Origin of the sequence: Acinetobacter sp. ANC 4204, assembly GCF_002135205.1 — a bacterium.
In the GTDB taxonomy this organism is placed as follows: domain Bacteria; phylum Pseudomonadota; class Gammaproteobacteria; order Pseudomonadales; family Moraxellaceae; genus Acinetobacter.
This window is the reverse complement of record NZ_NEFZ01000001.1, coordinates 170474-228144: the sequence shown is the minus strand read 5'-3', so window position 1 is coordinate 228144 and position 57671 is coordinate 170474. Positions and strand designations below refer to the sequence as shown.

Annotated in this window: 49 protein-coding genes and 1 pseudogene (2 of these 50 running past the window's edge); 14 read left to right on the top strand and 36 right to left on the bottom strand. The window is 40.3% G+C overall.

Annotation, left to right across the window (positions count from 1 at the left end; genetic code table 11):
• Both B9T36_RS01170 and B9T36_RS01165 read left to right on the top strand, forming a co-directional pair.
• Nucleotides 1–2362: the 3' portion of a sensor histidine kinase gene (locus B9T36_RS01170; protein WP_086207766.1), read on the top strand. Its footprint begins 287 nt before the window's first position; the window shows 2362 of its 2649 coding nt (coding positions 288–2649); its start codon lies beyond the left edge, outside the window; it ends in the stop codon at nucleotides 2360–2362.
• A gap of 10 nt (nucleotides 2363–2372) precedes the next feature.
• Nucleotides 2373–3074, top strand: coding sequence for a response regulator (locus B9T36_RS01165; protein ID WP_086207765.1), 702 nt, complete (start codon nucleotides 2373–2375; stop codon nucleotides 3072–3074).
• A gap of 58 nt (nucleotides 3075–3132) precedes the next feature.
• On the opposite strand, the gene B9T36_RS01160 is transcribed toward B9T36_RS01165, so the two are convergent.
• A complete protein-coding gene (locus tag B9T36_RS01160) occupies nucleotides 3133–4029 on the bottom strand; it encodes a LysR family transcriptional regulator (protein WP_086207764.1) in 897 nt (298 codons plus the stop codon).
• Between the two features lie 125 nt (nucleotides 4030–4154).
• Here B9T36_RS01160 and B9T36_RS01155 point away from each other — a divergent pair, with 125 nt between their 5' ends.
• Nucleotides 4155–4907, top strand: a complete 753-nt coding sequence (locus B9T36_RS01155) for an SDR family oxidoreductase (RefSeq protein ID WP_086207763.1) — start codon at nucleotides 4155–4157, stop codon at nucleotides 4905–4907.
• Nucleotides 4908–5039: 132 nt separating this feature from the next.
• On the opposite strand, the gene B9T36_RS01150 is transcribed toward B9T36_RS01155, so the two are convergent.
• The 10 genes from B9T36_RS01150 to B9T36_RS01105 all read right to left on the bottom strand — a co-directional run bounded on the left by B9T36_RS01150 (nucleotide 5040) and on the right by B9T36_RS01105 (nucleotide 18601).
• The gene (locus B9T36_RS01150; protein WP_086207762.1) at nucleotides 5040–7046 is read right to left on the bottom strand and encodes an esterase/lipase family protein; all 2007 of its coding nucleotides are present in this window, start codon (nucleotides 7044–7046) and stop codon (nucleotides 5040–5042) included.
• Between the two features lie 132 nt (nucleotides 7047–7178).
• A complete protein-coding gene (locus B9T36_RS01145; RefSeq protein ID WP_086207761.1) occupies nucleotides 7179–8081 on the bottom strand; it encodes an ABUW_2363 family tetratricopeptide repeat lipoprotein in 903 nt (300 codons plus the stop codon).
• A gap of 123 nt (nucleotides 8082–8204) precedes the next feature.
• A complete protein-coding gene (gene cysE, locus B9T36_RS01140) occupies nucleotides 8205–9014 on the bottom strand; it encodes a serine O-acetyltransferase (protein WP_086207760.1) in 810 nt (269 codons plus the stop codon).
• The gene (locus B9T36_RS01135) at nucleotides 9007–9855 is read right to left on the bottom strand and encodes an RNA methyltransferase (RefSeq protein WP_086207759.1); all 849 of its coding nucleotides are present in this window, start codon (nucleotides 9853–9855) and stop codon (nucleotides 9007–9009) included. The genes cysE and B9T36_RS01135 overlap by 8 nt, the downstream gene beginning before the upstream one ends.
• 34 nt (nucleotides 9856–9889) lie before the next feature.
• Nucleotides 9890–13459, bottom strand: a complete 3570-nt coding sequence (gene dnaE, locus B9T36_RS01130; protein ID WP_086207758.1) for a DNA polymerase III subunit alpha — start codon at nucleotides 13457–13459, stop codon at nucleotides 9890–9892.
• A gap of 182 nt (nucleotides 13460–13641) precedes the next feature.
• Nucleotides 13642–14271 carry a hypothetical protein gene (locus B9T36_RS01125; protein ID WP_086208235.1) on the bottom strand — a complete coding sequence of 210 codons (630 nt, stop codon included), beginning with the start codon at nucleotides 14269–14271 and terminating at the stop codon, nucleotides 13642–13644.
• Between the two features lie 98 nt (nucleotides 14272–14369).
• On the bottom strand, nucleotides 14370–15065 hold the full coding sequence (locus tag B9T36_RS01120) for a methionine ABC transporter permease (protein ID WP_086207757.1): 696 nt from the start codon (nucleotides 15063–15065) through the stop codon (nucleotides 14370–14372).
• Nucleotides 15062–16087, bottom strand: coding sequence for a methionine ABC transporter ATP-binding protein (locus B9T36_RS01115; RefSeq protein WP_086207756.1), 1026 nt, complete (start codon nucleotides 16085–16087; stop codon nucleotides 15062–15064). Before B9T36_RS01115 ends, B9T36_RS01120 begins: the two co-directional genes overlap by 4 nt.
• A 73-nt stretch (nucleotides 16088–16160) precedes the next feature.
• Nucleotides 16161–17036 (bottom strand): MetQ/NlpA family ABC transporter substrate-binding protein, encoded by an 876-nt coding sequence (locus B9T36_RS01110; RefSeq protein WP_086207755.1) that lies wholly within the window; start codon nucleotides 17034–17036, stop codon nucleotides 16161–16163.
• A gap of 674 nt (nucleotides 17037–17710) precedes the next feature.
• Nucleotides 17711–18601: a 3-hydroxyacyl-CoA dehydrogenase gene (locus B9T36_RS01105; RefSeq protein ID WP_086207754.1), complete on the bottom strand. Its 891-nt coding sequence runs from the start codon at nucleotides 18599–18601 to the stop codon at nucleotides 17711–17713.
• Nucleotides 18602–18802: 201 nt separating this feature from the next.
• On the opposite strand from B9T36_RS01105, the gene B9T36_RS01100 reads away from it, so the two are divergent.
• Entirely contained in the window at nucleotides 18803–19891 is a 1089-nt protein-coding gene (locus tag B9T36_RS01100; RefSeq protein ID WP_086207753.1) for an AraC family transcriptional regulator, read from the top strand.
• Between the two features lie 50 nt (nucleotides 19892–19941).
• Here B9T36_RS01100 and purD read toward each other — a convergent pair whose 3' ends face one another.
• From purD to B9T36_RS01060, 8 genes are all read right to left on the bottom strand, one after another.
• Nucleotides 19942–21225: a phosphoribosylamine--glycine ligase gene (purD, locus tag B9T36_RS01095; RefSeq protein ID WP_086207752.1), complete on the bottom strand. Its 1284-nt coding sequence runs from the start codon at nucleotides 21223–21225 to the stop codon at nucleotides 19942–19944.
• A 149-nt stretch (nucleotides 21226–21374) separates the two neighbouring features.
• On the bottom strand, nucleotides 21375–22949 hold the full coding sequence (gene purH, locus B9T36_RS01090) for a bifunctional phosphoribosylaminoimidazolecarboxamide formyltransferase/IMP cyclohydrolase (RefSeq protein WP_086207751.1): 1575 nt from the start codon (nucleotides 22947–22949) through the stop codon (nucleotides 21375–21377).
• A gap of 91 nt (nucleotides 22950–23040) precedes the next feature.
• Nucleotides 23041–23310 carry a DNA-binding transcriptional regulator Fis gene (gene fis, locus B9T36_RS01085; protein WP_001086304.1) on the bottom strand — a complete coding sequence of 90 codons (270 nt, stop codon included), beginning with the start codon at nucleotides 23308–23310 and terminating at the stop codon, nucleotides 23041–23043.
• Between the two features lie 381 nt (nucleotides 23311–23691).
• A complete protein-coding gene (locus tag B9T36_RS01080; RefSeq protein WP_086207750.1) occupies nucleotides 23692–24591 on the bottom strand; it encodes a DUF3426 domain-containing protein in 900 nt (299 codons plus the stop codon).
• 18 nt (nucleotides 24592–24609) lie between these two features.
• Nucleotides 24610–25512: a 50S ribosomal protein L11 methyltransferase gene (gene prmA / locus B9T36_RS01075; RefSeq protein WP_086207749.1), complete on the bottom strand. Its 903-nt coding sequence runs from the start codon at nucleotides 25510–25512 to the stop codon at nucleotides 24610–24612.
• A gap of 109 nt (nucleotides 25513–25621) precedes the next feature.
• Nucleotides 25622–26509 carry a bile acid:sodium symporter family protein gene (locus B9T36_RS01070; RefSeq protein WP_086207748.1) on the bottom strand — a complete coding sequence of 296 codons (888 nt, stop codon included), beginning with the start codon at nucleotides 26507–26509 and terminating at the stop codon, nucleotides 25622–25624.
• A 45-nt stretch (nucleotides 26510–26554) separates the two neighbouring features.
• A complete protein-coding gene (locus B9T36_RS01065) occupies nucleotides 26555–27442 on the bottom strand; it encodes a bile acid:sodium symporter family protein (RefSeq protein ID WP_086207747.1) in 888 nt (295 codons plus the stop codon).
• Nucleotides 27443–27580: 138 nt separating this feature from the next.
• Nucleotides 27581–27931, bottom strand: a complete 351-nt coding sequence (locus B9T36_RS01060) for a hypothetical protein (RefSeq protein WP_086207746.1) — start codon at nucleotides 27929–27931, stop codon at nucleotides 27581–27583.
• A gap of 253 nt (nucleotides 27932–28184) precedes the next feature.
• Between B9T36_RS01060 and mnmG the strand changes: the two genes are divergently transcribed.
• The 4 genes from mnmG (at nucleotide 28185) to mhpT (ending at nucleotide 32585) form a co-directional block, all read left to right on the top strand.
• Nucleotides 28185–30065: a tRNA uridine-5-carboxymethylaminomethyl(34) synthesis enzyme MnmG gene (mnmG, locus tag B9T36_RS01055; RefSeq protein ID WP_086207745.1), complete on the top strand. Its 1881-nt coding sequence runs from the start codon at nucleotides 28185–28187 to the stop codon at nucleotides 30063–30065.
• A gap of 233 nt (nucleotides 30066–30298) precedes the next feature.
• On the top strand, nucleotides 30299–30682 hold the full coding sequence (locus B9T36_RS19185; RefSeq protein ID WP_228146950.1) for a tetratricopeptide repeat protein: 384 nt from the start codon (nucleotides 30299–30301) through the stop codon (nucleotides 30680–30682).
• A 74-nt stretch (nucleotides 30683–30756) separates the two neighbouring features.
• The gene (locus tag B9T36_RS19180; RefSeq protein ID WP_228146949.1) at nucleotides 30757–30879 is read left to right on the top strand and encodes an SEL1-like repeat protein; all 123 of its coding nucleotides are present in this window, start codon (nucleotides 30757–30759) and stop codon (nucleotides 30877–30879) included.
• 503 nt (nucleotides 30880–31382) lie between these two features.
• Nucleotides 31383–32585 (top strand): 3-(3-hydroxy-phenyl)propionate transporter MhpT, encoded by a 1203-nt coding sequence (gene mhpT / locus B9T36_RS01045; protein WP_086207744.1) that lies wholly within the window; start codon nucleotides 31383–31385, stop codon nucleotides 32583–32585.
• A 387-nt stretch (nucleotides 32586–32972) separates the two neighbouring features.
• On the opposite strand, the gene B9T36_RS01040 is transcribed toward mhpT, so the two are convergent.
• Nucleotides 32973–33974 carry a helix-turn-helix transcriptional regulator gene (locus B9T36_RS01040; RefSeq protein ID WP_086207743.1) on the bottom strand — a complete coding sequence of 334 codons (1002 nt, stop codon included), beginning with the start codon at nucleotides 33972–33974 and terminating at the stop codon, nucleotides 32973–32975.
• 239 nt (nucleotides 33975–34213) lie between these two features.
• Between B9T36_RS01040 and B9T36_RS01035 the strand changes: the two genes are divergently transcribed.
• The 4 genes from B9T36_RS01035 to B9T36_RS01020 are packed head-to-tail and all read left to right on the top strand — an operon-like array spanning nucleotide 34214 to nucleotide 37925.
• Complete coding sequence (locus B9T36_RS01035; protein WP_086207742.1) at nucleotides 34214–35764, top strand: circularly permuted type 2 ATP-grasp protein; 1551 nt, start codon at nucleotides 34214–34216, stop codon at nucleotides 35762–35764.
• Between the two features lie 24 nt (nucleotides 35765–35788).
• Nucleotides 35789–36391, top strand: coding sequence for an alpha-E domain-containing protein (locus B9T36_RS01030; RefSeq protein ID WP_086207741.1), 603 nt, complete (start codon nucleotides 35789–35791; stop codon nucleotides 36389–36391).
• The gene (locus tag B9T36_RS01025) at nucleotides 36388–37167 is read left to right on the top strand and encodes a transglutaminase family protein (protein ID WP_086207740.1); all 780 of its coding nucleotides are present in this window, start codon (nucleotides 36388–36390) and stop codon (nucleotides 37165–37167) included. Before B9T36_RS01030 ends, B9T36_RS01025 begins: the two co-directional genes overlap by 4 nt.
• A gap of 23 nt (nucleotides 37168–37190) precedes the next feature.
• Nucleotides 37191–37925, top strand: a complete 735-nt coding sequence (locus B9T36_RS01020; protein WP_086207739.1) for a proteasome-type protease — start codon at nucleotides 37191–37193, stop codon at nucleotides 37923–37925.
• A 498-nt stretch (nucleotides 37926–38423) separates the two neighbouring features.
• Here the strand turns inward: B9T36_RS01020 and alr are convergent, their stop codons facing one another.
• From alr to ppsA, 14 genes and pseudogenes are all read right to left on the bottom strand, one after another.
• Nucleotides 38424–39497 (bottom strand): alanine racemase, encoded by a 1074-nt coding sequence (gene alr / locus B9T36_RS01015; RefSeq protein WP_086207738.1) that lies wholly within the window; start codon nucleotides 39495–39497, stop codon nucleotides 38424–38426.
• Nucleotides 39498–39544: 47 nt separating this feature from the next.
• Nucleotides 39545–40990 (bottom strand): replicative DNA helicase, encoded by a 1446-nt coding sequence (dnaB, locus tag B9T36_RS01010; protein WP_086207737.1) that lies wholly within the window; start codon nucleotides 40988–40990, stop codon nucleotides 39545–39547.
• Between the two features lie 264 nt (nucleotides 40991–41254).
• Nucleotides 41255–41701 (bottom strand): 50S ribosomal protein L9, encoded by a 447-nt coding sequence (gene rplI / locus B9T36_RS01005; RefSeq protein ID WP_086207736.1) that lies wholly within the window; start codon nucleotides 41699–41701, stop codon nucleotides 41255–41257.
• A gap of 9 nt (nucleotides 41702–41710) precedes the next feature.
• Nucleotides 41711–41938 carry a 30S ribosomal protein S18 gene (gene rpsR, locus B9T36_RS01000; protein ID WP_004278792.1) on the bottom strand — a complete coding sequence of 76 codons (228 nt, stop codon included), beginning with the start codon at nucleotides 41936–41938 and terminating at the stop codon, nucleotides 41711–41713.
• Between the two features lie 11 nt (nucleotides 41939–41949).
• Entirely contained in the window at nucleotides 41950–42336 is a 387-nt protein-coding gene (gene rpsF, locus B9T36_RS00995; protein WP_004696436.1) for a 30S ribosomal protein S6, read from the bottom strand.
• A gap of 141 nt (nucleotides 42337–42477) precedes the next feature.
• Nucleotides 42478–43239: a DUF3142 domain-containing protein gene (locus B9T36_RS00990; protein WP_086207735.1), complete on the bottom strand. Its 762-nt coding sequence runs from the start codon at nucleotides 43237–43239 to the stop codon at nucleotides 42478–42480.
• A 5-nt stretch (nucleotides 43240–43244) separates the two neighbouring features.
• Nucleotides 43245–45353, bottom strand: a pseudogene (locus B9T36_RS00985) (hypothetical protein).
• Nucleotides 45354–45465: 112 nt separating this feature from the next.
• Nucleotides 45466–46344 (bottom strand): heme o synthase, encoded by an 879-nt coding sequence (gene cyoE, locus B9T36_RS00980; RefSeq protein WP_086207734.1) that lies wholly within the window; start codon nucleotides 46342–46344, stop codon nucleotides 45466–45468.
• A gap of 10 nt (nucleotides 46345–46354) precedes the next feature.
• The gene (locus B9T36_RS00975; RefSeq protein ID WP_171264398.1) at nucleotides 46355–46684 is read right to left on the bottom strand and encodes a cytochrome o ubiquinol oxidase subunit IV; all 330 of its coding nucleotides are present in this window, start codon (nucleotides 46682–46684) and stop codon (nucleotides 46355–46357) included.
• Nucleotides 46681–47301: a cytochrome o ubiquinol oxidase subunit III gene (gene cyoC, locus B9T36_RS00970; protein ID WP_086207732.1), complete on the bottom strand. Its 621-nt coding sequence runs from the start codon at nucleotides 47299–47301 to the stop codon at nucleotides 46681–46683. Before cyoC ends, B9T36_RS00975 begins: the two co-directional genes overlap by 4 nt.
• 4 nt (nucleotides 47302–47305) lie before the next feature.
• Nucleotides 47306–49294: a cytochrome o ubiquinol oxidase subunit I gene (cyoB, locus tag B9T36_RS00965; RefSeq protein WP_086207731.1), complete on the bottom strand. Its 1989-nt coding sequence runs from the start codon at nucleotides 49292–49294 to the stop codon at nucleotides 47306–47308.
• Nucleotides 49295–49297: 3 nt separating this feature from the next.
• The gene (gene cyoA / locus B9T36_RS00960; RefSeq protein WP_086207730.1) at nucleotides 49298–50371 is read right to left on the bottom strand and encodes a ubiquinol oxidase subunit II; all 1074 of its coding nucleotides are present in this window, start codon (nucleotides 50369–50371) and stop codon (nucleotides 49298–49300) included.
• Between the two features lie 302 nt (nucleotides 50372–50673).
• Complete coding sequence (locus tag B9T36_RS00955) at nucleotides 50674–51441, bottom strand: RDD family protein (RefSeq protein ID WP_086207729.1); 768 nt, start codon at nucleotides 51439–51441, stop codon at nucleotides 50674–50676.
• A gap of 345 nt (nucleotides 51442–51786) precedes the next feature.
• Complete coding sequence (gene ppsA / locus B9T36_RS00950; protein ID WP_086207728.1) at nucleotides 51787–54165, bottom strand: phosphoenolpyruvate synthase; 2379 nt, start codon at nucleotides 54163–54165, stop codon at nucleotides 51787–51789.
• 156 nt (nucleotides 54166–54321) lie between these two features.
• Here ppsA and B9T36_RS00945 point away from each other — a divergent pair, with 156 nt between their 5' ends.
• Nucleotides 54322–55158, top strand: a complete 837-nt coding sequence (locus B9T36_RS00945) for a pyruvate, water dikinase regulatory protein (protein ID WP_086207727.1) — start codon at nucleotides 54322–54324, stop codon at nucleotides 55156–55158.
• 144 nt (nucleotides 55159–55302) lie between these two features.
• A complete protein-coding gene (locus B9T36_RS00940) occupies nucleotides 55303–55980 on the top strand; it encodes a hypothetical protein (protein ID WP_228146948.1) in 678 nt (225 codons plus the stop codon).
• 34 nt (nucleotides 55981–56014) lie between these two features.
• Here B9T36_RS00940 and B9T36_RS00935 read toward each other — a convergent pair whose 3' ends face one another.
• Entirely contained in the window at nucleotides 56015–56578 is a 564-nt protein-coding gene (locus B9T36_RS00935) for a flavoprotein (protein WP_086207725.1), read from the bottom strand.
• A gap of 230 nt (nucleotides 56579–56808) precedes the next feature.
• Nucleotides 56809–57671, bottom strand: the 3' portion of a protein-coding gene (locus B9T36_RS00930; RefSeq protein ID WP_086207724.1) for an LLM class flavin-dependent oxidoreductase. Its footprint extends 139 nt past the window's final position; the window shows 863 of its 1002 coding nt (coding positions 140–1002); the start codon falls outside the window, past its right edge; it ends in the stop codon at nucleotides 56809–56811.

Genomic DNA, 57671 nt, shown 5'->3' with positions numbered 1-57671 from the left:
AATTCTTAAATTAAAGCCTCAAATTGTACTCGTTGATGAACTTGCCCATCGCAATGTACCCAATAGTCGGCATGAATATCGTTGGCAAGATGTCAATGAGTTGTTGGATGCAGGCATTGATGTCTATAGCACCTTAAATATTCAGCATTTGGAAAGTCTGAATGATGTGGTTTTTCAAATTACGGGGATTCGGGTAACTGAAACCGTCCCCGATGCATTACTGAAACGTTTGAAAGATATTCGATTGGTTGATTTACCTGTTCCTGAATTATTAGAACGGATGAATCATGGCAAGATTTATTTCGCCGATGTTGCCCCTCATGCATTACAAGGTTTTTTTAAAGCTGCAAATTTGACAGCGTTACGTGATCTAGCGATTCAAACTGTTGCAGGGCAGGTCGATATTGATTATCGAGAAAAGTTTGTTGCACAAGGGCAGATCATCCCGATTCAAAATCATGTTATGTTGGCGATAGATGGTTCTGAATTCTCTGAAGATTTGGTACGCCGTGCCCATCGGATTGCGGAAAGACGCAATGCAACGTGGAGCGTCATTTCGATTCAAAAAAGTAAGGTTGAAACGACCCAAGCCTTTGCAGTGACGAAGGCTTTTAATCTAGCACGTAAGCTCGGTGCAGACACTTATTTACTCTATAGCAATCATATTGCATCGACCATTTTACAGGCAGCTTATGATTATGGTGCATCGAATATTTTGCTTGGCAAGAGCCCTCAAAAATCGCTATGGCAGCGTCTATTTTCAGATCATATTGCCGATCAACTGTTAGAGAAACAGCATCCTTTTGAAATCACCTTTGTTCAGCCTTTAAAAGCCAAAAATAATGAAAAGCGTTTGCAGAAAGATGTGGCGCATTCATCTTGGCTGGAACAAGGTTTAGCGTTTAATCAACGTGAAGTGTTTGAAAGTATTATCATTGTGTTGCTAGGACTGATTGTGGCCGCAATCAGTGATCATTTTATTGGGTATAGTGACTTAGCCTTAATTTTTATTGTGACCGTATTACTGGTTGCGATACGCGCCCGCATGTTGATCACGATTATCAGCGTATTCATTTGTTTTTTACTCTACAACTACTTTTTTATCGAACCTCGATTTACTTTTATGATTAGCGCTGAACGAGGCGTGATTACCATCATTACGTTTATTGTCTCAGCCTTACTGGTCGGGCGTTTAGCCAACCAATTACGTGCGCAGGTCTTGAGTTTACGTGCTGCAAATTCAGTCTCGTTACAGTTGCAAGAATTGGAAAGAAAACTATCGACCTGTGTGGATATTGAACAGGTATTAACCGTTGCCAAACAACATTTAGAAACCTCATTAAATGCGACGGTCTGGTTAAAAGTTGAAAATCAGTCTTTGGGTGATGTCTCTGCTTTAAATGAAAAAGATCAAATAGCCGCAGATTGGACGCAGAAGAATGCGAAACCCTGTGGACGCTTTACCAACACACTGACCAATTCTGAATGGTGGTTTATTCCACTGAATTTAGTGAAAGAATATGGGGTGATTGCGATTCGCTTTCATCAAAATGCTCAAACCATCAGTTTTGAATTACAACGTTTAACTGAGTTGATGATTGAAGATATTGCGCAAACTGTTGCTCGGGTACAACTGTCTTTACAGTTAGAAAATTCTCGTGTGGTGGCTGAAACGGAAAAGTTGCGTTCCGCCTTACTTTCTTCGGTCTCGCATGATTTACGTTCACCCTTAGCCGCGATGATTGGTTCAGCAGATACGCTTAAATATTATGGCGAACAGATGCCTGAAAGCGATCGCCATGAATTATTAGACACTATTCACATTGAAGGGGAACGACTGGATCGTTATATACAAAACCTATTGGATATGACTCGACTAGGTCATCAGGGTTTGACTTTAAGTCGTGCTTGGATCGGTGTAGATGAACTGATTGGCTCGGCAACTCAACGGCTTAAACGCTATCAGCCTGAGGTAAAAATCGAGGTCGCTTTGGCGGAAGAACTTCCGCAATTGTATGTGCATCCTGCTTTGATTGAACAAGCCATTTTTAATGTCTTAGAAAATGCCGCCAAATTTTCACCAAATGATGTTCCGATTGAAGTGAAGATTCAGCAAGAGGAACAATTTCTGCAAATTGACATTATCGACCAAGGGATTGGCATTCCCGAAGATGAACGCGAGCAAATCTTTGATATGTTCTACACCATGCAGCGTGGTGATCGTGGTAAAACGGGAACAGGTTTAGGACTAGCGATTGTCAAAGCCATTATTGGCGCACATATGGGCAGTATCGAAGCTTTTGCTGGAACAGATGGTCAAGGTACCTTAATTCGCATACGATTACCGTTACATCAGGATTAAACGATTTTTTATGCCGCAAACAATCTATCCGAATGCATCAATTTTAATTATTGATGATGAACCTCAAATTCGAAAATTTTTGGACATTGCTTTACGTGCGCAAGGTTATCAGGTGCATGTTGCTGAAAATGGCATGAAAGGCTTAGAAATTTTGGCAACACGGGGTGCGGATTTACTGATTTTAGATTTGGGTTTACCTGATATGGAAGGACAGCAGGTGTTGACCGAGATGAGGCAATGGTCAGATATTCCTGTGATTGTGTTATCTGCCCGTCCTGATGAAAATCAAAAAATTAAATTGCTCGATGCAGGTGCAAACGACTATGTCACCAAACCGTTTAGCATTCAGGAATTATGTGCCCGTATTCGGGTGATGTTTCGCAATAAACCACAACTGTCTGAACAGAACATTGCATTTGATGATGGTCAATTATCTGTGGATGTGGCTGAACATGTAGTGAGGTTCACGAATGAAGAAATTATTCTGACCAAAAAAGAATTTCAACTGTTAGCACTATTGATTCGCCATCAGGGTAAGATCGTTACGCAAAAGCAAATTATGACCGAGTTATGGGGCATTAGCCATGAAGAAGATACCCATTATCTTCGAATCTTGGTGAAAAAACTCCGTACCAAAATTGGAGATTCTGCGATCACTCCAAAATATATTTTTACCATTGCAGGCGTGGGGTTACGATTTTTGGAAAGATAAGGTATTGGTATTTTCTTGCTTATCTAGGTTGAATATTGATTCATAAAAAGACCCAAGATTATACGATGGGATGATCCTTAAACAATTGTAATATCCATTCAATAAAGACTTTTTGTTTAGGTGAAACCAATCTTTTAGACGGATAGAGCAGAGACACAGGCATAGACGGTACAGTATAGTGTTCTAAAATTCGGCAAAGCAATCCTTGTTCTAGCACTTTGATATGAGCATAGTGAGGCACTTGAATAATCCCAAAATGCTGTTGGGCTGCGGCTGAATAGGTATTTGCTCCGTTGACTTGAATATTGAAAGGCAAGTCATAAAGTTGCGTTTTGTTTTGAATGATAAATTCGAGTGGCAGATGTTTCTGGCGTGCACTTGAATAGAAGCCCACCATAAAATGCTCATGCAGATCATCTAAATGATTTGGAGTACCGTGCTTTTCCAAATACCTTGGACTCGCAAGAGTTATTTGTTGCAAATGACCTAAGTGTCTTACAATTAGTTCACTCTTGTTCAGTTGTCCAATACGAATAACACAATCAATGCCTTCCTTAATCACATCGACATAGCGGTCACTTTCTGTCAGTTGTACCTGAATGCCAGGATATTCACTTTGAAACTTATGCAGATGAGGCAAAATAAAATACGCAGCAAACACTCCATGTACTTCTATCTTTAAGGTTCCTTGAGGTTTTGCATTGAGAAAATCATGATCTGATTCATTGATATAGTCCAAGATATACTTACAACGTTCGTAATAAATTTGACCTTCATCAGTTGTTCGTACCTGACGCGTGGTACGAAATAATAAGCGTGTGTTGAGCTGTACTTCCAGTTGCTTAATGGCATCGGTGAGAGTTGAACGGGGTAAGTTCAGTATCTGTGCAGCCTTGGTAAAGCTTTGTTGCTCTACAACGTGTACAAAAGCAGACAGCGCATTTAACTTATCCATCTTTTTGTAGATCCTTTGTTCGGCTAATTCGGATAAAGATGTCAGAACTGGCTAGATTATCTTGCTATTTATGAACAGTATCATAGAACGTATCCCATGGTAAGTTTCACTCGATGAGGTCATCAATGAATACAGCAGTGCAAGAAAAACAGAAAAAAGTAATTTTAATTACAGGGGCCTCAAGAGGTATAGGGGCATTTACAGCAAGTTTATTGGCCCAGCAAGGACATAGCATCATCATTAATTATGCCAATAATGATCAAGAGGCAAATGCTGTGGTGCAAAAAATTCAAGCGAATGGTGGAACAGCAACAGCATTTAAGGCAAATATTAGCCATTCAGATGAAGTGACTCAGTTATTTGATTATGCAATTCAGACTTATGGCAGACTGGATGTGCTGATGAATAATGCAGGCATTATGCGACTCAATAAAATTGAAGACGTGGATGATGAAACGATTGATCAACTTTTGGCAATCAATCTAAAAGGACCATTATATACCATGCGTGAAGCGGCCAAGCGCTTGGCTCATGGCGGTAAAATTATTAACTTATCCAGCAGTGTTGTGGGTATGAAGCTTGAGACTTATGGTGTTTATACTGCGTCAAAAGCTGCCATAGAGTCTTTAACTGCGATTTTAGCCAAAGAGTTAAGAGGTAAAAATATTACGGTGAATGCGATTGCACCAGGGCCAACAGCAACAGCGCTTTTTCTCGAAGGGAAAAGTGATGAACTGATTGCACGGCTAATTCAGGCGGCGCCTTTAGAGCGTTTAGGTACAGTTGAGGATATTGCTGCTGTATTAGATTTTGCAGTCAATGAAGGAAGTAATTGGATCAATGCCCAAATACTTCGGGTCAATGGTGGGATTGTTTAAATAAAAATTGTAGTATCCCACGAATACAAGGGTTGAGAAGTATTGTAGTTGGCTGTACCTATTAACGACTCAACTGTTGATATAAACGAAGTAAATAAAAAAAGCCTAAACAAAAGTTTAGGCTTTTTATGATCAAGGTTTATATAGTCCCAATTCTGTAAGGTGTAGCCGCAGAATACGGCGCAACTCAAGTACTGCTTCAGGGGTTTCCTGAATAGAATGTCCACCTTTAATAATTTTCTCAGACAATGCCCCATCCAGATGGGCACTGGTATAAGGTACGACATCATCAGTAATCACATTGATATCATTACTGTTGGTCATATTTCCCATAATACTGTGAAATTTCATCCCCTTATATGGAACAATATTTTTAGTTAACTGAGTAAATTTAGAGTTTTTACTGAGGTCGCTTGGGCCATTTTGAATTAACCCATTATCTATATCTTTGATAAATGCTTGTAGATCAGGGTCACTACTTTGTAATACATCAGTTAATGCACCTAAAAAAGCACCTGGTAGTTTAATTACTTTACGCGCAGCAAGGGTAAACCAACGGTCAGCAAATTCTGTTCCTCGATGTGGTGCTGCCAAGAAAATGGCACGACTAAAGTTTGGAATTGGCTGAATATCTAAGCGTGATTTAAATAATGGATCATTTTTAAATTGTTTGGCGCGCCAATCTGGAAGTAATTTGATTGCTGCAGATGTTAAGTCTGCATCACTGACTAAAAGCCGCGCAATAATGCCCCCCATGCTATGCCCAATCAGCACTGCGTCTTTTTTTGCAGAAGCTTTGTTATCGACTTGACTAAAAGCTTGTTGGATCACTGCATAAATTTGAAAGCGACTCTCCAGAATAGGCATGTTTGTGGAGTAGAAAACCTGCCACACTTGATAATGCTCACGCAATACAGGGTCACCCATTACATCGTTGGTTAGACGAATCCATGCCTCAGGACTGCTTGCAAGACCGTGAATAAGAACGATGACTTTCTTGTTCGGGTTATAAGGTTCAAGCATATACAAATGAGGCATGGTCAGGCGTTCATCACGATCTATCAGTGACAAATAAGCAGACTTACCTAGATTATTTTGTGCCAGCCATAAGCCATATGGTGCTGAAAAATTTGCTGCCAGTGGATAAGTCTTTCCAGCTATTTCAGCAGTTTCATATTTATATGGATCATAGGCTGTCATCTCAAACTCTGGACTATTTAAGATTTCATCCACACTTGCCGCAGAACGAGGTTGGGCTGTGATGGTCGCTGCTAAATAACGAGCATTATGAATATTGGGATTATGGCCATTTGTATACTGATGATGTAATGGATCAACAATATATTTTGTTTTTTCAGGTGAGATGTCGTGAGGTTCTGCAGGCAGTACAATTAAAAACTCAGAACCAAATCCATCTCGACGGGTAATTGAACGCAAACCTGAAAAGTTCAAATTATACGTCGACATGAGTTGTTCAATTTTTTGATTTTTTAAAAGGGAATATTTGTCGAAATTAATGCGATAAATACTTTTGCCGACTTGGATTTGGGTCGTAACATCTGAAGGCTCATAACGTAAACCATAAGCACTAACTAGTTTGGCAATTGCTTGGTTATAAAAGTCCCGAAGTTGTACTTGACGGTTATCAAAAATTCGATCTTGTGGGCCACGTTTAGTTTTAAACATATAAGCATAACTATAGCGAATACTTTTATCGAGCATGCCGAGTTGTTGATCTAAACAGTTTTGGTAATTTTGCTTTTGAACAGCCTTTTTTTCTTCTGACTGCGTCTTAGCCAAAATACTGATTTTACATGCCGATGATTTTTCTAAAGAAAGTGCTTTGGCAAGATAAAGTTCACTTGCCGTTGATAGTAATTGCTCATCCTGAATTTGGGGAATTTGTTTGAGTTCGTTCACACATTCCTCAGGCTGTTCAGAACAGACTTTGGCTTCTCTGCCTGTCATAGATAACACATTCAGACTTGCTTCACTGAGTTTATCGCGCGTTAAAATACTTTCACGTTCGTTATTAATGGTGACGTTCAGTGATTGATTTTTTACACTGACCACTTGGCAACCACTCAAGATAGAAATCAGAGCAGTGAGCATTAAGGTGCTACGGATGTATTTAGGCATAAACGAGTCTACTGCGATCTATTTTTTTGAATTTTTTAAATCATACGATAATTCTCGGATTTATCAATTCGCTCAAAAAAAAATAGACCGAAAAGTTCGGTCTATTTTAGAGTGTGTTACAAAAGTAGCGAATTATTTGCTCGTATTTAATACTTGCCAAACATTCCAACGACCTTGTTTTTCAATTTCAGTAATCAAGCGATCTGCAACTTCAGCTTCTTGAGGGTATTTCAACTTGTAGTTTTTCAGCGTTTGCACCGCATTCTTTTTCTGTTCCATCGCGATGTAGTTATTTGCACTCGCTAAATAAGCTTCTTGAACACCAGACTTCATGGCTTTATCTAAATACGGCATAGCTTCACGTTGACCACCCCCTTCAGACAGGGCAAAACCAAACCAGAAGTTTGCTTCAGGGTCTTCTTGATTAAGCTTTAAAATACGCTGAGCATAAGTTAAAGATTTGGTGGTATACACGGAACCTAAGTCTAAATTACGAGCCATAACGCTAGCTTTGAATGCACGAATGAGTACATCAAATGATGCATTGTCTTTTGATGCCAACGTATCTAACTGCTGGGTCACTTCTTTTAGTTTTGACTCAAAACCCTTACGTTCTTGGCGCTCTGTAAAACGAGGTGGGTAATGGCGTGCTTTACCTTCAACCAACTGCAAGAAGTCATCAATTTCAGTGATGTCGACTTCGTTGTCACCTGCCAGCACCGCGTATTTCAACTGACGTTCTTTGCTGTTAACAGTTGGAATAATCAACTTATTGGTGTCTAAAACCATTTTCTTCGATGGATCATCAGAACGTGTCACTTCCATCTTGGTTACAGGTTGTGAAGCAGCCTTTTTTAAATTAATTTCAAACGGAGGAGGCGCATCATAGTTAAATGGATTTAATGCGTAAAACGGTGCAGTTAATTCAGGCTCAGTAAACACAATGGTATTGTTATTATTTTTCGGTGGGGTTGTGCTACACGCTGTTAAAAACGACACTGTAAGTACAGCAACCGCTAAGGGTTTAAGCATCATAAGATTCATCCATTCATTATTTTAAGAAGTGGTGTAAAAGGCATGTCCGTCAGTCTAAGAAAACTCTGAGGAACATGCAAGGCTTGCTATAGGCTGGTTTTCAAAAACGAACACTTTTCATGTTTAATCATTTGATGGAGTGCTTTGAGCTTCACATTCACGGCGAACGTCTTCCAAAATTTTCAGTTCTTCAGCACTAAAGGGTTGTTCATTTTGTTGCTGTTTTTTAAAGGTTGGATCAAGTAACGACAAACGTTGGCATAAGGTATTCATACGTTTTTCATTCAACTGAATACGGTCGAGCAGGACGCGCATGCCTTCAAGTATAGGATCGGACTGGTCTTGCGTTGCAGCATAAGCTTGGAAGCCGATACTTTCTGCATAATCACGACGATGTGTTTCAGCCTCATCTTTTGGTTTATCTTTTGATATGAAACGGGCTGGGTTGCCAACGGCAGTGGTATCGGCAGGTACTGCTTTTGTCACAACTGCATTTGAGCCAACTTTCGCATTCTTACCGACTGTAAAGGGGCCTAAAATTTTAGCGCCTGCACCAACAACTACGCCGTCTTCTAAAGTCGGATGGCGTTTGCCTTTATTCCAAGTTGTACCGCCTAAAGTTACACCGTGATAGAGGGTTACATCATCGCCAATTTCAGCTGTTTCACCAATCACAACGCCCATGCCGTGGTCGATAAAAAAACGACGACCAATTTTAGCACCTGGGTGAATTTCAATACCTGTTGCAAAACGGCTGAAAGAAGACAATAAGCGTGCAGAGCCCTTACATTCCTTTTTCCATAATTCATGCGCCATACGGTGCATGATCAACGCGTGGATACCTGGGTATGTGGTTAGAACTTCTAAAGTGTTTCGTGCTGCAGGATCGCGCGCGAATACAGCTTGTACATCTTCTTTGAGCTGTTTAAGCATTAGATTGATCCTCTATTTGATCCGTATTTGACTTTTTCCATGTGCCATTATTTAAGGCTTGTACACGACTAAAAATACCACGAAGTAAATGATATTCCATACGATCTAATTGTATACGTCCAAAAAGGCGACGCAAGCGTAAAGGCAATAATCGTGGATTTTTTGGATCTAAAAATTCAATTTCAGCCAACATTTTTTCAATGTGTGGATAGAACTGTTCCATTTGCTCATGTGTGACCAAAGGCTCATCCCACTGCATGGACTCTGTATCTGTCACAGGCATGGTTGCAGTTTCATCTTCACCACTTTCTACAGCAGCCAAAGTTGCCATACGCATTTCATAACAGATGACCTGAATAGCTTGAGCCACATTCAACACGCCATAGTCTGTATTGACTGGAATAGTAACGTGGTAGTTGGCCATCGCCAGTTCTTCATTGGTCAGTCCGCGGTCTTCACGACCAAAGACCACAGCAACCTCTTGTTGATCACTCACCACTGCTGAAATTGATTTTTCTGCCGCAGGACGTGCGTCTAGCAAAGGCCAAGGAATAGTACGACTACGTGCACTGGTACCAAACACTAAATGGCAGTCTTTGATGGCATCGGCAAGGGTTTCAACAATTTCAATCTGCGCGATTAAATCAGTTGCACCCGCTGCTAAAGCATCAATATCGGGATGTGGATAGGTTTTTGGCGCAACCAAAACCAGCTTTGAGAGTCCCATTGTTTTCATGGCACGTAATGCGCTTCCAATGTTCGCAGGGAGTGTAGTATTGACCATGACAATACGCACATGGGAGAGATGCGCTGAAACAGCGGCATTGTCAAATTGGCTCATGATTTTTCCAATGAATTTTAAAATTTGAAAATATTTAAGAGAACTGACCGACCTCAGCCTGATATAAGTCCATGGCATCATCCATGCTCATATCCGCAGGTGGCGGTGGTACATCTACGGGTCTGGCTTCTTCATAGCTGACCGCTTTGGCAGCTTTAGATTTGACTTGATATTCCACATGAAGATTTTCTTTACCAAAATAGTCACGAAGTTTAGACAGCAGTTCATCTAGCGGTGCCACTTTCCAATTGATCCCTAAGTGTAATTCAGCTGTGGCATATGGGTAGTCCAACAGTAATTGTAGCGGAATGTGATTACACATATCGACATTACAGAAGGGTGCAACAATATTTTTCAAATCTTGGTTCAGTGCTTTCGTACTATGCGTTGGGTCAAGGCGAATTTGAATACAGTTGGCACGTTTTTGGCGAATTTCATTTAGGGTAAATGCTTTGGTCAAGCGTCCCATTGGACGGTCAAAGCCTTCACGCTCGTAAATTTCACCTTCAATCACCACCACTTTTTCATTTTGAATGATGTCTTTAAAACGCATAAAGCGTTCATGATTCGCAGAGACTTCAATTCGGGAGGTACCATCATCTAAGGTGACCATCATTCGGTTTGGAAAGTTGGCTACATCGACTACAAGACCAGCAAAAACAGTGGTTACCCCACGACGTGTAGGGGTGAGTTCATTGATTTTATTTGGAATAAATGCTTTCAGCTCTGCACGGTATACATCAATTGGGTGACCAGTTAAATACAAACCTAAGGTGTCTTTTTCACCTTTGAGACGGACTTCATCTGACCACGGTTTCACAGGTTTGGCAGGTTTACGCTGTACTTCTTCAACCTCACCAAACAAGTCCATGATGCCTGTTTCACGGTTTGAACGAGCTTGCTCCGCCGCTTGTACTGCTTCTGGAAGTTGCGCCATTAAACTGGAGCGCTCAATGCCGAGGCAGTCTAAAGCACCTGAGCGAATTAATGCTTCTAAAGTCCGTTTATTGATTTTTTTCAGATCAATACGATGGCAGAAATCAAACAAGTCACGATAGGGCCCATCTTGGATACGCGAGTCAATGACTGACTGCATCGCGGCTTCACCGACGCCTTTAATTGCACCGAGTCCATAGACGATCGTTTTGTCGTCCGAAGCATGGAATTGATAGATAGACATATTGACCGAAGGTGGCAATACATCTATATCATTGTGTCGACAGTCATCAATCAAGAACACCACGTTATCGGTGTTTTGCATTTCCGATGACATCACTGCTGCTAAGAATTCAGCTGGATAATGCGCTTTGAGCCATGCGGTTTGATAGGCAACCAATGCATAAGCTGCGGCATGTGATTTGTTAAAGCCATAACCTGCGAACTTTTCCATATAGTCAAAGATATGGTTGGCAGTTGCTTCATCAATGTCTTTTTTGGCTGCACCTTCCGTGAAAATTTGGCGCTGTTTGACCATTTCTTCGGGCTTTTTCTTACCCATCGCACGACGTAGTAAGTCCGCACCACCTAAGCTATAGCCCGCACAATACTGTGCTGCCTGCATCACCTGTTCTTGGTAAACCATAATGCCGTAAGTCGGTTCAAGTACACCTTCAAGTAGGGGATGGAGATATTCAAACTCACCACCATGCATACGGTGGATAAAGTCCGGAATCAGGTCCATCGGACCCGGACGGTAAAGGGATACGAAGGCGATAATTTCTTCAAATTTGCTTGGACGTGCTTCCTTGAGCATTTTTTTCATGCCCACGGATTCAAACTGGAAGACGGCTGTAGTGTTGGCATTGGCAAAGATGAGGTATGCATCTTTGTCGTCAAGCGGAATGAAGGCAATGTCTAAAGGCACATCGAGCTTAATGCGCTTATTGATATTCTTCACGGCATCTTCAATAACCGTTAAGTTACGTAGACCCAAGAAGTCGAACTTTACTAGACCAGCAGATTCAACGTCGTCTTTATCATACTGCGCAACACGGCCTGTACCATCTGCGTCACACAGCACGGCAGAAAAGTCGGTAATTTTAGTCGGGGAAATGACCACGCCACCTGCGTGTTTACCTGTGTTACGGGTAATGCCTTCGAGTTTTAATGCCATTTCCCAAATTTCAGCCGCATCGTCATTGTCTGGGTTGGATGGATTGGTGACAATGTCTTTAAGTTGTGGCTCTGCTTCAATCGACTCTTCGAGGCTTAAACCTAAAGGTTTGGTCGGAATCATTTTTGAGATTCGGTCTGCCAAACCATAGGATTTACCCAAGACACGTGCCACATCACGAATAGCACCTTTGGCTGCCATGGTACCGAAAGTGGCAATTTGTGATACTGCATCGCGTCCATAGGTACGCGCCACATAGTCAATGACACGGTCACGACCAGCAATACAAAAATCGACGTCGAAGTCGGGCATTGAAACACGTTCTGGGTTTAAGAAGCGTTCAAAAAGTAGCCCGTATGGGAGAGGGTCGAGATCTGTAATTTTTAAGCTGTAGGCAACCAACGAACCTGCACCTGAACCACGGCCTGGACCAACGGGCACGCCATTACCTTTGGACCATTGGATAAAGTCCATGACAATCAAGAAGTAGCCCGGGAAACCCATTTTAAGAATGGTCCCGATTTCATACTCTAAACGATCATCATATTCTTTACGTTTTTCAGGCCAGTATTCATCACGTGTTTCTGGTGGATATAAAAAGTCTAAACGCTCTTCTAAACCTTCTTTAGATAAATGTGCAAAGTAGGTGTCAATGGTATGGCCTTCAGGAATAGGGTAGTCAGGCAGGAAGTATTTACCTAATTGCAGGGTAACGTTACAACGTTTGGCAATCTGATAAGTATTTTCAATTGCAGAGGGAATGTCTGCAAATAATTCCGCCATTTGTTGGCCAGATTTAAAATATTGCTCTGGAGAGTAATTTTTTGGTCGGCGGTTATCCCCTAATACATAACCATCGGCAATACAGACTCGGGCTTCGTGTGCTTCAAAGTCCATTTCTTTCATGAAATGCACATCGTTGTGCGCAACTACACCTATATTATATTTTTTAGCCAGTTTTAAGGCTTCATAGTTGAAGTCTTCTTCGCCTGAACGGCCTGTTCGGCATAGGGCCAAATAAACACGATTGCCGAACTTTGCAATCCATTCTTCGAGTAAAGGTTCAGCTTTTTGCGGATTTGATGTACAGAGCATTTTGCCGACATCAGATTGCATGCCAAGTAGAGCAATCAGGTCGTGGTTTTGCGCTAAAATCCAGTCTTTTGCAACGCAAGGAATATCAAGCTGTTGACCGCTGATAAAACCCTCGGAAACCAGTTCGGTTAGATTACGCCAGCCAACATTGCTCATCGCCAATAAAGTTACGCGATGTTCAGCATCGTTCAAACGAACTTCTGAACCCATAATTGGTTTGATGCCATTATCTAAGCATTTACCATAAAACTTTACAGCAGCATGTAAGTTAGATAGGTCAGTAATGGCAAGGGCTGGCATACCTTCTGCCTTAGCAGCTTTGACTAAATCAGGTATACGTACAATTGATTCTGTGATTGAAAATTCTGTATGAATACCAAGATGTACAAAGTGCATAAGTGAGTCCCTGCAAAAACCGCTAAATAGTTTAACATGCTCTGCCTTCATTCTGAGTGCGATTCAAATGAATTGGCAAAATTTAATAGCATGTAGCGTTTGGACTGTATATTTTATTGTCAGTAAGTTCAAAACAACTTAGAAAAGGCAATGTCAGTCCTTGTTCTTGGCATAAAAAGATTTTAGCAGGCCACCGCTTGCTGAATGGCAAAACTGTTTAGCCGTCCATTTTTAAAACTAAAGTTGAGATAAGCCGTGTAGGGTGGGGCAAAGTCTTGTGGTTCTTTCAAAAAAGCTTTGATTTCACTGGGCTGTAAGAGCAGAACTTGAGCTTCACCTGATGCTGCCATGCCGTGTGCACTGTATTTAAAGTCTTGTTTAAATTGCTGCAAAGTATAATTCGACGTGATCTGAATATTTTGTACGCGTATGTTTTCGCTCATCGCTTGAGTGCTTTTCCAGTCAAGCCAAACACGGCCTTTGATTTGTCCGAGTTGTTTGAAATTCGCTTTGTCTTTATAGAATTTTTCAGTCTGAATCTTGGGATTATCTTCGTTAAAAATCTCAAACTTTAGGGTTTTGTATTGGGCATTTGCAGTACTGTATTCATAGTTACCTGTACATTCGGCATATTGTTTGCTGACTTTTCCATTCGATTGAGCGAATAATTGACTGACTTGATGTGCTGTCACAGGGGCATTCAGTTCGACCTGATTCACTTTCACACTGGTGACGTAGTCATACGTATTTGGCACTGCATGACTGAGTATCGGCAAAAGACTTATACTTAGAAATAAAATGGGTGTTTTCATGGTGATGATTTTAAAGTCGTAATTTTGAATTCTTTGTGTTGTCATTATATAAAATTTAAATCTGAAAAAAAGCTCTCAATATTGAGAGCTTAATTTTGTTAACGCAGTTTAGACAACCAATCCCCAACGGATTGTACAATTTGTACCATGATCAACAGCACAATCACCGTGAGTATTACAACACTAGTATCAAAACGTTGATAACCATAAGAAATAGCAAGGTCACCAATACCACCTGCACCTACTGCACCAGCCATCGCGGTTGCGCCAATTAAGCTAATCGTGGCTGTGGTTAAGTTCAAAATCAGTGAACTACGTGCTTCAGGTAAAATAAACTTAAAAATGATTTGTAGTGGCGTTGCGCCCATTGCTTGAGCAGATTCGATAATTCCTTCATTCACTTCAAGCAATGACGTTTCGACCAAACGACCAATATAGGGTCCAACATAGATCGTAAGAGGAACAATTGCCGCCCACGTGCCAATCGAGGTGCCTACGATCAGTTTAGTTAAAGGTAGAACTGCAATGAGCAAGATAATAAAGGGTAGAGAGCGCAGGGCATTCACAATCGGGTTAAGAATGTGATAAATCGCTTTGTTGGGCAAAATACCATCTGGGCGTGTCACCAATAAAATGATGGCCTGAATAAAGCCCCAAATACAGCCAAATAGCATTGCAAAAAACACCATGTGAAAGGTTTCTTGCAAAGCGGTAATGAACTGATCAATAGATAGTGAACTTTTCCAAAACGGCGCGGTAATTTGAGTTAACCACTGGACAATTAAATCTCTCATGCCAGTTCTCCTGATTGCTCAACAGCCACACCATGCTGTTTTAAAAACTCCACTGCTTCAGTAATTAAAGTTTCATCCCCTAATAACTGAACAAACATTTGGCCAATCACATTGCCATCAATTTCAATCATGTTGGCAAATAGGATATTGAGACTAATATCAAACTGTTTAATTAAATTTTGAATCACAGTTTCATGTGCAGACTGACCAAGGAACTGTAAGCGATAAATACTGTGATGGTGCTTATGTTCCAAATTATTCAGCAGTTTAATCGGTAACTGTTGATGCAAAATGGTTTGAATAAAATTCTGTGTTGTTGCATGTTGCGGGCGACTAAATAAGTCTACCGTTTTGCCTGTTTCAACTACTTTGCCGAGTTCCATCACGGCCACATGTGAGCAGATGCTTTGAATCACATCCATCTCATGCGTCACCATGACGATGGTAATGCCTTGCTCTTGATTGATTTTTTTGAGCAAGTCTAAGACCGACTTGGTGGTTTGTGGGTCTAGTGCAGAAGTTGCTTCATCACAAAGTAAAATTTTAGGATGGTTGGCAAGCGCACGAGCAATACCGACACGTTGTTTTTGACCACCCGAGAGCTCGTCTGGATAAGCTTCTTTTTTATGCTTGAGGTCAATAAACTCAAGTAGCTCATTTAAACGTTTTTCACGTTCAGCTTTGCTATAACCTAAAAGTTTCATTGGCATTTCAATATTGGCTGCAACAGTTTTGGTCTGCAGTAAATTGAAATGCTGGAAAATCATGCCAATATTTGCACGTTCTTGACGTAATGCTTTTGCATCTAATGCAGTAAAGTCTTTTTGATTGATAATTACTTGGCCTTGGGTTGGGCGTTCAAGTAAATTGATCAATCGAATGAGGGTACTTTTACCTGCACCACTATAGCCAATAATGCCAAAAATACTGCCTTCTGGGATGTCCAAATTGATTTGGTCCAGTGCAGGAATGGTTTGGCCTTTTAGCTGATAGTGCTTTGAAATGTTTTTAAATTGAATCATATCGTCAAAAACTACACAAAAATGAAAAAACAGGCAAAGAGACTTTGCCTGTTTCGTTGATTTGATTATATTACTATTTAGCTTGAGTAAGGTAGCTTACTGGCTTGTTCACATCAATTTTTGTGCCACCAAAATGCTCTTGAACATATTTGCCTACTGCAGCGACATGGTAAAGCTCACCAACTTTTTTCAGTACAGGGTCGTTTTGACGCGCTTCAGCCACAGCAAGAACGTTGACGTTCATTTTCGTGGTTTGGTCGATTGGCTCATAGTAAATCGCATCTTTCAATACGTTTAGACCACCTTCCATTGCAAGGGTATTCCCCAACACAATTGCATCAACTTCGTCTTTCACACGTACAGCCGTTGCCATTTGAATAGGCTTGATGACAAGTGCTTTGTTATTTTCAACGATGTCTTGAGATGTACCTTTCACAAAGTCAAAGTCATTTTTTAACTTCACAAGACCCGCAGATTGTAATAATAACAATGCACGTGATTCGTTCGCACCGTCATTTGGAATCGCAATCGTTGCACCATTTTTAAATTCAGCCAGTGTTTTTACTTTGCTTGAGTAAATACCCATTGGCTCTAGGTAGGTGGTAGAAAGCGGAGCAATCTTCGCTGTGTTTGCTTCGTTGTAGGCAACCAAATAAGCATAAGATTGGAATGCGTTGACATCGACTTCATTGTTTGCAACAGCAGTGTTCATTGCAACATAGTCAGTGAAGTTTTTAATGTCTAATTTTAAACCTGCTTCTTTGGTTTCTGGCAAAGTTGCAATATAGCGCCAAATGTCCGCATCAGACCCTGTCGATGCGATAGTTACTGTTTGCTCAGCAGTGGTTGCTGTATCCTTTTTAGTTGCATCTGTTGCAGGTGCTTCAGGTTTACTACAACCTGTTAAAACAACAGATAAACCCAGTGCAATTCCTAGAATTTTTTTCATTTTTTCTTCCCGAGTAAGTATCCAAATGAGGTATCACTTACCTGAACTATAGAGAGATCAATTGATTTTAAATCAGACATTCCTGATTTGATGCATAAGACTGTAATGTGTGTTTTGCAAGCTTGCAATGCTATATCAGTCGTATATGTTTCCTTCATATTTAAAAAATGATGCTTTTCAAATAACGAGTAACATATATGCTCAATCGTTAAATTTTGCACATCATATCAACAAAGTAATATTCGATATAGAGCATAAAAATTTAATACTTATCTGATTTTAAGATTAGCAATGGCGCGGTACTTTATATTTTTATAGTGAAAACAATATATTATTTTTAATTAAACTATTAAAAAATAATGGTTTGTTTAAATTTTGTTCTTTATAAGATTTTATCTAAACTAAATACAAAAAATAGATATAAGCTGAATAAAGTCTCGGACGAAAATACGGATATTTTTGCGATTGAAAGGCTGAATCAGATGAAATGATAAAGATGTAAGCAGTTCAATGCTTATGATTAGGTTTGTTTGAGTATTTGAGTCAATGCAAAAACTGAGCCTATCGCTATTTATTATTAGATAGTAGTGAAGACAGGAGAATCGAGCATATTCGTTGGTATTGCCTACGACTATCCTAGAATAGCCATAGGCGGTTAAGGCTAAAAACTCAAATTACTGTAAAAAGGTTTTAGATTCATAATTTGGATTCGGATAACTATAAAAACCCTGTCCTGTTGGCATACCGAGGTGACCAGGCTCAATAAATTCTGTTTGCAGTCGATCCATGAGACGTGCCATCAGTGGGTTGGTATCGGCATGCAATTTTGCAACGTTATATACTGTGTTAATGCCAATAATGTCTAAGATTGCAAACGGACCTTTGGGTGAACCAAATGACTTCATCCATGCTTTATCTACGGTTTGTGGATCAGACACTTCATTGATCCAAAGATCTAGTGCTGAAATTAAAAACGGAACCAGCATTGAGTTGAGGAGATGGCCAGATTGTTCTTTGTAAATTGGCAGTGGTAACATTCCAATCGCTTTGGAAAATTCAACTAACTGGTTGAAGACGCTAAGATCTGTAGATGCATGTCCCATAATTTCAGCCATATTATTCACCCAAATCATATTAGCAAAATGCAAGGCTAAAAACTTTGCTGGGCGTCCAGTCACTTCAGCAAATTCGCTTGGCAATAACGTCGACGTGTTGGTTGCAAAAATAGTTTTTTCAGGTGCAACTTGGCTTAATTTTTCATAAAAATCCCGTTTAATAGCTGGATCCTCTGGTACAGCTTCAATCACAAGGTCTGCATCTTTGACTGCTTCGGCAAGGTTCGAATGATAACTAAGATTGTTAAATGTATTGTCGAGTTGATCTTGGGTTGCATTGAGATCACGTTTATAGCATTCACATAATTCAAAAAATTTGGCTTTGGCTTTGCCAAGCACTTCATCATTGATGTCATAAACGCTGACTTTAAAGCCGTGAAATGCGGTTTGAAATGCAATTTGATAGCCGAGTACACCACTACCTGCAACAGTGACATTTTTAAAATTCATTCTATTTTCCTTTTTTGTCTTTAATGATGAATGTAGTTTTCATATCCATGAGCTACATTTTTAGGACAATATTTTATTTGCTTGATATACAGTATCAATGAAGCAATAAAATGTTCATTGGAGCTATTCTGCCGAGACATTTATATGTTAACTTGACAGAATGAGTCTATTTTTTGACTTGTTGAGACAGGAATTGTTGGAATGAATCAGGAAGATTCGCTCGCGGTTTTACGCCATAAAAATATCCATGATGACATGGTGCATAGTTCCGGTTTACGGGGATACTTGGATCTTATGCAACAATTGGGAATAGACCCAATACCGTTATTGGAAAAATATGGTATTCAACTTGGGCAATTACAAGATGATAATGCGTGGATATCACACGCTGCAATGATTCAGCTTTTAGAGGATAGTGCACAGCAGACCCATTGTCCTGATTTTGGCTTACGTATTTCCCAGTATCAAGACATTGGTATTTTAGGTGTGCTCGGGCTAATTTTACAGAGTGCTTCTACACTGCGAGAAGTGATTAAGTACAGTTCAGATTTATTGTTTCTTCATGGTTCGGCATTGCGGCTATATATTAATGAAGCCATTGCCGCCGATTTATTTGAGCCACATGCGGATATTGTTGCAATCGTTTTTGATATACAGCTAAATGATTCGACTCCTATTTTGAGTAAACGCCAGTCTATGGATCTTGGGCTTGCCGTATGTCATCGTGTTATGCGCTATTTAAGTGGTGAACAATATCAGCCACTGAAGGTGACATTACCACATAGTCCAATCGCGCCTTTAAGTACGTATAAGCGTTTTTTTCATACAGATGTGCTTGAGAACCAACAACATGCAGCCTTATTTTTACATAAAGATATGTTGAATATTACTTTGGCTAGTATTGATCATGGTCTACGTGAAATTGTGGATAGTTATCTTGAGCGGAGCTTTCGCAGTCATCAGGGTTCATTGAGTGATCGCGTACAACATGCGATACGTATTCATTTGTCTGGACCTAAAGCCAATAAAACGGATATTGCGTGTATGCTTGCGATGCACCCGCGAAGCTTACAACGTAAATTAGATGAAGAGGGCACAAGTTTCGAACAGATCCGAGATAAACTTAGACAGCAATTATTACTACAATATTTAGCCGACTCAAAAGCATCAATGAGCCAAATTGCTTCAGTATTGGGTTTTTCTGAACAATCTGCTTTAAGTCGTGCTTGTAAAAATTGGTTTGGTGTGGCACCGCGTCAGTTGAAAAAGCTGAGAAATCAAGATCAATAAAAAAACCCGCATTATTATGCGGGTTTTTAACTTAACTGACTCAGTTGAAATTAAGCATTTTCACGAGCAATCGCGCGGTAACCAATATCTTTACGATATTGAACACCCTCAAAAGTTACTTTTTGGCAAAGTTCTAAAGCTTTGGCTTGTGCTTCACCGATTGTATTCCCTAGCGCAGTTACGCAGAGTACACGACCACCAGCAGTCACGATCTCGCCATTTTCATTGGCCTTCGTGCCAGCATGGAACACTTTAGCATCGGTCATTTGTGTATCTAAACCTGAAATCACATCATCATTGCTTGATGTTTCAGGGTAGCCTTTAGATGCCAGTACGATACCGACCGTTTTACGGTCATCCCACTGTGCTTCTTCTGGAAGCTTTCCTGCAATACCTGCTTCTACTAATTCAACCAAAGATGATTGTAAACGCATCATAATCGGTTGAGTTTCAGGGTCACCAAAACGGCAGTTGAATTCGATCACACGTGGTTGACCCGCATCATCAATCATCAAGCCTGCGTATAAGAAGCCTGTATAGACATGACCATCGGCTTTCATACCATCAACTGTTGGACGCATCACTTCCTTCATGACTTTGTCAAAGACATCGGCAGTCACCACAGGAGCAGGCGAGTAAGCGCCCATACCACCTGTGTTTGGACCTTGATCACCTTCAAAGATGCGCTTATGGTCTTGTGACGTTGCCATTGGTAAAATGTTGTCACCATCAATCATACAAATGAAAGAGGCTTCTTCACCTGCAAGGAACTGTTCAATTACAACACGGGAACCTGCATCACCAAATTTGTTGCCCGCTAACATATCATCAATTGCATCAAAAGCTTCTTGATTGGTCATGGCTACAATCACGCCTTTACCCGCAGCAAGACCATCAGCCTTGATCACAATCGGTGCGCCATTTTTTTCAACAAAAGCTTTCGCTGCATCGACTTCAGTAAATACATCGTAGAACGCAGTAGGAATGTTGTGGCGTTTTAAGAAGTGCTTAGCAAAAGCTTTCGAGCCTTCTAACTGAGCAGCAAATTGAGTTGGGCCCCAAATTTGAAGCTCTGCCGCGCGGCAAGCATCCACTACACCATTTACAAGTGGTGCTTCTGGACCAACAATAATCAAATCTACCGCATTATTTTTTGCAAAGTTGATAATTGCAGGGTTGTCTAAAATGTTGAGCGCAACATTTTCACATTTATTTTCTGTTGCTGTTCCTGCATTACCAGGAGCTACAAATACTTTTGCAACTTTCTCATCTTGTGCGATTTTCCATGCCAATGCATGTTCACGACCGCCATTACCCAAAACTAAAATGTTCATCTAAAAATCCCTCAAAGAAAAGAATCCCTCCCGTCCTCCCTTTAAAAAAGGGAAGGGATCACGCATGAAAACCAAGGTTTCTTACGTGAAAAGTCCCCATTTTTACAAAGGGGGATTTAGGGGGATTAATAAATATGACTTCTAATCAATTAATGACGGAAGTGACGCATACCAGTAAAGACCATCGCAATGCCTGCTTCATCCGCAGCAGCAATGGTTTCTTCGTCACGCATAGAACCGCCCGGTTGGATAATACATTTAATGCCTGCTTTCGCTGCATTATCAATACCATCACGGAACGGGAAGAATGCATCCGATGCCATAACCGCACCTTCAACCACTAAACCGGCATGTTCCGCTTTAATCGCAGCAATACGCGCTGAGTTAACACGGCTCATTTGACCTGCGCCTACACCAATGGTTTGACGACCTTTAGCATAAACAATGGCATTTGATTTCACGTATTTCGCAACTTTCCAAGCGAAGATCAAATCATCAATTTCAGCTTCAGTTGGTGCGCGTTTGGTCACAACTTTTAGGTCATCTTTGGTGATCATACCTAAGTCTTGGTCTTGAACCAATAAGCCACCATTGACGCGTTTATAGTCAAGTTGAGCTTGGCGTGCGTCAATTGCTGGTAATTCACCACAAACGAGTACACGAACATTTTTCTTTGCACCAGTGACTTCAAGCACGCCTTCAGCGATGCTCGGTGCAATGATAACTTCAACAAACTGACGATCTACAATGGCTTGTGCAGTTGCAACGTCTAATTCACGGTTGAATGCAATGATGCCGCCAAAAGCTGATTCAGGGTCAGTTGCATAAGCCAAGTCGTATGCTGCTTGAATACCATCTAAAGACACCGCAACGCCACAAGGGTTTGCGTGTTTAACAATAACACAAGCAGGTTTTGCAAATGATTTCACACATTCAAGTGCGGCATCTGTATCTGCAATGTTGTTATAAGATAGTTCTTTACCTTGCAGTTGTTTCGCTGTTGAAACAGAAGCTTCAGTTGCTGTGCTTTCTACATAGAATGCTGCTGATTGATGCGGGTTTTCACCATAACGCAAGTCTTGAGCTTTATTTAACTGTGTATTAAAAGTACGTGCAAACTTGTCTGCTTGACCTTCTTCCTTGCCTACACGAGCGCCTAGGTAAGAAGCAATCATGCCGTCATATTGTGCTGTATGCTCAAATGCCTTAACGGCTAAATCAAAACGAGTTTCATAAGACAAAGCACCATTTGCTTTTAGCTCAGCAACAACAGTGTCGTAGTCTGTAGCATTAACTACAATCCCCACAGACGCATGGTTTTTTGCTGCAGCGCGAACCATAGTTGGGCCACCAATGTCGATATTTTCAATCGCATCTGCAAGTGAGCAATTTGGTTTAGCTACAGTTGCAGCAAATGGATAAAGGTTCACAACCACAAGATCAATCGCATCAATGTTGTGTTCAGCCATCACAGCTTCGTCTAGACCGCGACGAGCTAAGATACCACCATGAATTTTCGGGTGTAGCGTTTTTACACGACCATCCATCATTTCTGGGAAACCCGTATGCTCTGAAACTTCGACTACAGCGATATTGTTGTCTTTTAACAACTTATATGTACCGCCAGTAGATAAAATTTCTACCCCAAGAGCTACAAGGTTTTGAGCGAACTCAACAATGCCAGTTTTATCGGAAACAGAGATTAAAGCGCGTTTAATGGTCATGATCTTCGTCACAGTTATCAAGAATTAAAACAAAAAAGCCAAAAATAGCAGGTAAAAAAAATGCCCGCGGAAGCCGCAAGCATTTTATCATTTATTCACTCATTAAACCGTGAGCTTTCAACTTTTTACGCAAAGTGCCACGGTTAAGACCTAGAATCTCCGCAGCACGTGTTTGGTTACCGCGGGTATATTCTAAAACTACAGATAGAAGAGGTTTCTCCATTTCTGCTAGCACCATGTCGTAGACCTGAGATGGTTGCTCGCCTTGCAATTGTGCAAAATAGTGGCGAACTGCGCGATCTACGTGAATACGAAGAGCGACATCAGACTGTGCAGTAAAAATAGGAGATTTGCTATTCATGCGAATTAATCCGAAAAATCTAAATATCACTTGGGTAAAGTGACATATATAAAGTGGTCTAAAATTAAAATGAACTTCGTTTTAGATCCTAAAACGAGTAGTTCTAAAACTGTACATTTAGCATGCCACAATATCGCTAAGTTGGTCGAAATATAAGCGTAACAATAGTTAAATATTTGTTACTGACCTTTTTTAAACAAAAAAAATCTGCTCGATACGCGATATTTGGATAACGCGTATTTTAGCTGATGTTCTATTTGTATTAAAAGACTGAGGAGATTGCAGCACTAAGCTTTCGTGGCGCGTATCATACCATTGTCTAAGAAAAAGTGAGCAAGAAAACTGCATTTTTTTTCACTTTTTTTACATTTTTTTTAAATTTTAGGGCTGGACTATTTCTAAACTGTAATGATTGAAGCTTTTACGGCTTACTGGCAGGCTAAATTTGAATTTGAATGGACTATTTTTAGGAATCCGCTTAATTCCAACTAGACTGTCGATCAAATAGTCATTGGAATGCAATTGATAAGTTGAATCTATTTCACCATCTTCTTTTAAGATCACTTTGATGATCGGCAAAGGTAAGCTCGTTTCATGGTAGTTGATGAGCTCCCCTGAAAACTGGGTTTCCTGTGAGCCTGTACTTTTAACTTTTAACTTATTAATACTGATGAGGCTGTAGCGTTCCTGAAGGCTACTACAATTCAGTACAAGACAAACTTTGTTATATGTTGCACCCAATGCTGGGCTGTTATTAATGATATGTGGGTTAAACCATAAATATTGAAAGCACAATAGTGCCAATAAACCAAAATTGATCATTCCCCAAAGCACATAATACATGGGACGTTTTGGCGGTTTAGCTGGACTATGCTCAGCTAAGTTCATCGCAGGATAGTTACCAATTGGATCGGTACTAAAGTAATTTAAATTATTTAAATAGGTTTTGAGATCAATGTTGGAATGTTCAATTTTCAAATTGAAAATATCGAGCAAGTTCGCTGTGGTCATCGAAAGAGCAGCAGATTGTGATAGATCAAAATGGATACTGTCGATATGAGTGGATGAAAGCGCTGGATTTGAAGGCTCTAAATAGTTATTCAAATTCGACGCTTTTTCCTCATTCTCATTAACCGCATGACCCGTCGTCAAATGTGAAAGGGCATTAAAGGTCATTGAGCACTTTGGGCAACAAACCATACCTTGTGCAACGGTCAGTTGTGCAACACTTACTTTATAGATAGTTAAGCATTTTGGGCAAGATGTTTGTTTGTCGCTCATAGTGTTTTAGTGGTTCATTTAAAGGGTGTGGCGTTTACCCGAAATTCGGCACCAGTTTTCATCGCGTTTTTCGACCTCTAATATATCAAAAAATTCAGAATAAACACTAGAAACATCAGAAACTTGCTCTTCAATTACACCTGCAAGTGCGAACTCTCCCTCAGATTTAATTAAAGTTGCGAACTGTGGCGCTAACATCATGAGAGGCCCTGCTAAAATGTTGGCAACAAAAACATCTGCTTTTTGGTCAGCTAGCTCTAAATTGAACTCATCTGGTAAGCCGACATATAGGTTTTCAGAAACACCATTCAATAGTGCATTTTGTTCCGTAGCTAAAACAGCTTGCGGATCAATATCGGTTGCGTAGACTTTCTTTGCACCTAACAATAAAGCGGCAACACCCAAAATACCTGAACCACAGCCGTAGTCGATCACGATTTTGTCTTTAACATCGGTTTTACCTAGCCATTGAAGGCAAAGGAATGTAGAGGCATGGTTACCTGTACCAAACGCTAAACCTGGATCGAGTTTAATGTTGACCGCATCAGGCTCTGGTGCGTCCATCCATTCAGGAACGATCCAGTACTTGTCAGCAATTTGAATTGGTTCGTAGGCATCCATCCATGTGCGTTCCCATTCTTGATCTTCAAGAAATTCGCTACGCATCGGTGCATCAGGCATTTGAGTACGAATAAAAGTTTCTAATGCGTTTACATCAATTTCTTCGTCGTCTTCTTGCGCATATATACCCGTTACAATAACTTTATTCCAAAGTGGTGTTTCACCAGGAAGTGGTTCAAGTAAGTCTTGGTTTTCTGCATCATCTAATGTGACACTGACTGCACCCAACGATTCTAAAAGGGTTTCAGTAAAATCGACTTGCGCTTGATCAACCGTAATATGAATTTGTAACCACTTCACAGGAATAACCTAATATTTATGTATAAATAAATATTGTAGCGGAACGGTGCGCAGTTCGACAGCATTCCTCAAAATAAAAAAGGATGCCGAAGCATCCTTATGCACAACATTAATTTGGGGCTTGTTCTATACTGGGTTGAACGGAAGGAGCATAACGGTTGAGCAATGTTCCAAAGATAGCAGCAAAGATATACATAAATATAGAATAAACAGCTGCGGGCATTGCAATGGTCGTACTCGCCATTACCGTCAGTGCAATCGTCATGGCAAGAGTACTGTTATGAATACCAATTTCAAAGGCACAAGCACGTGCTTGAGTACTACTGATACCAAAAAGACGAGGAACAAAATAACCGATAACTAAACTACAGATGCAGAACAGAACAGTAGCTAGGCCTACATCACCAATATATTGCATGATATTGCTTCGCTCTTTAGCCACCGCGCCAATAATGATGATGATTAAAAATACCACAGCAAATATTCGAACGGGTTTATTTAGTTTATCGGCGAGTTCAGGTCTGAAATACCGAACCAGCATCCCTAAGCACACGGGGATAATAATGATAAGAAAGACTTGTATGACTTTAGAGAACTGTAAGCCCACATGTTGACCATCATTCATAAAATGTTGAATTGCAAAGTTGACAATTAAAGGTAAGGTGAATGCAGCAATAATTGAGTTAACTGCGGTGAGGGTGATATTGAGAGCAATGTCTCCTTTATATAAATAGCTAAATAAGTTTGCTGTTGGTCCACCTGGAGAAGCTGCGAGTAGCATGAGTCCAACTGCGAGTAATGGGGGTAATGTCAAAACTTTACAAATGACAAACGCGATACTGGTCAAAATGACGAGCTGACAGAACAATGCCAAAAGAACAGCCTTAGGATGTTTGCTAACTCGCTTAAAGTCATTTGGGGTTAACTCTAAACCTAAACCTGCCATAACAATAGCAAGTGCAATAGGTAAAAAAATGGTAATAATACTAGAATCCATTCGCTTATTTTCTCCTTAAAATCATTATTAATAACGGCTGTGAAATTAGTCTATTAAGTTTTGCCTTTTGAAAAATAAACGGTCTTTTTTTTGTGATACCAATAAGCCAAAGAGGGTGGCAAAAACAAACATGAAAATAGAATAAATTCCCGCAGGAATTGCCATGGCTGTATTACCCAATACTGACAGTGCAACAGTAATCGCAAGCGCTGTATTATGAATTGTGATCTCAAATGAGCAGGTTAATGCTTGTTTTTCTGTAATATTGGAAATGTGAGGTATAAAAAAACCAATGAACATGCTACTGAAACAAAATAACGCAATTGCTGGTCCAACTTCAAAAATATATTGAATCAGATTGTGTCGTTCTAGATATAAAGCAATGAAAAAAATAAAAAATAAGCAGCTAAGCGATAATATTCGCATAGGGTGGTGTAGTCGTATGGCAAATTTTGGAAGAAAATAACGTAAACACATCCCAGTACTGACTGGAACTAAAGTCAGGAAAAAGACTTTTGCGATTTTTGTTGCAGGTATATCAATGGGTTGAGCTGTTTGCAAAAAATATATCATGGAGAGATTAAGAATAAACGGCAGGGTAAATGTCGCGATGACTGAGTTAGCCGCAGTTAAGGTGATATTGAGTGCAATATCTCCTTTAAATAAATAGGTCATGATAGTTGATGTTGGCCCACCGGGTGACGCTGCAACAAGCATTAAGCCAATAGAAAAAATAGGAGATAAATTTAAAAAATTACAAATGAGGAATGCAATGCCCACCAGTAGCACTAACTGTGAAAATAAGGCAATAAAAATCACTTTGGGGTATTGTGCGAGGCGATAAAAATCAACGGGTCGTAGGTGTAAACCCAATCCCATCATCATCAATGCCAAGGTCAAAGGCAAAAAAACAGTAAATAATTCCGAATCCATGGAATCCCTTTTTTATTGGTTTTTATTTTTCATCTTTGCTTGAGTGTATACCGAATCCAATAATTTACAAGACGCAAAAAAAGGGTAAAAAAGACGATTTTTTACCCTAGTGAAACAACTTGATTTTAGTGGCTTAATCTACATTTTAGGTTTTGGTGCGCTAAATCCGAGTGCACATTTACCTTTAATTTCTTTACCTTCAATATTAATGGACATTGCTTTAGGATCACCGTGGCAGATGCTGGTTAATTCAGCCTCATCACCATGAATGTTGGCGTTTTTTGAGCTCGGGAAAAATTGAGGTTCACAAGTACCATTCCAAATAATGCCACGGTAAGCAAAACTGACGGCTGTTCCTTGAGATTTACCTTTACATACTTGTTGATAGCGTTGGCTATCATAAACTTTTTCGACCTTGTCATTGGCAGATACAAAAGGTGAAAATAATAAACCGCAGAGAATGGATGAAAAAAGAATCTTCTTATTCATAATGTTTACCTTTGGTTGTTGTATGATCAATTTATAGAATAAAAAATGATCAAATTAATACAAGGCTTTTCAGGTAACAAAACGATTCATTTGTTGATTTTTTGCTATTGTACTGCAAGTCAACTTACATAAAATTAGCTTTGAACGGTCTAATACGTTGATGGCATATACAATAAATTCTACGGAAGCAGTCAACTTACAATTGAAAATTTGCTATAATCTTTCGTTATCATTTTTTAATCTCCTTACCACTATGCATTATCCTAAAGTTTACGATGTCATTGTTATCGGCGGCGGTCACGCAGGTACAGAAGCAGCATTGGCTGCGGCACGTATGGGGCGACAGACTTTACTCTTAACTCACAATATTGAGACTTTAGGGCAGATGAGCTGTAATCCAGCGATTGGTGGTATTGGTAAATCGCATTTAGTACGTGAGATTGATGCCTTGGGCGGTGCAATGGCATTGGCTGCCGACAAAGGGGGGATTCAGTTCCGTATCCTAAACTCACGTAAAGGTGCAGCCGTTCGTGCAACGCGTGCACAGGCAGACCGTATTCGTTATAAAGCTGCAATTCGTGACACCTTAGAAAACCAAGCTAATCTCGATATTTTCCAACAAGCGGCAGATGACCTAATTGTTGATGGTGATACCGTAAAAGGTGTTGTGACCCAAATGGGGATTCGCTTTGATGCAAAAACAGTGGTACTCACAGCAGGAACCTTCTTGGGGGGGGTAATTCACGTAGGGCTTGAAAAATCAAGCGGTGGCCGTGCAGGCGATCCACCTTCAATTTCATTGGCTCACCGTTTACGTGAATTGAATTTGCCAGTGGGACGTTTAAAGACAGGTACGCCACCACGTATTGATGCGCGTTCAGTTGATTTTTCTGTGATGATTCCGCAGCCAGGTGATTTCCCATCACCGACCATGTCTTTCATGGGTGATGCATCTATGCACCCTGAACAAGTCAACTGCTATATCACACACACCAATGAAAAAACCCATGACATCATCCGTGGCGGTTTAGATCGTTCACCGATGTATACTGGTGTTATTGAAGGCGTGGGTCCACGTTACTGTCCATCTATTGAAGACAAAATTCACCGCTTTGCTGATAAAGACTCACACCAAGTATTCTTAGAGCCTGAAGGCCTAGATACACATGAGCTTTATCCAAATGGTATTTCAACTTCATTGCCATTTGATGTGCAGTTTGAGTTGGTTCGTTCAATTCGCGGGATGGAAAATGCGCACATTTTACGTCCGGGCTATGCCATCGAGTACGATTACTTCAACCCACAAGCGTTAAAGTTTACTTTAGAAACCAAAGCCATCAATAACTTGTACTTTGCGGGTCAGATTAATGGTACAACGGGTTATGAAGAAGCGGGTGCGCAAGGCTTGCTTGCAGGCTTAAATGCTGCGCGTCGTGCGTGGGATCAAGAGCAGTGGACACCAAAACGTGATGAAGCCTATATGGGTGTGTTGGTGGATGACTTGATTACGCTAGGCACGAAAGAACCATACCGTATGTTTACTTCACGTGCCGAATATCGTTTGATGTTACGTGAAGACAATGCGGATCAACGTTTAACGCCAGTGGGTCGTGAAATGGGCTTGGTAGATGACGAGCGTTGGGCTGCTTACTGTGAAAAAATGGAAGCAGTTGAGTTGGAAACAGGCCGTTTACAACACCTTTGGGCGGCACCAAACAACCCGATGGGCAAAAAGTTTGTCGAAATGACGGGTGCAGATTTATCGAAAGAGTGCTCAGCGATTGATTTGTTAAAACGCCCGAATATTTCGTTTGCTCAAATTGCAGAACTCACAGGTTCAGAAGTGTCTGCACAAGTGGGTGATCAAATTGAAATCGCGGTGAAATACGCAGGTTATATTAACCGTCAGCATGAAGACGTTGCACAAATGAAGCGTTTGGAAGAAACTAAAATTCCTGCCGATTTTAATTATGATGTCGTTTCTGGGTTATCTCGTGAAATTACTTTAAAATTGAAAGATGTGCGTCCTGAAACATTAGCTCAAGCAAATCGTATTCCAGGGGTAACACCTGCAGCAGTGCAATTGATCATGATTACGATCCGTAAAAATGCACAAGCGAAGAAATCCGCTTAGTCTTTGAAAGTTATTGAAAAAGTCCGCATTATGCGGGCTTTTTTTTGGGTAAAAACTGCGCAGGGGAAATATACAATAAAAAATAAGGTGAATTATGTCATTACAGTATAAAAGCGGAGAAGAGATTCGCGCGGGTGATGTGGTTATCTGGCTCAATCAAAGTGGTGAGTTTTATCAATTTGATTGAGCCATTATGAAAGTTTGGGAGCTTGCTAAAACCAAAATCTGCCGATTTGGGGAATCTAGTCGCGATCAATAATTTAGCAGATAAGTATGAGTATGGTTTAGGTGTACCGCTGGATTTAGATATGGCAATTGAACTATATCAACAAGTAGCAGGTCAGGTCATAGCGGCAGATTTAAGTTTGGGTTGTATGTATTTAGAGGGACGAGGTGTTGATCAAGACTTCAAATTGGCTCGAAAACATTTAAATGTGGTACTGGATGCCCGGATTAGTGGGACAGATGAGATGCGGGTAGAAGCAATGCAATTAATCGCGTCCTTTACAGAAGACAACCCATTGCAGCAGGCACAATATTTTCTTAAAAACGCAAGGGATTACTCAATTGATCAGATTAATGATCAGATCCGAAAAATTGATTCCTTTTACATTTAGATGAAGCCAAACAATTATTTTTTAAACTGTTCTTACTGAATGCGCAAAAGGGTGAAGCTTCCACACAGTATCAAGTGGGTTATTGGTATTTAAATGGTTTCTATACCGAAAAAAATTTAGAGGAAACGGTGTATTGGATTCAGAAAGCGGCGGATCAGAAAGACCCGTATGCAGAATGCAAGATTGGATATATATGAAAAAGGGCTCTATTTTAATGCAGATTTAGACGTTGCAGAAAAATGGTATGAGCGTTCATTATGAAAACTTTGTACAGCGTATACGCCTGAATATATCGGAGAACAGCTGAATCCTGAGTATTTAAAAATGTATGACAGCATCAATAATGAAGCACTCAAGGGATTGGTGTGTATTGAAGAAAAGCGACCGAAACGTAGCAGGTGGCAATTTTGGAAGAAATAAAAAGTAAATTTTTTGCGACGATTGCTATTTGCTATGGTTGTATCGTTAATAGCTTTTATAAATCTAAATATATGTATTTAATAAACTATTTTTATGTGAAATAGCTTTGAACTATAGGTTTATTATGATTTAGGTCTAAATAATGAAGCTATTTAGACATTGTAAAGAGTGAATCCCGACCATTGTCGTGGTGTTTATTGATTATGTTTGAGCTGACAATTTAGTCACGTGCTTATGCGTGTTTTGCCATAAGGATGTTTACTATGGATGGAGATCAATCATGGCGTTAACACAACGTGAAAAATTACAAAAATTTCTGGTGGTTTTTTTATGCTTTTGGGTCGCTTTCTTTGAAGGTTTTGACCTGCAAGCCCCAGGAATTGCGGCAAAGGGAATTGCGCAAAGCTTTGCTTTAGATCAAGTGCAAATGGGTTATGTGTTTAGCCTTGGTGTGTTTGGTATGTTGTTTGGAGCTTTTTTTGGTGGACGCATTGCAGACTACTTGGGACAAAAGAAAGTTTTGATGTTGTCTATTGGTATTTTTGGGGTATTTTTCGCAATCACAGCCATCGCACCGAATCTTGAAGTTCTATATCTTGCTCGTTTCCTGACTGGACTCGGTTTAGGGGCAGCTATGCCAACCATGATTTCGGTGGTTGGAGATGAAGCTACGGAAGCCAACCGCGGTAAGCTCAATAGCTTGATGTACTGTGGTTTGCCTGTAGGAGCAATTTTTGTTGCAGGCTTAGCGATTTATTTTAAAGACATTCAGTGGCAAACTTTGTTCTTAGTCGGTGGATTGACTCCACTACTTTTGTTGCCGTTTATGGCGATGATTTTGAAAGATAAGCCTAGAACTGTACAGATCGAAACTGAATTTAATCAAGCTGTTCCAAAAATGGCAGATGTTCTGTTTAAAGCACAGCAATATCAACGAACAGTGCCTTTATGGTTAGGTTTCTTTTTTACCCTTATGATCAACTATATTTTAATTAGTTGGTTACCGAATTTATTGATGGAACAAGGTTTAACGAAGCAACAAGCCTTCAGTATTATGCTGATTTTTCAAGTCGGGGCTGTAGTCGGTACTTTGGGTTTGGGCTATTTGTTAGATCGTTTGAAACTTTGGCAAATGGCTAGCATTATTTATGTCGGGCTTGCTGTAGCAATTGTTTTGTTGTTCACAACCACATCAATTCCGCTATTGGTTTTTGCTGGTGTAATGGGTGGAATATTTTCAACGGGTGGACAGTCGATTTTATATGGTATTTCACCTATCTTTTACTCTGGTGCGGGCAAGGTTACAGGGGTGGGAAGTGCCATTTCTCTAGGTCGTCTGGGTGCAATGACTGGACCATTGTTAACAGGAAAAATTTTAGCACTTGGCCTTGGAGCTACAGGAATTTTAGTCGCAAGTCTACCAGCAGTAATGATTTCAGCGGCAGCTGTGACAGTCTTGTCTCGTTATAAAACGAAAGCATAAGTAACTTTTTGGTGTAAATGGGTATTTAAGAAGCAGACGAGATTGTCTGCTTTTTGTTTTGACAGATAAACTAAGCTTAAGAGTTGTTTAATAGAAAAATAGATAAAAATTGCCAATTATGTTATTTCACAAAAACGTCGCTGTATCTTAAATTGATTTTACGTTCTTAATATGAGGTCAATAACATGACGATGAAATGTATCCGTTTTAACAGTGGAGAACTTGCATGCCAATGCTAGTTTGTATGAATCACCAAAAACAGCGCACTCGTCTTGGTTTAGGGGAGGTATCAAATCAAGATGAGCAATGAAAATGACAACCACAAGCAATTCAAATATCTAATGCCAAAAAAACTGTAAAGCCCCTGAGATTGGGGCTTTTTTTATTTTAATCTGTAACTGTTTGATTCACAGCATCACGCACTTCTTTGGGTTCAATATGGCTAATTTTATTGCCAAAGCTACGTAACCACCACACCAGTTGCGAGGTGAAAGGTACTGTAGCATGAACCAAAATATGTCCATTTCCAAGCGGTTCTAATACTTGATTGGTGCTGAGTTTGGTTTCTTCCAAATACAACGCATCAATTTCAGTCATGGTCAGAGTGAGTGCAACATTCTCTGTGGGTTTAGAGAAGTCAACACGGAAACCCAAAGCACCTGATTCGATATATTCATCAATATCGAAATTAACAGGATGTAAAGCACGAGAGTTCAAAACTGTGGCTGACTTGAAACGGTGCAGCGCGAAAGTTTGGATATCCGTTTTATCGTGGCGGGTACAAATCAGATAAATAATTGCACCTTTTTGGACCAATGCCAGTGGGTTTAATGTATAGGTTTTTGCTTCAATAGCTTGATTTAAGCCTTGATATACACATTCAAGTTGTTTGTCTTGTAGTAGTCCTTCGTAGATGGCTTGTTGTGCTGATTTTTCAACAATCGGAGGAATCAAAGGTTGAGTTGCAGGCACGATGCGTACACGGTTAATCCATTGACGCACATTGTTTTGTGTGGATAGACTTCGGCGAGCCAAGTCAAACCAAGGATTCATTTCTTCAATTAAACTTGGTGGCAGCAGATGTTTTAAATGTTCCTCAACCATCATAAAAGTGACCGCCTGCGAACTGGTCATGTGCGGTAAACTCTGAATAGGTGCATCGGAGCGCCAGCGCCAACCTTGAGGAACCGTACCATTATTTTCAATAGGAAAACGTTGCGAAATTTGGTTTAAATCACGTTGAATGGTACGTAAAGTAATGTCGATGCCTTCGCGTTGCAAAATCTCTTGCAACTCGCGTGTCCCCATCCATTTTCCAGTAGAAAGGCGGGATAAAATTTGCCACTGACGGTAGAGGCTATTGGACGTTTCTTTTTCTTGTGCAGACATAATGGAATAAAATATAGAAGTCGAAATTACTTACTTGAATGAGAACACAATAAAAAAACTCACTCGTTTAAGCAAGCTTTGCTTTAATTTTTTCAGTTATATTTTTTGACACAACTTAATGCGAAATAGAATTGAAGTGTTTGGCTTTTTATCAATTAATGAAAGAAAGCAATCACCATACCTATGGCATAGTTATTGCTTCATAAGTATTACATACCGATAATAATTGAGAGGTTTGTATGTTTAAAGAAGATAAAGATACAAATGTGAATACGATGTTGGAAGGCTACAACCTAGACCAACCTGTATTGAACCCGATCGACTCTCAAGATCGCTTATCGAGCCAATCTGTTGGATTATTCCATCAAATGACGTCAAATTTCTTTAACGAAATGACGGACGATAACGCGATGTCAGGCGATGCCTGTGTACGGATTGAGCAATGGTTGTCACAGTACAACTTAAAAGAACTTGAAGGATTAAACCAAGTCGCAAAGCAACATTTTTTATATGAAGGTATTACTTTTACTGTTTATGGAGAATCTGAGGGCATTGAACGCACTATTCCTTACGATTTGATTCCGCGAGTAATTGCGAAACAGCAATGGAATAAAATTTCCTCGGGTTCCGCACAGCGTGTAAGGGCTTTAAATTTATTTTTACATGATATTTATCATCAACAAGAGATTCTCAAAGCTAAGATTATTCCAGAACTTCAAGTGCTAACACATGAAGCGTATCAGCCACATATGTATGAACATAGCTTAAAAGGTAAAATTTACAGTCAAATCAGTGGTATAGATATTATACGTGATGGTCAGGGTGAGTTTTATGTACTTGAAGATAATTTAAGAACACCGTCAGGCGTCTCTTATATGCTAGAGAGTCGCAAAATTAGTGAAAAATTAATGCCTGATTTAATGCAAAAAAGCAATATTTTAGGCATAGAACAATATCCACAATTACTCAAAGAAATTTTGGCTGAAAATGCCTATGTCGATCAGCCCTTTATTGTGGTGTTAACACCGGGACGTTTTAACAGTGCTTATTATGAACATGCCTTTTTAGCTCGTGAAATGGATGTGCCTTTAGTGACATCACGTGATCTTTTTGTTGAGCATGATAAAGTCTATGTGAAAACGATTCGTGGACGTCAGCGTGTTGATGTCATTTACCGCCGTTTGGATGATGCTTATCTTGATCCTTTATGTTTTATGCCAGACAGTACTTTAGGTGTAGCTGGATTAATGTCGGCTTATCTCAGCCATAACGTGGTGATTGCAAATGCGCCTGGCACAGGAGTCGCAGATGATAAGGCGATTTATCCTTATGTCGATAAAATGATCCAATTCTATTTAGGTGAAAAACCTATCTTAAAAAATGTTCCAACATATCAATGCCGTAACAAGCAAGATCTGGCTTATGTACTGGATAACCTTGAGCAATTAGTGGTTAAAGAGGCACAAGGCTCAGGTGGCTATGGTATGCTGATTGGACCGCAAGCATGCAAAAGCCAAATTGAGCAGTTCAGAGACAAGCTCATGGCTACGCCACATTTATATATTGCTCAGCCTACATTAGAGCTTTCCGTTAGCCCAACGATGACTGAATTGGGTGTTTCAGAGCGCCATATTGATCTAAGACCTTTTGTACTTAGTTCCCCATATCGTACCGAAATCGTCCCTGGTGGACTAACCCGTGTTGCGATGAAAGAAGGTTCACTGGTGGTCAACTCATCCCAAGGAGGAGGAATTAAAGATACTTGGGTTGTAGAAAATTTACATTCATAAATAACTAAATATGAGGGTATAAGAATGATTTTATTAAGCACCAATGCAGAAAATATTTTTTGGTTAGGACGCTATTTAACTCGTACTCAATATTTGTGTTCACAGTTTCCGTTTACACAAGATCAACCTGCAATGGACTATGCACATGCGTTTTGCCTACCTGCTTTTGATGCTTGTTCGTTGAATGAACTGATTTTAGACCAAAGCAATCCTGCATCATTTAATCAACAATTTCAAAATGCTAAATCCAATGTGCAAGACCTGCGTGGTATTTTATCGGCAAAAGCCTATGCGGAACTAAATCAATTTATAAAAAATGCTACAGAAAATGCAGCTTATATTTGTGATGTTGTTGGTGAATGTCAGGATGTGCTCGAAGCAGAAGCAAGTGATGTATTCTTATTTTTTAGTTTAGGACAAATGATTGAACAGCTTGATAGGCAAATTCGTCTGAAGCAAGAGAAGCACCGTACATTGGTTGAGATTGATAATATTGTTGATGTGTTAAAAGGAATGGGGTGGATTGCTCTCGCTCAAGCGTGGACACAACTTAAAGCACAGCCAGATGCAATGAGTTTTTATCATTTTAGTGATTATATCCAACAACTGTTTGAGGTAGATGTATGAGACTTATGATCAACCATCAGACGCATTATCAATACAGTGAAGCTGCATGCAATAGCATCCAATATATTAAAATGACACCATCGGATAATTCACATCAGGAAGTTTGCCACTGGCATGTGAGTGTGCCAGGAGTACGTGAAGAGAAACGAGATGCCTTTCAAAATATTTGGATCACGAGTTCACAGCGTGAAGCTTATCAACAATTGACTATTATGGCACAAGGTATTGTTGAGATTAACACGCAGGCCGAGCATGGTATTCAAGATCATCTTAACCCAAATTTATTTTTACAGCCTACGCCGAATACTCAATGTAATGCTGAAATGAAGGCTTTTGCACATCAGTATGTGCCGACAGTTAATCGTGAAAATTTAATGCAACTATCCAATGCAATTTTGGGGCATATTCCTTATGTAGCTGCAGAAACGTCGGTACATACATCTGCAATTGATGCATTTAATGGTCAGCAAGGCGTATGTCAGGACCATAGTCATGTTTTTATTGCGATGTGTAAGCATTTAGGCTTGCCAGTACGTTATGTTTCGGGTTATTTACATGTACCTGAAACTTCGCACCTCGCCAGTCACGCATGGGCAGAGGTGTATATTGATGATGTATGGTATTGTTTTGACACCAGTAATCAATTATTTAGACCGCAGTCGCATATTTATGTGGCTATTGGACGTGATTACTGGGATGTTGCACCCGTTCGCGGTGTACGTGAAAAAGGTGGAGTGGAATCTATGCATTCCATTGTACAAGTTTTAAGTTGTTAAGGTTTAGCTGAAAAGGATGTTCTATGACCTATTGTTGTGCTCTTCGTCTTCAAGATGGTTTGGTTTTTATTAGTGATACACGTACCAATGCGGGCGTAGACCATATATCAGTGTTTAGAAAGCTGTATACCTTTGGGATTGAGGGTGAACGATTTATTGCCATTCAGACCTCTGGAAACTTAGCCACAACCCAAGCTGTGATAGGACATCTAAAAAATCATTTGGAGTTAAGCCAAGAACCCAATTTATATAGTGTCAACACTATGTTTGAGGCCGCAGAGCTGGTTGGGCATACCTTAAAAAAGGTCTTGGCAGATGTGACCTCAGACACGCAGGAACAAAGTAATTATTACTGTAGTTTATTGGTCGGCGGGCAAATTAAAGGTGCAGAAATGCAACTTTATAATATTTACCCACAAGGTAACTTTATTTGTGCAACGAAAGATACCCCTTATTTTCAAATTGGTGAAAGTAAGTATGGCAAACCAATTTTAGACCGCGCGCTACGTTATGACATGCCTTTAGATGAGGCCGTACGATGTAGTCTCATTTCGTTTGATTCGACCTTACGCTCTAACGTCTCTGTTGGCTTACCCTTAGACGCATTGGTATATAAAAAAGATAGTCTGCATGTTCCTGTAGGTAAAAGGATTTACGAAGAGGATCCGTACTTTTCAAGTATCAGTAAGCAATGGTCAGACACTTTAAGAAAAGGGTTGCAAGAACTGGCAAAACCTACAGATGACTATTTAGAATAATAGTCCTCGGTATTAAAAATAGAAACTTGTAGAAGTTTATGCGGCAAATTTTCTATGCAAGTATTTCAACTTCAAGTCATGTACAGCTGTTTTAAGATGTTTGAGATATTTTAAAGCAAGCGCGCAATTTTAATGCGTTGTTGGATGTTTTGGTTGTTCTTTACGATGTAGATCAGCATTATTTTTTAATACTTAGTAGGTGATGACGTTGTTTTATGATGATTAATGTCAAAATTATTAAAAGCACCCCAGCCATAAAGATATCAAGGTCTTTGAGGTAAAACCCATACAGGCAAGACATTTTCAGGCTTGAGGCATGAAGTATCTGTAACACCTGAAGCGTGTACATCACAAAATGTATGAGATGAGTTCTACTTAATTTGCCCCACAGACCATGCACCAACAGTAAATTGTTTAGTTGTTGCAAGATCTTGATGATGCTCAGGCTGATGATGGTTCGCACTGAAAAAAGCCCAAGTTTTAACTTGGGCTTTTTTGTTAGATTTGCTTGCGGGTAGGGCGGTTACTTAAACGGCAAAGCAACTCATAACCAATGGTTCCATTGGCTTCAGCTACTTCATCGACTAAACGGGTATTGCCCCAAAGTTCAACTTTTGCGCCTAATTGAGCATTGAGTCCAGTCACGTCAATGGCAATCATGTCCATCGCCACACGTCCAACCACTGGGACAGTTTGTCCTTTAATGGCAACATAGTTTTGCTTTGGAAATGCACGTGGGTAGCCATCACCATAACCAATAGACACAATAGCCAGCTCAGTTTTGTTGTTTGCGACAAAATGTGAACCATAACCAACTGCTTCACCTGCTTGAATGATATTCAATGCAATGATTTCTGCTGTGAAAGTCATAACAGGTTTTAAGTCCAAGTCATGTGCATTTTTATCGGCAAAAGGCGATGCGCCATAAAGCATGATGCCTGGACGGACAAAATCAAAATTAAGTTCTGGCCATTTAAAAATAGCAGCCGAATTACAACAAGATGCGAGGATCGGAGCACAGGCATTTTTAACCTGTAGGAATTGTTCTCGCTGTTGGTCATTCAGTGGGTGCTGCTCGCTATCAGCATTCGCAAAGTGCATAGCCAGTACACATGTAAAGCCTTCGGCTTTCAGTGTGTTGATGACATCTATAATTTCAGCAACTTTAAAACCTAAACGGTTCATACCGCTGTTGAGTTTGACCCATACTTTAAGCTTGTTTTCGATATATGCAGTTTTATGCGCGAGTAACCAATCGACTTGCTGTGGATGGTGAATTACGCATTCAAGCTTTTGTTCGATGACACTCGACATTTCATCGGCCGTGAAAACCCCTTCAATCAGGGTAATCGGTTGCTCAAAACCGAGTGCACGAATTTCCAGTGCTTCTTCTAAACAGGCGACTCCAAAGGCGTCTGTTTCACTTAAGGCTGCTAAACAGTCTTTGACTCCGTGTCCATAAGCATTGGCTTTGACCATGCTGACGATTTTCGCGTTTGGGGCAAGTTGTTTGACACGGTTTAAATTATATTGCAGTGCTGTACTGTCAATATAAACTGTTGCTTGACGCACCCTCATTACTCCTACAGGGTCATGGAAAGGCGATGATGAAGCATTAACTATTCTTCATCATCGTACTGAGCATAAAACTCAGGGGATAGATTACTAAAGCGGGTATATTGGCCTTCAAAGGCAAGTCGCACGGTACCAATAGGTCCGTTACGCTGTTTACCAATAATGATTTCCGCTGTGCCTGCTTCTTTGGACTCTTTGTTATAGACTTCGTCACGGTAAATGAACATGATTAAGTCGGCATCCTGCTCGATCGCACCAGATTCACGTAAATCCGACATTACGGGGCGCTTGTTGGGACGGTTCTCAAGAGAACGGTTAAGCTGAGATAGTGCGATCACAGGGCACATCATTTCTTTGGCTAGGGCTTTTAAGCTTCGTGAAATTTCCGAAATCTCGCCTACGCGGTTATCACCCATGCCAGGCACTTTCATCAACTGTAAATAGTCGACCATGATACAGCCCAATTTACCATCGTGCTGTTTCGCAATACGACGTGCACGCGCACGAACTTCTGTTGGGGGAAGTGCAGAGGAGTCATCAATATAGAGCTTTTTTTCTTGCAGTTGCAAAATAGTGCCCGTAACTTTAGACCATTCATCCCCATCAAGTTTGCCCGCACGCAAATGCCCTTGATGCACTTTCCCATAAGAAGAAATCAAACGCATAGCAATCGAATCTGCTGGCATTTCCATGGAATAAACCAGAGCAGGTAAGTCATTATTAAATAGCACACTTTCCACTAAATTCATTGCAAAGGTGGTTTTACCCATTGAGGGACGTGCTGCGACAATGATCAAGTCTCCTGCTTGCATACCTGATGTTTTATTGTCTAGTTCAACAAAACCTGTGGTTAAACCAGTGATGCTACCTTCCATCTGAGACAGTTCATTTAACTTATCAAAAACATCTGCTACAACGGTGTTGATAGCTTTCGGGCCTTGTGCCTTCGCATTGTTATTGTGTTGCTCAGCCAATGAGAAAATATTGGTTTCTGCCAAATCTAAAATTTCACTGACACTACGACCTTTGGTGTCATAGGCATTTTGTAGAATCTCAGAGCTGACTTTAATCATGCTGCGTAAAGTTGAAAACTCTTTAATCTTGGTGGCATAAGTTTCCATGTTATAGAAACTGGAAGGGGAGTCTGCCATCAGTTGCATTAGATATTCTTCACCGCCTACAGCATCGAGTAGGTTTTGTGTGGTGAGCCAATCATGCACTAAAACAGCGTCATAGGGGGAGCTGTCTTTAGAAAGTTGTGCAATTGCACGGAAAATATACTTGTGGCGTGTTGCATAGAAGTCATTTTCAGTAAGTACATCGCCGACTTGTTCAAAGGACTCAGCAACCGTCATTAGCGCGGCAAGAACAGCTTGCTCTAATGCTAAATTGTGCGGAGGCGTGCGGAATTCTTTCAGTTGCCCTGACTCATTCGGTTTATTGTCTTGTTTCGATGAGCTCTTTTGAGCAGTGGCAGTCGCCTGTGACATATAACGCCCTGATTTTTAATGCAGTAAATGTTGAAACAAAAGTCAATTTCACTGAAATTTTTTTTAAAACTTTCAGTTGATCAGCAATATGCACTTTACCAAAAAATGTGCGTGCTGTGTGTTGAATTGAAAAACTGTGTTATGGATAAAAACCATCATGTTAAAAATGGATTTTGGAAGCCTAAATAGGACTGTGTAAAAAATGGCTTTTTGATAGAGATAAAAAAAGAGCATGCCAAGGCATGCTCTTTTTTTTGCAAGAAATTACTCAGATACGATAGTAACGAGAACTTCAGCAACAACATCATGGTGCAATTGGATTGCGATGTTGAATTCGCCAGTGTGACGAAGTGCACCGTTCGGTAAACGAACTTCTGCACGGTCAACTGTAAGACCAGCATTTGTTAATGCGTCAGCGATGTCACGAGTACCGATAGAACCGAATAGTTTACCTTCGTCACCAGCTTTAGCAGTGATCACGATGTTAACTTCGTTCAATTGGTCAGCACGTGCTTGAGCAGCAGCTAAAATTTCAGCTTCTTGTTTCTCAAGTTCAGCACGACGAGCTTCAAAAGCAGCAGTGTTAGCTTCAGTAGCTGCAACTGCTTGACCTTGAGGGATAAGGTAGTTACGGCCGTAACCAGCTTTAACTGAAACTTTATCGCCTAATTTACCAAGGTTTTTAATGCGTTGTAATAAGATAATATCCACAGCTCAACCTCACTTATGATTGTCAGTGTAAGGGATCAAAGACAAGTAGCGAGCTTGTTTAATAGCAAGCGCTAATTGACGTTGGTAACGAGCTTTAGTACCTGTAATACGGCTAGGAACAATCTTGCCGTTTTCAGTGATGTACTGTTTTAAAGTGTCGATATCTTTGTAGTCGATGTACGTAACGTTCTCAGCTGTAAAGCGGCAGAACTTGCGACGACGGTAAAAACGTGCCATTGATGTTCTCCTTATGCTTCAGCAGAGTCTTGAGCTTGTTGTGCTTCTTCACGTTGAGCTTTACGCGCACGTTTTTCTTCAGCACTCTTAGCCAATAGTGACTCTTCAGTGATAGCGTTTTCACGACGGATGATTAAGCTACGAATAATTGCATCGTTGTAACGGAACAATTCTTCCAACTCATCAAGAGTAGTTTGACCACACTCAACATTCATAAGAATGTAGTGAGCTTTGTGGATCTTGTTGATTGGGTAAGCCAATTGACGACGGCCCCAGTCTTCAAGACGGTGGATTTGACCTTCAGCTTCTTTGATGTGAGTTAGGTAACGTTCTACCATACCCACAACTTGATCGCTTTGATCTGGGTGTACCAGAAGTACGATTTCGTAGTGACGCATTGTCAGCTCCTTACGGATTATACAGCCCCTAACATAATTGTTAGAAGCAAGGAGTCACAACCAAGGTTGTGTCGCATTAGATGCGAAGGGGGAATTTTAGAGACTTTGCTCGCCAAATTCAAGGACTTCTCTTAAAAAGCCCTAATTATTTTGAGGTTTTGAGCGTAAAAGGAAGACCACATAACCTTTAAAGTTTGTATCATTCGCAAGCTTTGGCGGGCTTCGCCACTCACCGTGTTGAACGATGCCAATTTTATAAGGAAGTTTCAGTGCTGAAACTTTCTTTAGATAAGCTGCATAATTGGGTATGGTCGTTGAGCCTTGATAAGTTTGGATAACCAACTCATTGATGGTGTTATTGAGGAGCTTTAACGTCTCCTGATTTGTGACATTGGTCCAGTCCATTAAACCTGTGATACTGAGTTGATAGTGCTGAGGCAATTGTTTTCTTAATTGGCTTAAAAATAGGGCATATTGGTGAATGTGTTTGGTTTTGGCATCGAAATCAATTTGTATGCCTTGAATATGATTCCCTGCATTTTCCCATTGCTGAACGCGTTTTAAAATTTGTGTAAGCTCATGGCCTTGCCAGTTTAAATGATAATTACGAAAAACCAGCCACACCTTTTGTTGAGGAATATTTAAAACCTGCACCCCTTGTGGAATGAGGTATGAATGATGAGTTTGCGGATGTAGACGAACTTCACCCTGTAATATATAAATTTCTTTGGCTGTTTTGAGATAAGGGGCTGATGAAATGTTGCCCCAAACCCAAAATGAATCATAGTCTTCGGCATTTACTTGACCAGATGTTAATGTTGAAGCTGACTGACTTGGCTGACAAGCCATGATGCCCAACATACAGATCAACATTAGGCCAAATGAAAAAAACTGCTTTATCATGAATCTTACCAGTAATACTTTAAAGATTGTGCCCAAGAGGTATTTGGATAGTCTTGTTTCATTTGATCGAACCATTGTTTACGGGTGGATTTAGCAACTTCTGCATCCTGACAGTCATTCATTCCGCTTGGTGAATAACACATGATTGAGCGATAAAGTGCATAAGCTTTTAAATCGGGTATAGAACTGGATTTGATAATGTCTTTATACACTTGGCCACGGGTAAAAATTGTACCTTGGAAGCGAGCGGTTTCTTTTTCTAAAGCGGTGACATAAGTGATGTTGTAGCCTTGAGGCGAGCGTGCATATTCACCCAGACACAGTTGGAGTTTTAAATCTTGAGGTGAATTTTCCAGTTTTTGAGTCAGGTTGAATAAGTCAGGGCATTGAATCTGCGCAGTGATTTTTGTTCCTGTCCAAATGAAATCACTGAAGGGTGGCTGATTTTTATAGTTCGTATATGTTTCCGAATCATATTTATACTTTGCTGCATCTTGTGGTAGCAGTACAAAGCCTTGATTAAACAGCTTATAGTTTTGATGAATTAATGATTTTTGCAAAGCTTTATACAAGGCTAAATTTTTTTGGTCAGTACTTGATGTTTTAGTCTGAATGATGTGCATTAAGCTTTTTTCATTGGCTTCATTTTCAATAAAGCTTTTTTGCAATGAAGCTTGTTTGATTTTAGCATCTGCGCTGATAAAAGCGCTGGCATTTTGCTGTTGGGCATAATGTGGATACAACATCAGCTCAAATAAACCACGCTGTTCGATTGTTTTAGCTCGGTCTAACCAATTTTCCCAATATTGCTGGGCATTTTGAGTTTGTCCGAGTTTTTCTAAAATACGACCTTTTAACAGTATTTGACTGAGTTGCAGGTAACTATTGGTTGAATTTGAGGAGTGTTCTGGCAAATATTTTAAAGCTTCGGCTGGCTTGTTCTGTACAAAGAATAAGTGATTGGCTTGTAGGTATTGGAACAGTTCTGGCTGACTCTTAAATCGTGTTTTTTGGTTGTTGAGTTCAGACCAGCTCAAGACTTTATCTTCTGCCGATGTTGCCTGACGCATTTGCATTAAATCTGAAATGGCTAGAAAGAAGGGATCTTTTAAATTTTTTGCATTGAATGAGCGGCTTTAAAAAACATGGCGATCCATTTCGAAAACTAGATTATCGAGTTCTAAATTATAGTATTTCGACTCTGGATGATTGATTTGCCATGCGAGTTCGTTGGTTAAGAGTTCGGTATTGCCACTTAGCCAATAACAACGACGCAGCAAACCACGTGTGCTGGCTACATATTTTCCATTGGGAAAACGCTTGAAATATGTAGTGATATGCTCATAGGTGTTTTTGAGTAAAGTCTGATCTACTTTATCTATTTTTAAGTCACCATATTTACCAACTCCAGATTGGTAGCTTTCATTGAGACTGCTACGAATCAACATATATTGAGAGGTTTCTTGGATCCAAGGATGATCAACCGTAGTTAATACTGAGTAAATTTTAGTTGCTATGGAAAAGTTACTATTGTAAAAGGCAATGGTTGCATTTAAATAAGACGCATATTGACGTGCTTGAATTGACCAGTTCGGATTAACTTGAATGAGGGCTAGATCACGGTCACAGGCCGAGATATTTTGTCTTTCTTGAATCAGTAAATTTTTTTCCGCTTTGCTGAGATTTTTGTCGGCTTGTACCTGCTGTGTAAATTGATCCGCACCATTGTCTAAACTAGAGCAATGTTCTTGGTAGGGTGTCTTTTCATTACTTGGTTTTAAGCGAGCATTGGGGCGTTTATTGGTTACACTTTCAAACAGTGTTTTAGCCGCAAATGGTACGTTGCTATATTCGGTTTCCCAAAGCGGGCTATTGGGCTGATTAAAATTCAATTTGGCCAACCCCATGTCGCTCAGGAGTAGAAGCATATTGGTTTGGTTGTCATTGGCAGGCGTGAGTGCTGGTAAATTGTCACAGGCTGTATAGGCATTGGTTTGGATGTTGGTCGATGGGTAGCAAGAAACATCAAAACCAGAAAAACTGTGCGTGCTATAAGCAAGACTGATAGGAAACAAACCAATAAAAATAGATTTTTTTAAGAATTGTGATGGCATTTTGATTGCAGTGCATGAGTTATTGTTGTGCCTGCTATAGTAACAATTTGAAGATTAGACTTAAATATTAAATAAGTTGAAATAAAAAAAGATAGAGAGAACTCTATCTTTTTTAAAACAGTGGCAAATGTGGAGCAGGTGAGACGTAGCTAAAACTAAAACTAAAACTTAATGCGGTAATTAAAATCACTGAATATAAGAAATAGCGTTTCGCCCATAATTGATCATCTTCGGCTTTAAAACCAATCAGTGATAAATACACCCAATAAGCACAAAGTGCATTAAAAGTGATGAGGAAAAACACATTGGTATAGCCAAAACAATACAAACCATTTAACACCGCAGCAAATAGCAAGACATAAATCAAGCTTTCAACTTTTGTACGAAAAATTGAACGTGCGACAGGTAAAATTGGAATGCCTGCATTTTTATAGTCATTAAAGCGGTATACCGCAATTCCCCATGAATGAGGCATTTGCCAAAGTGCATATGCTAAGAAAATTAGTAATGCGGCAACATCAAATTCATTGGTCACAGCTGTATAACCGATCACTGGTGGACTAGCACCAGAAATACTTCCAATCACGGTTTGGTGAATAGATGTACGTTTGCTCCATAGACTATAAAAAATCACATAAACCACGAAACCAAGTACAGCAAAGCCAAAGGCATAGGCATTTACAAAGAACCAGAGTAGGGCAAAGCCCAATATTCCGAGCGCAGCAGAAAATGCTAGAGCAACGGAAGGACTGATGGTTTTTTTAACTAATGCACGGTTCATCGTCCGTTCCATCTTTTGATCAATATCTTGATCAATGACGTTATTGACGACACAGCCAGAAGCAACAACTAATGTTGTACCAAGTAGTGTGATGATAAGAAGAAGGAAATCTACAGACCCCTGAGCGGCTAAAAAGAAGCCGCCCAGAGTGGTAACGAAGTTACCAAAGAGAATTCCTGGTTTAGTCAGGAATAAATACTTTTTCAGCATGACAACCAGTTTAGATCATCATGTTGTAGTGTAAGTAGTTCATAATCCATACAGAGCCAACCAGAAGTACGGCAATACAAAGTACTGTATAGATAAATGCAATCACGTTCCAACGTTGCTCTGAAGATGAGTTCATGTGCAAGAAGTAAACTAATTGAACAAGAACCTGAGCAGCCGCTGTAATTGCAATAACAGTCATCAAAATACCACGGCCAAAACCGCCAGTCATAACCATACCGAATGGAATTACGGTGAGGATAACTGAAAGGATGAAACCAATCGTATATTGCTTCGTGTTACCGTGTGAAGCACCAGCAGAGTTATGATCGTGACTCATTATAGAACTCCCATCAAGTAAACTACGCTGAATACACAGATCCAAACGATGTCAAGGAAGTGCCAGAACAAGCTTAGGCAAGCAAGGCGGCGCGTGTTTGGAAGAGTCAAACCATTTTTCTTGATTTGAATCATTAACACGATCATCCAGACTAAGCCAGAAGTTACGTGAATACCGTGCGTACCTACTAAAGTAAAGAACGACGATAAGAACGCACTCACGCTTGGACCATGGCCAGCATGAACTAAGTGATGAAACTCATATAGTTCCATACCGATGAATGAAGCACCGAATAACCAAGTGATCGCTAACCAAGCTAACACTTGGTTGACGTTCTTTTTGTATGCAGCAAGAACCGCAAAACCAAAAGTCACAGAAGAGATCAAGAGAGCAAAAGTTTCAGTTAAAACGAAACCTAAAGACTCACCAAATAGTTCTTTTGCACTTGGTGTACCCATAGGTACATGGCTACTTAATACAGCGAATGCAATGAAGAGTGTACCGAATAAGATCAAGTCACTCATCAAATAAGTCCAAAAACCAAAGACGGTGATATCCGTATCATCGTGGTGATGATGCTCATCGTGTCCGTGGTTTTCGTGATGAAGTACGTCAGCCATTGTCTTAGTCCTTCTTCAAGTGTTTTTCAAGAATCGCGTAACGTTCATTCTCAATACGCTCAACTTCAGCAGCAGGAACATAGTAGTCCACCTTCTTCGTGAATGAAGAAGTGATGAAGCTGATAATAGCAGCGATGAAAGTCACAGCAACCAACCACCAGATATGCCAGATTAAGCCAAAGCCCATCACAGTAATGAACATTGCAATAACAAAGCCGGCAGCACGATTCGTTGGCATGTGGATGTCTTCGTACGACGTTGGTTTCGCATAAGCCACACCGTTTTCTTTGTCATTCCAGAAGGTATCAATACCATTGATCTTTGGAACATGAGCAAAGTTATAGAACGGAGCAGGAGACGAAGTCGCCCATTCAAGCGTACGAGAATCCCATGGATCGCCTGTAAGGTCGAGATGGTCGTTGCGTTGTAGGAAACCAACAACAATTTGCATAATGAAACATGCAATACCAAGCGCGACTAAAATTGAACCGAAGAATGCAATAGCGATGTACGGGTCCCATTCTGGGTTGTCATAAGTGTTCAAACGACGAGTCATACCCATGAAACCAAGGATATAAAGCGGCATGAACGCAAAATAGAAACCAAAGAACCAGAACCAGAACGCAGCTTTACCCCAAGCTTCATTGAGCTTCCAACCAAACATTTTTGGCCAGTAGAAAATGATACCTGCGAACATTGCGAATACTACACCACCAATAATTACGTTATGGAAGTGAGCGATAAGGAATAACGAGTTATGTACCAAGAAGTCCGCTGGTGGAACTGCCATTAATACACCTGTTAAACCACCGATACCGAAAGTCACAAGGAAGCCAAGTGTCCATAGCATTGGTGTTGTGAAGCTGATACGACCCTTATACATGGTGAATAACCAAGAGAAGATCTTCACACCAGTAGGAATCGCAATCACCATGGTCATGATACCAAAGAACGCGTTCACGTTGGCACCAGCACCCATAGTAAAGAAGTGGTGAACCCATACCACGAACGCAAGTACTGTGATCGCGATAGTTGCATACACCATTGATTTGTAACCGAACAACGTTTTACGAGAGAACGTCGCTACAACTTCTGAGTAAATACCAAATGCTGGTAATACTAAGATGTAAACTTCTGGGTGACCCCATGTCCAAATCAAGTTTACGTACAACATTGGGCTACCACCCATGTCGTTTGTAAAGAAGTGGAAACCGAAGTAACGGTCAAGCGTTAACATTGCAATGGTTGCTGTTAACACTGGGAATGACGCAATGATCAATACTGCTGTACACAAAGATGTCCAAGTAAAGATCGGCATGTCCATAAGCGACATACCAGGCGCACGCATTTTAATGATGGTAACGAAGAAGTTAACACCTGTTAAGAGCGTACCTAAACCGGAAATCTGAAGTGCCCAGATATAGTAATCCACACCCACACCTGGAGAGTATTCGATACCTGAAAGAGGAGGGTATGCCATCCAACCTGTAGCAGCGAATTCACCAATTGCAAGAGATGCCATCATCAAACCAACAGCACCAGCAAATAACCAGAAGCTGAGTGAGTTCAATAATGGGAAGGCAACGTCACGTGCACCAATTTGAAGAGGTACAGAGATGTTCATTAAGCCTACAACAAGACCCATTGCTACGAAGAAGATCATGATCACACCGTGAGCGGTGAAGATCTGATCGTAGTGTTCTGGGTGTAAATAACCTTCACCGCCACCACGAGCGAGGAAAAGTTGTAAACGCATCATAAATGCATCAGCAAAACCACGCACAAGCATGATGATTGATACAATTAGATACATAATACCAATTTTTTTATGGTCTACCGATGTGAACCATTCGTTCCACAAGTAGCTCCATTTTTTAAAGTAGGTAACACCAGCAACAACTGCGATGCCACCTAAGATCATCATTGCAACTGTTACCAGTACAATTGGATCATACGGAATAGCGTCCGGACCTAACTTACCTAAGAAGCTCATGTCTTATTCCCCTACAACTGATGAAGCAGGTTCAACTGCGGCATGTGCTTCAGAAGCAGCAGCCCCGTGAGCACCCGCAGTTGCTGAATGATCAGCACCGTGATAGTTGCTCATGTATTTGTTGATCACTGATTCAAACAAGCCTTGCTCTACAGAAGAGTAGTAAGTCACTGGATGTGGCTTAGTTGGGTAAGGCTTCATTGCTTCAGCAGCAGCCTTCTCTTCAGGAGTTTTTGCTTTTGCAATTAAAGCTTCAATTTGATGCTTACCACGGTTACCGTCACGTAAAGATGCAAATTCAGACTGATCTAAAATTGTTTTTTGTACAGCTTTTGGATTAATGCTTGTACCGTTACCTGCTTTAATAGCAGCAACCCATTCAGCGAATTGAGCGTCTGTTAAAGAGTGAGCACGGAAGCGCATTTGCGAGAAGCCATAACCTGAATAGTTTGAAGAGAAACCGCGGTAGCCTTCAGCTGGGCTAGTTCCATCTGCTAACAAATTCAAGTGAGTCTGCATACCTGCCATTGCGTAAATTTGACCGCCTAACGAAGGGATGAAGAATGAGTTCATCGTAAAGTTAGAAGTTAATTTAAGTGCAATTGGAGTCTTTTCAGGGAAACGAATTTCGTTAACCGTAGCAATATTAAGATCAGGATAAATGAAGATCCATTTAAACTGTTCTGCAATGACTTGAACATTTACAGGTGCTTTATCGGATTCGATAGGGCGGTAAGGGTCATACTTGTGTGAACCCCACCAAGTTAACCACGCCAGAATACCAATAATAATGACAGGAATACCCCAAACTACAATTTCAATTGTAGTAGAGTGTGCCCATGTAGGTTTATAGTCTGCATCTTTATTCGACGCGCGATATTTCCAACCAAACCATAATGCCATAATGATTGATGGAATAACCACCAACAGCATTAAATAGATCGCAGTCATCATTAAGTCAGATTGACCTTGTGCAACTGGACCTTTCGAGTTTAGAAGTACCATATCACCGCCACACCCAGTCAAGAGCGCGGCAATCGTAGATAAAGACAATACAGCTAAAATCGTTTGTCTCATTTTACAACCTCGGTGAAGAGTCCCATTCCCTAATAAAATTGGGATAGCGATTAAAGTGTCGCATGATTGAAAAGTTTCTTTTTAAGACTAAAAACACTTCTCAATCATAAGACACCGCTACGTTGTAGGGCATTATGCCTCATATCGACAAACTAAGCTATACGTAAAGATGCTTTAAATGACTGTTATAAAAACCGATTTTTTTACTCGGAATTGGGTGTTTTTCCTTAGAGATTTATATTGAATATCAATATACTGCGGAAAATAGAGGTGTGCTAAACCTCAGTCCGAATATGCCCAAATTATTGCTTAATAACCTTGGTTTTAGCCAGCTTATCGTGCAAAGTTTGACGCTTTGCGCTTAAACCAAAGACGTGATCGACGATCGTGATGAATGGCATAAATAGCATGTTGAGCACAATAAAGACAACACTGCGTAATGTGAATACACGCATTAAACTAACTTTTTCGTTGGTTTCAATATCTACAATTTTAATTTTGGTGATTTTTTTGCCAATACTTTGACCGTTTTTTGCCAAGAAAAAGGCTTGAATACCAAGCATGATCAGCAAGTAAATCCCCATGCTTGTCCAAGCTTCAGTGGGAATCAATTGAAATAGTTGCGCTTGCAGTTCACTGGCTTGAGTTGCCGTTGTAGCTGCTTGCATTTTCTGCTGAATTTCGGTGAGTTCACCGAACTGATCGGCTTGCAAGAAAAACGAGGGAATGGCAGCTGCAGGTAACCATAATAATAAATCAATGACTTTCGCCAAAACGCGAGTACCAATAGAGGCAAGTTCAGGTTGAACCGCTTTTGCAGTCGTACGGTTCTGCTGTGCGAATTGGTTTGTCAGCTGTACTGGTTCAGGAATAGGAGGCTGAGCTTGATAGCCTGCAGGTTCATAGGCCAGTTTTCCTTGGGTGAGTTCACCTAAAGCTTTCCATTCAGGCATACCTTGATGCCAAACTAAATCCGTTAATAAAACTTGTTGGCTTGCGAGCATCTGATTCAGTTGCTCTAAGGTATATGGACCGGCTTGTTGATTATTTCGTGCCAAGTAAATCTGCATATAAACTTAATCTCAAAATATAAATTGGGATGTCAAAATAATAGATGTATTTGTTTTCAAATTAAAAACAAATAGAAAAATCTTATGTTAAAACTTGTGGATAGTCTGGGAAAATTCAAGATGAAATTAACCAAAGATACACAAAACTTATGACAGTGTAGCAAGGAATGAGCCGCTTCTTCTAGTTTTATCGCAATACGATCTTTGCTAAATCAAGATGTTGATATATGAATGCTGAATTTAGCTGAAGCTTTGTATAAAGGGGCTTATTTTAATGACGACACCTAAAAGTAGTCGGCATAAAAAAAGACCCGTGAAAGGGTCTTTTTTTATCGCATCAAAAAATTAAGATTTTTGAACTTTTTCTGCTGCAAGGAAGAACCATGTGTCTAATACTGAGTCAGGATTTAGTGATACAGATTCGATGCCTTGTTCCATGAGCCATTGCGCAAGATCTGGGTGATCTGAAGGACCTTGGCCACAGATACCCACATATTTACCTGCTTTGCGACATGCATGAATTGCCATAGATAGAAGCGCTTTAACAGCTGGATCACGTTCATCAAATAGGTGAGATACGATACCAGAGTCACGATCTAGACCGAGTGTTAACTGGGTTAAGTCGTTAGAACCGATAGAGAAGCCATCGAAGTGTTCAAGGAACTGTTCAGCCAATAATGCGTTCGTTGGTAACTCACACATCATGATCACTTTCAGACCATTTTCACCACGTTTCAGGCCGTTTAACGCCAATAATTCGATGACACGTTTCGCTTCGTGTACAGTACGGACGAAAGGAATCATGATTTGAATGTTGGTTAAACCCATTTCGTCACGTGCTTTTTTCAACGCGCGACATTCTAACTCGAAGCAGTCACGGAAGTTGTCAGATACATAACGGCTTGCACCACGGAAGCCCAACATTGGGTTTTCTTCTTCAGGCTCGTATAATTTACCACCGATCAAGTTTGCATATTCATTTGACTTAAAGTCAGACATACGAACAATCACAGGCTTGTCTGCAAATGCAGCAGCGAGGGTAGAAATACCTTCAACTAGTTTTTCAACATAGAATTCGATTGGAGATGCATAACCCGCAGTACGCGCCATGACCGCAGCACGTGTTTCACGTGGCAAGCTGTCAATGTTCAACAATGCTTTAGGGTGGACACCGATCATACGGTTAATGATGAACTCAAGACGCGCAAGACCAATCCCTTCATTTGGAATTTGTGCAAAGTCAAATGCACGGTCAGGGTTACCAACGTTCATCATTACTTTGAATGGAAGTGCTGGCATAGATTCAATTGAATTGGTTTGAATCTCGAAGTCTAGTGAACCTTCATAGATGAAACCTGTATCACCTTCAGCGCATGAAACAGTCACTTCTTGACTGTCTACTAGAACTTCAGTTGCATTACCACAACCCACGATTGCTGGAACACCCAGTTCACGCGCAATAATTGCAGCGTGACAAGTACGACCACCACGGTTAGTGACAATTGCAGCAGCACGTTTCATTACTGGTTCCCAGTCTGGGTCAGTCATGTCTGATACAAGAACGTCACCGTCTTGTACTTTGTCCATTTCTTTAATAGACGTAACAATACGTACTTTACCAGAACCGATACGTTGACCAATTGAACGACCTTCACAAATTACTGTACCTTTTTGTTTCAAAAGGTAGCGTTCCATTGTGCCGACGTTTTCACGGCTCTTCACTGTTTCAGGGCGTGCTTGAACGATATAAATTTGACCGTCATCACCATCTTTTGCCCATTCGATGTCCATTGGAGAACCGTAATGGTTTTCAATGATGAGCGCTTGTTTTGCAAGTTCTTGAAGTTCGTGGTCGTTCAATGCAAATTGTTGACGCTCTTGCTTTTCAACATCAACCACAACAACTGATTTACCCGCAGATGCTTCTTCGCCATAAATCATTTTTTGGTGTTTAGAGCCCAAATTACGACGTAATACAGCGTGTTTGCCTGCATTTAAAAGTGGTTTAGAGAGGTAGAATTCGTCAGGGTTGACTGCACCTTGAACAACCATTTCACCCAAACCATAAGAAGCAGTGATGAAGACGACATCACGGAAACCAGATTCAGTATCAAGAGTGAACATTACACCTGCTGCACCCGTTTCAGAACGAACCATACGTTGAATGCCAGCAGATAAAGCCACCACATCATGCGCAAAATTTTGGTGTACGCGATAAGAGATTGCACGGTCGTTATACAGTGATGCAAACACTTCTTTGATCGCGATCAAAACGTTGTCGATACCGCGAATGTTTAAGAAAGTTTCTTGTTGGCCTGCGAAAGACGCATCTGGTAAATCTTCTGCTGTTGCAGAAGAACGAACGGCAACCGCGATGTCAGGGTTGCCGTTTGAAAGTTCTTCAAATGCTTTACGAACTTCTTTTTCTAGTTCTGTTGTAAGTGGAGTGTCAACAATCCATTGGCGAATTTTAGCACCTGTTTCAGCCAAAGCATTTACATCATCAACATTGAGTGTTTTTAGCTCTGCATTGATTTTAGCGTTTAGGCCGCTTTGCTCGAGAAATTCACGATATGCCTGAGCTGTAGTAGCAAAGCCACCTGGTACAGATACACCTGCATTTGATAGGTGGCTGATCATTTCACCTAGAGATGAGTTTTTCCCACCTACGAGTTCAACGTCGTGTTTCCCTAATTTTTCTAGACCAATTACGCGCGCTTCCAAAGTTGTTACTCCACTTTTGCAGTATTTAATCACTATCTTGGCATCAGATTATAACAAATCTACTTAGCTTTTTGATTTTACTAAGCGACAGTCATGTAAGATCGGTTTACTATAAAGATTATATAGCACTAAGACAAATGTTTAAGGAGAATTTTAATGTCAGAAAGTAAACAGTTTAAGCGGAGTGTTTTTTTTATTTCAGATGGCACTGCAATTACCGCAGAAACCCTTGGGCACTCTCTATTGGCGCAGTTTCCAAATGTTGACTTTGACATTCATATTATTCCTTATATTAGTTCAGAAGAAGCTGCGACCAATGTTGTAGCTGAGATTAATCAAAGAGCATTACAAGATGGTCAAAAACCATTGGTGTTTGACACATTGGTTGACCCGTATGTGCGGGATATTATTAATACTGCAAATGCAGTAAATCTTGATGTATTTGAGGGGCTTATAAGTAAGTTGTCTGAAGAGTTAGGCACTCCACCTACAACTTTAGTCGGACAGACCCATGCGGTGACTGATTCTGAGTCTTATAAAGCGCGTATTGATGCGGTGCATTTTGCCTTAGATAACGATGATGGCGCACGTACACGTCACTATGACAAGGCCGATTTGATTTTGATTGGGGTTTCACGTTCGGGGAAAACACCGACCTCGATTTACTTGTCATTACAGTTTGGAATTCGTGTTGCTAATTACCCACTGACTGAAGAAGACTTAGATGATAACCGCTTACCTGCAGTACTTCGAGCGCATAAGCATAAGCTGTTTGGTTTAATGATTGATGCTGAACGTTTGGTTGCCATTCGCTCTGAACGTAAGGCGAATAGTCGCTATGCAAGCTTTAGTCAATGCCAAATGGAACTACGCGCCATTGAAGGGATCTATATTTCTGAGGGGATTAAATATTTAAATGTCTCTGAAATGTCAATTGAGGAAATTTCTACTCGTGTACTCCAAATGACGGGTCTAAAACGTCGCATTGGTTGATATCGAGATGACAGTATAAAGGGTCATCGTGGTGATGCTTTATACTGTTTATTAATTTCGCTATAAATAGAAAAATATAGATCAGATTATATGAAAATAATATCAAAATGCATTTTTAGTCTTATTTTGTTCAGTTCTTTTAATATGACAGTTTATGCGGAAAATATATCCATTCAGCAGTCCGAACAAGTGATTATTTTAAAATATGCGGCACTGGATTTTTATGAAGTCAATCAAAAAATCGAACAGGATATTGTCGATTTAATCCAGAAAAATACTGCAAGCTATGCTTATTCTTTCCCCAAATTAACTGAAGATCTTAGACTAAAGATTAATAGCTCACCTGATCGACTGCTTAAATTCTATACCTTTGATGTGGGCGGTGGTGGCACTATGGGTGAATTTTCATCCTATGTACAGATGAAATCGAGACCGTCTAGCAAGCTTCAAGCGATCAATACGGGCTATATTTTAAATATTGATCAAGTGAAAATGGGGACGCAACCGATTTACTTGGTGCAAAGCTATTACAAAGGGGATAGTTGCCACGGTCTATATCAAATTCAAGCCTTTAAAATGCATGCTCAAGCTTTGACACCAGCCCCAATTTTTCAGACGAAAAATAAGAAGCAGTTGAGTTCGATAGAAGTGGATTATGACTGTCATTATGATGAAGCGCGTCAAGGTTCGTATATTCGGGTTTCGAAAGATTTAAAGTATGTTGATATCAAATTACTGAATAAAAATAGTCAGCCAACAGGTCAGTATTTGCGCTATGCACGTGGAAAGTCAGCTTTTCAATATCAAGGTGTAGTGAATTAAAGAGGGCAAGCTAAAATGCTTACCCACGTGATGTCTAGTGTGTATAGGTGGTAATAATCACATCAACTGGATGTTCTGCACCATCAAGACTCTGGATATCATGTTCTCGAATTTTCACAATTGGCCAAGTCACCAATTTACAGTTTTCACGCTGTAAAGCATGGTAGTAGAAATCGGACTTAAAGAATTTGAGTTTATTGGCAGCAGTATTAGGCTTAAGTTGGTGTCTGAGCCACGGGTCAGCAACTTGGGTTTCTAAAAAACGTAAAGCCAATAGGCATTTAATACGGGTACTAAATAATCGGCGGTTTTTAATGACTAATGGATGCTGGATTAAGCGCTGAACCCCGCGTTCTGTTTTGGGTAAAATGAAGTGAGGTTCATTTTGAAAAACACGAACAGATTGTGCCACCTGACAGATTGACTCAAGTCCACTTACCGTGTGCTGATTGGTGCCAATAATCGCAACACGTTGTTGGTTAAAATCATGCTGTTTAATGTCTGATGATGCAATCAGTTGACCTCTGAAATGCTGAAAATATTCGGGATGGTTTTGAAATAAACCCGATAGGCTATCTGTTGGATGTAAATTAACCATGCTCGATCCTTAATTGTTTTTTTAGTTTTTCCTTAATCTTTTATTTTTAGTGTTTTTACTCTAAAAAGGCAAAATGATTAACTGTCTGAGCAGTCACGTTAACTTTAGTCTAAGGAGATAACTTATTTTGATTATGCTTTTAAGGATGGACAGAGATGCAAAGGGTTAGTATTCATTTTGCCCAATGAATGTCGATAGAACAGTCATTGGGCAAATAGGTTCACGTCCGCTTAGCTATTTTTGATCTGCATTAAACGTTCAAAGTTTTCTAAACGTTTCTCTGTATCATAGATGTCACAAGTGAAAATAAATTCATCGACATCATATTCTAAAAGAAGTTGTTTCAAGCCTTCTTTTACGGTGCCATTGGAACCAATTTGTGCCATAGCATAAAAACTGTCTACGGACATTTTTTCCGCAGCTGACCAAAGGCCGTCCATGCTTTCAATAGGTGCTTTTAACTTTAAGCTTTGACCGCGCATCAGACCTAAAACACGTTGATAGGCACTTGTTGCCAAGAACTCCGCTTCAGCATCAGTTTCAGCAACGACCGTAGGGACACCCATCGACACATAAGGTTTTGATAAGTATTCAGAAGGTTCAAAGTTTTCACGATAGAGCTGAATCGCTTGTTTCAGCATGCGCGGTGCAAAGTGTGATGCGAATGAGTAGGGAAGACCGAGTTTTGCTGCGAGTTGTGCGCTAAATAAACTTGAACCGAGTAACCATACGGGCACATGAGTCCCTTGTCCTGGCGTTGCAACAATACGTTGATTCGGTTCAGCATCTTTAAAGTAATGCAGAATTTCTAAGACATCTTGTGGGAATTGTTCTTCAGTTTCTTGACGACCACGACGAAGTGCGCGCATGGTGACTTGGTCTGTACCGGGTGCGCGACCTAAACCTAACTCAACACGGTGCGGGTAGAGTGTAGCAAGTGTACCGAATTGTTCTGCTACCACAAGTGGCGCATGGTTTGGGAGCATAATGCCACCTGAGCCGACTTTTAAAGTTGAGGTATTCGCGAGTAAATAGCCGAGTAGCACCGCAGTAGCAGAGCTGGCAATACCATCCATATTATGATGTTCTGCAA

Coding starts and splice junctions, on each gene's coding strand:
- B9T36_RS01165 (WP_086207765.1), top strand. CDS start 2,373: ATGCCGCAAACAATCTATCCGAATGCATCAATTTTAATTATTGATGAT.
- B9T36_RS01160 (WP_086207764.1), bottom strand. CDS start 4,029: ATGGATAAGTTAAATGCGCTGTCTGCTTTTGTACACGTTGTAGAGCAA.
- B9T36_RS01155 (WP_086207763.1), top strand. CDS start 4,155: ATGAATACAGCAGTGCAAGAAAAACAGAAAAAAGTAATTTTAATTACA.
- B9T36_RS01150 (WP_086207762.1), bottom strand. CDS start 7,046: ATGCCTAAATACATCCGTAGCACCTTAATGCTCACTGCTCTGATTTCT.
- B9T36_RS01145 (WP_086207761.1), bottom strand. CDS start 8,081: ATGATGCTTAAACCCTTAGCGGTTGCTGTACTTACAGTGTCGTTTTTA.
- cysE (WP_086207760.1), bottom strand. CDS start 9,014: ATGCTTAAACAGCTCAAAGAAGATGTACAAGCTGTATTCGCGCGCGAT.
- B9T36_RS01135 (WP_086207759.1), bottom strand. CDS start 9,855: ATGAGCCAATTTGACAATGCCGCTGTTTCAGCGCATCTCTCCCATGTG.
- dnaE (WP_086207758.1), bottom strand. CDS start 13,459: ATGCACTTTGTACATCTTGGTATTCATACAGAATTTTCAATCACAGAA.
- B9T36_RS01125 (WP_086208235.1), bottom strand. CDS start 14,271: ATGAAAACACCCATTTTATTTCTAAGTATAAGTCTTTTGCCGATACTC.
- B9T36_RS01120 (WP_086207757.1), bottom strand. CDS start 15,065: ATGAGAGATTTAATTGTCCAGTGGTTAACTCAAATTACCGCGCCGTTT.
- B9T36_RS01115 (WP_086207756.1), bottom strand. CDS start 16,087: ATGATTCAATTTAAAAACATTTCAAAGCACTATCAGCTAAAAGGCCAA.
- B9T36_RS01110 (WP_086207755.1), bottom strand. CDS start 17,036: ATGAAAAAAATTCTAGGAATTGCACTGGGTTTATCTGTTGTTTTAACA.
- B9T36_RS01105 (WP_086207754.1), bottom strand. CDS start 18,601: ATGAATTTTAAAAATGTCACTGTTGCAGGTAGTGGTGTACTCGGCTAT.
- B9T36_RS01100 (WP_086207753.1), top strand. CDS start 18,803: ATGAATCAGGAAGATTCGCTCGCGGTTTTACGCCATAAAAATATCCAT.
- purD (WP_086207752.1), bottom strand. CDS start 21,225: ATGAACATTTTAGTTTTGGGTAATGGCGGTCGTGAACATGCATTGGCA.
- purH (WP_086207751.1), bottom strand. CDS start 22,949: ATGACCATTAAACGCGCTTTAATCTCTGTTTCCGATAAAACTGGCATT.
- fis (WP_001086304.1), bottom strand. CDS start 23,310: ATGAATAGCAAATCTCCTATTTTTACTGCACAGTCTGATGTCGCTCTT.
- B9T36_RS01080 (WP_086207750.1), bottom strand. CDS start 24,591: ATGAGCGACAAACAAACATCTTGCCCAAAATGCTTAACTATCTATAAA.
- B9T36_RS01070 (WP_086207748.1), bottom strand. CDS start 26,509: ATGGATTCTAGTATTATTACCATTTTTTTACCTATTGCACTTGCTATT.
- B9T36_RS01065 (WP_086207747.1), bottom strand. CDS start 27,442: ATGGATTCGGAATTATTTACTGTTTTTTTGCCTTTGACCTTGGCATTG.
- B9T36_RS01060 (WP_086207746.1), bottom strand. CDS start 27,931: ATGAATAAGAAGATTCTTTTTTCATCCATTCTCTGCGGTTTATTATTT.
- mnmG (WP_086207745.1), top strand. CDS start 28,185: ATGCATTATCCTAAAGTTTACGATGTCATTGTTATCGGCGGCGGTCAC.
- mhpT (WP_086207744.1), top strand. CDS start 31,383: ATGGCGTTAACACAACGTGAAAAATTACAAAAATTTCTGGTGGTTTTT.
- B9T36_RS01040 (WP_086207743.1), bottom strand. CDS start 33,974: ATGTCTGCACAAGAAAAAGAAACGTCCAATAGCCTCTACCGTCAGTGG.
- B9T36_RS01035 (WP_086207742.1), top strand. CDS start 34,214: ATGTTTAAAGAAGATAAAGATACAAATGTGAATACGATGTTGGAAGGC.
- B9T36_RS01030 (WP_086207741.1), top strand. CDS start 35,789: ATGATTTTATTAAGCACCAATGCAGAAAATATTTTTTGGTTAGGACGC.
- B9T36_RS01025 (WP_086207740.1), top strand. CDS start 36,388: ATGAGACTTATGATCAACCATCAGACGCATTATCAATACAGTGAAGCT.
- B9T36_RS01020 (WP_086207739.1), top strand. CDS start 37,191: ATGACCTATTGTTGTGCTCTTCGTCTTCAAGATGGTTTGGTTTTTATT.
- dnaB (WP_086207737.1), bottom strand. CDS start 40,990: ATGTCACAGGCGACTGCCACTGCTCAAAAGAGCTCATCGAAACAAGAC.
- rpsR (WP_004278792.1), bottom strand. CDS start 41,938: ATGGCACGTTTTTACCGTCGTCGCAAGTTCTGCCGCTTTACAGCTGAG.
- rpsF (WP_004696436.1), bottom strand. CDS start 42,336: ATGCGTCACTACGAAATCGTACTTCTGGTACACCCAGATCAAAGCGAT.
- B9T36_RS00990 (WP_086207735.1), bottom strand. CDS start 43,239: ATGATAAAGCAGTTTTTTTCATTTGGCCTAATGTTGATCTGTATGTTG.
- cyoE (WP_086207734.1), bottom strand. CDS start 46,344: ATGCTGAAAAAGTATTTATTCCTGACTAAACCAGGAATTCTCTTTGGT.
- cyoC (WP_086207732.1), bottom strand. CDS start 47,301: ATGGCTGACGTACTTCATCACGAAAACCACGGACACGATGAGCATCAT.
- cyoB (WP_086207731.1), bottom strand. CDS start 49,294: ATGAGCTTCTTAGGTAAGTTAGGTCCGGACGCTATTCCGTATGATCCA.
- cyoA (WP_086207730.1), bottom strand. CDS start 50,371: ATGAGACAAACGATTTTAGCTGTATTGTCTTTATCTACGATTGCCGCG.
- B9T36_RS00955 (WP_086207729.1), bottom strand. CDS start 51,441: ATGCAGATTTACTTGGCACGAAATAATCAACAAGCCGGTCCATATACC.
- B9T36_RS00945 (WP_086207727.1), top strand. CDS start 54,322: ATGTCAGAAAGTAAACAGTTTAAGCGGAGTGTTTTTTTTATTTCAGAT.
- B9T36_RS00940 (WP_228146948.1), top strand. CDS start 55,303: ATGACAGTTTATGCGGAAAATATATCCATTCAGCAGTCCGAACAAGTG.
- B9T36_RS00935 (WP_086207725.1), bottom strand. CDS start 56,578: ATGGTTAATTTACATCCAACAGATAGCCTATCGGGTTTATTTCAAAAC.